At 40.9% G+C, this 41087-nt stretch carries 38 protein-coding genes and 3 pseudogenes; 34 read left to right on the top strand and 7 right to left on the bottom strand.

Going from position 1 to position 41087, the window contains the following annotated elements:
- Nucleotides 1-21 precede the first annotated feature (21 nt).
- The 15 genes and pseudogenes from pbp2b to HMPREF9425_RS06210 all read left to right on the top strand — a co-directional run bounded on the left by pbp2b (nucleotide 22) and on the right by HMPREF9425_RS06210 (nucleotide 13886).
- Nucleotides 22-2136 carry a penicillin-binding protein PBP2B gene (gene pbp2b, locus HMPREF9425_RS06275; RefSeq protein WP_003097581.1) on the top strand — a complete coding sequence of 705 codons (2115 nt, stop codon included), beginning with the start codon at nucleotides 22-24 and terminating at the stop codon, nucleotides 2134-2136.
- Between the two features lie 109 nt (nucleotides 2137-2245).
- Complete coding sequence (gene recR, locus HMPREF9425_RS06270; RefSeq protein ID WP_003094128.1) at nucleotides 2246-2842, top strand: recombination mediator RecR; 597 nt, start codon at nucleotides 2246-2248, stop codon at nucleotides 2840-2842.
- A 102-nt stretch (nucleotides 2843-2944) separates the two neighbouring features.
- Nucleotides 2945-3781: pseudogene (gene licT / locus HMPREF9425_RS06265) on the top strand (BglG family transcription antiterminator LicT).
- Between the two features lie 222 nt (nucleotides 3782-4003).
- A pseudogene (gene ybeY / locus HMPREF9425_RS06260) lies at nucleotides 4004-4500 on the top strand (rRNA maturation RNase YbeY).
- Nucleotides 4481-4885, top strand: coding sequence for a diacylglycerol kinase family protein (locus HMPREF9425_RS10385; protein WP_003093800.1), 405 nt, complete (start codon nucleotides 4481-4483; stop codon nucleotides 4883-4885). Before ybeY ends, HMPREF9425_RS10385 begins: the two are co-directional and overlap by 20 nt.
- 18 nt (nucleotides 4886-4903) lie before the next feature.
- Nucleotides 4904-5803: a GTPase Era gene (gene era, locus HMPREF9425_RS06250; protein ID WP_003093183.1), complete on the top strand. Its 900-nt coding sequence runs from the start codon at nucleotides 4904-4906 to the stop codon at nucleotides 5801-5803.
- 46 nt (nucleotides 5804-5849) lie between these two features.
- Nucleotides 5850-6671 (top strand): DNA-formamidopyrimidine glycosylase, encoded by an 822-nt coding sequence (gene mutM / locus HMPREF9425_RS06245; protein ID WP_003097574.1) that lies wholly within the window; start codon nucleotides 5850-5852, stop codon nucleotides 6669-6671.
- A complete protein-coding gene (gene coaE / locus HMPREF9425_RS06240) occupies nucleotides 6668-7261 on the top strand; it encodes a dephospho-CoA kinase (protein ID WP_037621535.1) in 594 nt (197 codons plus the stop codon). The genes mutM and coaE overlap by 4 nt, the downstream gene beginning before the upstream one ends.
- 50 nt (nucleotides 7262-7311) lie before the next feature.
- Nucleotides 7312-8535, top strand: a complete 1224-nt coding sequence (locus HMPREF9425_RS06235) for a multidrug efflux MFS transporter (protein WP_003094603.1) — start codon at nucleotides 7312-7314, stop codon at nucleotides 8533-8535.
- Entirely contained in the window at nucleotides 8525-8671 is a 147-nt protein-coding gene (rpmG, locus tag HMPREF9425_RS09490; RefSeq protein WP_081448739.1) for a 50S ribosomal protein L33, read from the top strand. The genes HMPREF9425_RS06235 and rpmG overlap by 11 nt, the downstream gene beginning before the upstream one ends.
- A 45-nt stretch (nucleotides 8672-8716) precedes the next feature.
- Complete coding sequence (secG, locus tag HMPREF9425_RS06230; protein WP_002886135.1) at nucleotides 8717-8953, top strand: preprotein translocase subunit SecG; 237 nt, start codon at nucleotides 8717-8719, stop codon at nucleotides 8951-8953.
- Nucleotides 8954-9015: 62 nt separating this feature from the next.
- Nucleotides 9016-11469, top strand: a complete 2454-nt coding sequence (rnr, locus tag HMPREF9425_RS06225; protein WP_003097569.1) for a ribonuclease R — start codon at nucleotides 9016-9018, stop codon at nucleotides 11467-11469.
- Nucleotides 11470-11490: 21 nt separating this feature from the next.
- Nucleotides 11491-11955 (top strand): SsrA-binding protein SmpB, encoded by a 465-nt coding sequence (gene smpB, locus HMPREF9425_RS06220; RefSeq protein WP_003097567.1) that lies wholly within the window; start codon nucleotides 11491-11493, stop codon nucleotides 11953-11955.
- Nucleotides 11956-12109: 154 nt separating this feature from the next.
- On the top strand, nucleotides 12110-13516 hold the full coding sequence (locus tag HMPREF9425_RS06215; protein WP_003097565.1) for a Cof-type HAD-IIB family hydrolase: 1407 nt from the start codon (nucleotides 12110-12112) through the stop codon (nucleotides 13514-13516).
- 1 nt (nucleotide 13517) lies between these two features.
- On the top strand, nucleotides 13518-13886 hold the full coding sequence (locus tag HMPREF9425_RS06210; RefSeq protein WP_002886108.1) for a S1 RNA-binding domain-containing protein: 369 nt from the start codon (nucleotides 13518-13520) through the stop codon (nucleotides 13884-13886).
- Between the two features lie 96 nt (nucleotides 13887-13982).
- Here HMPREF9425_RS06210 and HMPREF9425_RS06205 read toward each other — a convergent pair whose 3' ends face one another.
- Nucleotides 13983-15068, bottom strand: a complete 1086-nt coding sequence (locus HMPREF9425_RS06205; RefSeq protein WP_003097563.1) for a M24 family metallopeptidase — start codon at nucleotides 15066-15068, stop codon at nucleotides 13983-13985.
- A gap of 314 nt (nucleotides 15069-15382) precedes the next feature.
- Here HMPREF9425_RS06205 and ccpA point away from each other — a divergent pair, with 314 nt between their 5' ends.
- The 3 genes from ccpA to HMPREF9425_RS06190 are packed head-to-tail and all read left to right on the top strand — an operon-like array spanning nucleotide 15383 to nucleotide 18639.
- On the top strand, nucleotides 15383-16384 hold the full coding sequence (gene ccpA, locus HMPREF9425_RS06200; RefSeq protein WP_037621533.1) for a catabolite control protein A: 1002 nt from the start codon (nucleotides 15383-15385) through the stop codon (nucleotides 16382-16384).
- A gap of 59 nt (nucleotides 16385-16443) precedes the next feature.
- The gene (locus HMPREF9425_RS06195; RefSeq protein ID WP_003097560.1) at nucleotides 16444-17511 is read left to right on the top strand and encodes an MmcQ/YjbR family DNA-binding protein; all 1068 of its coding nucleotides are present in this window, start codon (nucleotides 16444-16446) and stop codon (nucleotides 17509-17511) included.
- A gap of 12 nt (nucleotides 17512-17523) precedes the next feature.
- On the top strand, nucleotides 17524-18639 hold the full coding sequence (locus HMPREF9425_RS06190) for a glycerate kinase (protein WP_003097559.1): 1116 nt from the start codon (nucleotides 17524-17526) through the stop codon (nucleotides 18637-18639).
- 31 nt (nucleotides 18640-18670) lie between these two features.
- Here HMPREF9425_RS06190 and HMPREF9425_RS06185 read toward each other — a convergent pair whose 3' ends face one another.
- Entirely contained in the window at nucleotides 18671-19126 is a 456-nt protein-coding gene (locus HMPREF9425_RS06185; protein WP_003097557.1) for a YueI family protein, read from the bottom strand.
- A 205-nt stretch (nucleotides 19127-19331) separates the two neighbouring features.
- Between HMPREF9425_RS06185 and eno the strand changes: the two genes are divergently transcribed.
- Both eno and HMPREF9425_RS06175 read left to right on the top strand, forming a co-directional pair.
- The gene (gene eno / locus HMPREF9425_RS06180) at nucleotides 19332-20630 is read left to right on the top strand and encodes a surface-displayed alpha-enolase (RefSeq protein WP_002889001.1); all 1299 of its coding nucleotides are present in this window, start codon (nucleotides 19332-19334) and stop codon (nucleotides 20628-20630) included.
- A gap of 426 nt (nucleotides 20631-21056) precedes the next feature.
- Nucleotides 21057-21440 carry a TM2 domain-containing protein gene (locus HMPREF9425_RS06175; protein ID WP_003093919.1) on the top strand — a complete coding sequence of 128 codons (384 nt, stop codon included), beginning with the start codon at nucleotides 21057-21059 and terminating at the stop codon, nucleotides 21438-21440.
- Nucleotides 21441-21807: 367 nt separating this feature from the next.
- On the opposite strand, the gene HMPREF9425_RS06170 is transcribed toward HMPREF9425_RS06175, so the two are convergent.
- Both HMPREF9425_RS06170 and HMPREF9425_RS06165 read right to left on the bottom strand, forming a co-directional pair.
- On the bottom strand, nucleotides 21808-21993 hold the full coding sequence (locus HMPREF9425_RS06170) for a hypothetical protein (RefSeq protein ID WP_003097555.1): 186 nt from the start codon (nucleotides 21991-21993) through the stop codon (nucleotides 21808-21810).
- Nucleotides 21994-22164: 171 nt separating this feature from the next.
- The gene (locus HMPREF9425_RS06165) at nucleotides 22165-24345 is read right to left on the bottom strand and encodes an LTA synthase family protein (protein WP_003097553.1); all 2181 of its coding nucleotides are present in this window, start codon (nucleotides 24343-24345) and stop codon (nucleotides 22165-22167) included.
- A 161-nt stretch (nucleotides 24346-24506) separates the two neighbouring features.
- Here HMPREF9425_RS06165 and HMPREF9425_RS06160 point away from each other — a divergent pair, with 161 nt between their 5' ends.
- The 12 genes from HMPREF9425_RS06160 (at nucleotide 24507) to HMPREF9425_RS06105 (ending at nucleotide 36067) form a co-directional block, all read left to right on the top strand.
- Nucleotides 24507-25670, top strand: a complete 1164-nt coding sequence (locus tag HMPREF9425_RS06160) for a class I SAM-dependent rRNA methyltransferase (RefSeq protein WP_037621530.1) — start codon at nucleotides 24507-24509, stop codon at nucleotides 25668-25670.
- Nucleotides 25667-26344, top strand: a complete 678-nt coding sequence (aroD, locus tag HMPREF9425_RS06155) for a type I 3-dehydroquinate dehydratase (protein ID WP_003097550.1) — start codon at nucleotides 25667-25669, stop codon at nucleotides 26342-26344. The genes HMPREF9425_RS06160 and aroD overlap by 4 nt, the downstream gene beginning before the upstream one ends.
- Nucleotides 26334-27191: a shikimate dehydrogenase gene (locus HMPREF9425_RS06150; protein WP_003097549.1), complete on the top strand. Its 858-nt coding sequence runs from the start codon at nucleotides 26334-26336 to the stop codon at nucleotides 27189-27191. The genes aroD and HMPREF9425_RS06150 overlap by 11 nt, the downstream gene beginning before the upstream one ends.
- Nucleotides 27192-27203: 12 nt before the next feature.
- Nucleotides 27204-28271, top strand: a complete 1068-nt coding sequence (aroB, locus tag HMPREF9425_RS06145; protein WP_003097547.1) for a 3-dehydroquinate synthase — start codon at nucleotides 27204-27206, stop codon at nucleotides 28269-28271.
- Entirely contained in the window at nucleotides 28272-29438 is a 1167-nt protein-coding gene (aroC, locus tag HMPREF9425_RS06140; protein ID WP_003097545.1) for a chorismate synthase, read from the top strand.
- 29 nt (nucleotides 29439-29467) lie between these two features.
- Complete coding sequence (locus HMPREF9425_RS06135; RefSeq protein WP_037621527.1) at nucleotides 29468-30574, top strand: prephenate dehydrogenase; 1107 nt, start codon at nucleotides 29468-29470, stop codon at nucleotides 30572-30574.
- 9 nt (nucleotides 30575-30583) lie between these two features.
- Nucleotides 30584-30922, top strand: a complete 339-nt coding sequence (locus HMPREF9425_RS06130; RefSeq protein WP_003097542.1) for a YlbF/YmcA family competence regulator — start codon at nucleotides 30584-30586, stop codon at nucleotides 30920-30922.
- An 89-nt stretch (nucleotides 30923-31011) separates the two neighbouring features.
- On the top strand, nucleotides 31012-31962 hold the full coding sequence (locus HMPREF9425_RS06125; protein ID WP_037621525.1) for an L-lactate dehydrogenase: 951 nt from the start codon (nucleotides 31012-31014) through the stop codon (nucleotides 31960-31962).
- Nucleotides 31963-32042: 80 nt separating this feature from the next.
- On the top strand, nucleotides 32043-33326 hold the full coding sequence (aroA, locus tag HMPREF9425_RS06120; protein WP_003097540.1) for a 3-phosphoshikimate 1-carboxyvinyltransferase: 1284 nt from the start codon (nucleotides 32043-32045) through the stop codon (nucleotides 33324-33326).
- Nucleotides 33319-33810 carry a shikimate kinase gene (locus HMPREF9425_RS06115; RefSeq protein ID WP_003097538.1) on the top strand — a complete coding sequence of 164 codons (492 nt, stop codon included), beginning with the start codon at nucleotides 33319-33321 and terminating at the stop codon, nucleotides 33808-33810. The genes aroA and HMPREF9425_RS06115 overlap by 8 nt, the downstream gene beginning before the upstream one ends.
- The gene (pheA, locus tag HMPREF9425_RS06110; protein ID WP_002890467.1) at nucleotides 33801-34625 is read left to right on the top strand and encodes a prephenate dehydratase; all 825 of its coding nucleotides are present in this window, start codon (nucleotides 33801-33803) and stop codon (nucleotides 34623-34625) included. Before HMPREF9425_RS06115 ends, pheA begins: the two co-directional genes overlap by 10 nt.
- An 11-nt stretch (nucleotides 34626-34636) precedes the next feature.
- On the top strand, nucleotides 34637-36067 hold the full coding sequence (locus HMPREF9425_RS06105; protein ID WP_003097537.1) for an LCP family protein: 1431 nt from the start codon (nucleotides 34637-34639) through the stop codon (nucleotides 36065-36067).
- A 39-nt stretch (nucleotides 36068-36106) separates the two neighbouring features.
- On the opposite strand, the gene HMPREF9425_RS06100 is transcribed toward HMPREF9425_RS06105, so the two are convergent.
- From HMPREF9425_RS06100 to HMPREF9425_RS06090, 3 genes are read right to left on the bottom strand one after another with little or no spacing between them, the layout of a single operon-like run.
- Nucleotides 36107-37021 (bottom strand): TDT family transporter, encoded by a 915-nt coding sequence (locus HMPREF9425_RS06100; RefSeq protein WP_003097535.1) that lies wholly within the window; start codon nucleotides 37019-37021, stop codon nucleotides 36107-36109.
- Between the two features lie 15 nt (nucleotides 37022-37036).
- A complete protein-coding gene (locus HMPREF9425_RS06095; protein ID WP_003097533.1) occupies nucleotides 37037-38101 on the bottom strand; it encodes an acyl-CoA dehydrogenase family protein in 1065 nt (354 codons plus the stop codon).
- 40 nt (nucleotides 38102-38141) lie between these two features.
- Complete coding sequence (locus HMPREF9425_RS06090) at nucleotides 38142-38690, bottom strand: carboxymuconolactone decarboxylase family protein (RefSeq protein WP_002888987.1); 549 nt, start codon at nucleotides 38688-38690, stop codon at nucleotides 38142-38144.
- A gap of 212 nt (nucleotides 38691-38902) precedes the next feature.
- Here HMPREF9425_RS06090 and rlmD point away from each other — a divergent pair, with 212 nt between their 5' ends.
- On the top strand, nucleotides 38903-40261 hold the full coding sequence (gene rlmD, locus HMPREF9425_RS06085) for a 23S rRNA (uracil(1939)-C(5))-methyltransferase RlmD (protein ID WP_003097532.1): 1359 nt from the start codon (nucleotides 38903-38905) through the stop codon (nucleotides 40259-40261).
- A 44-nt stretch (nucleotides 40262-40305) separates the two neighbouring features.
- A pseudogene (locus tag HMPREF9425_RS10075) lies at nucleotides 40306-40842 on the top strand (S24 family peptidase).
- Nucleotides 40843-41087: the final 245 nt, after the last annotated feature.

Raw genomic sequence — 41087 nt, 5'->3', positions numbered from 1 at the left:
TAAGAACATAGAGGAAACAAAGTGACATCATTTTGGGAAAAAAATAGTCAAAAATGGAAAATATGGCGTCAGAAGCGAAAAGAAAAACGAGCGAACAAACCTAGAAAGCCAGTAAACATCTCGCGTCGTGTTTACTTGCTTTTTGGTGTCGTCTTTGTTCTTTTTTTGTTACTTTTTGCGCGTTTGACCTATATGCAGGTTTATAACAAATCGTTTTATACTAAAAAATTAGAGGATAACTCCAAGTATACGGTTAGGATTGCAAGCGAACGTGGGCAAATCTTTGATGCCAAGGGGGTTGCTCTTACGACCAATCAGAGTAAGGACGTTATCACCTTTACACGTAGCAATTTGGTGTCATCAGATACGATGAAGAAGGTCGCTGAAAAGTTGGCGACCATGGTGACTCTGACAGAGACCAAGGTGACCGATCGCCAGAAACGTGACTTTTATTTAGCTGATTCTGCCACCTACAAACGTGTGGTTAATGATCTTCCAAAGGACAAGAAAACAGATAAGTTTGGTAATAAATTAGCTGAAGCTACTATTTACAACAATGCTGTTGATGCCGTTCCTGATGAAGCAGTGGATTACACTGAGGACGAGCTTAAGATTGTCTACATTTACTCACAGATGAATGCTGTTTCTAATTTCTCAACAGTCACACTGAAGACGGCGGACTTGACCCCTGATCAGATTGCGATTGTGGCAGCCAAGCAGAAGGAACTTAACGGAGTTACAGTTGCTAAGGATTGGGAACGTCACACGTCTGATTCGGCCTTGTCCCCTCTTATCGGTAGGGTTTCAAGTTCAGAAGCAGGACTGCCTCAGGAGGATGCTAAGGATTATCTTAAAAAAGGATATGCCCTAAATGACCGTGTAGGTACCTCTTATTTGGAAAAAGAGTACGAGGAGAAGCTCCAAGGAAAACACACTGTTCGTGAGATTACTGTGGACAAGGAAGGTAAGGTTGATAGTGATAAAATCACTCAGAAAGGTAGCAAGGGAAACAACCTGCAGTTGACCATCGACCTTGATTTCCAAAAGGGAGTTGAAGATATCCTTGGTCAACAACTTTCTTCAGAGATTTCAGAGAATAAAGCGACTTATTCTGAAGGTATGTACGCAGTAGTTATGAATGCGGAGACTGGTGCTGTCCTTGCTATGGCAGGACAAAAACATGAGCAAGGGGCACAGGATTTTAAGGCTGATGCCTTAGGGACAATCACCGATGTCTTTATTCCAGGTTCTGTAGTTAAGGGAGCTACTTTAACCGCAGGTTGGCGCTCGGGTGCTATCTATGGGGACCAGGTATTAACTGACCAACCTATTAATATTGCTGGTTCGCCCTCAATTACCTCTTGGTTTACAGAGCAAGGTAGTCGTGCCATTACCGCAACTCAGGCCTTAGAATATTCCTCAAATACCTATATGGTACAGATTGCTATCAAACTTCTTGGGCAACAGTATGTTCCAGGGATGTCCCTGTCGACTGATAATATGGAAAAGGCGATGACGACGCTTCGTGATACCTATGCTGAATTTGGTATGGGTGTGTCTACGGGACTTGATTTACCAGGAGAATCAGAAGGTTACATTTCCAAGAATTATAATGTAGCCAATGTCTTGACAGAGGCTTTTGGACAATATGACTCTTATACAACTATCCAGTTGGCTCAGTATGTTGCCTCAATCGCAAATGGTGGAAAACGTGTAGCGCCTCACATCGTTGGAGGTATCTATGATGCTGGTGAAAATGGTAGCCTAGGAACTCTAGCTTCAACGGTAGACACACGTGTCCTTAACAACTTATCCTTAGATTCTGAGCAATTAGGGATTATCCAACAAGGGTTTAATGACGTTGTCAATTCAGGTTCTAGTCTTGCAACCGGTAAAGCCATGGCAAGTTCTATTATTCCAATTAGTGGTAAAACAGGGACAGCCGAAACTTATGCAACAGATGGTTCAGGAAATTCAGTAACGACAGTTAACCTTAATGCTGTTGCCTATGCGACAGCCAAAGATGGTACTAAGTTGGCGGTTGGGATTATGTACCCACATGCTTTAGACTGGAAGAGTAAGGCCCATCAAAATGCCGTTAAAGCTATCATGGAACTTTATCAAAATACTCACTAATAATGTAAAATCTCTTGTGCCTTGCATGAGAGATTTTTCTGTGATATAGTGTTTGAGTATTTGTTCTTTAAGATATGAATTGAGAAAGATAAAAGAAATGGAGGCCTTCATGCTTTACCCTACTCCAATTGCTAAACTGATTGATAGTTTTTCAAAACTTCCAGGAATTGGGGCTAAGACGGCGACACGTCTGGCTTTCTATACTATTAACATGTCTGATGAAGATGTCAATGATTTTGCAAAAAATCTTTTAGCAGCAAAACGTGAATTGACTTATTGTTCGGTTTGTGGTCGCTTAACAGATGATGACCCATGTAATATTTGTATGGATGAAACTAGAGACCGTACTAAGATTTTAGTTGTTGAGGACTCCAAAGATGTTTCTGCTATGGAAAAGATTCAGGAATACCGAGGTCTCTACCATGTGCTTCAAGGGCTTATCTCCCCTATGAATGGTGTCGGACCAGATGATATTAATTTAAAGAGTTTGATTACCCGTCTTATGGACAGCGAGGTTGACGAGGTCATCATCGCAACTAATGCAACAGCCGATGGTGAGGCAACCTCTATGTATATTTCACGTGTCCTCAAACCTGCAGGTATCAAGGTGACCCGCCTAGCGCGTGGGTTGGCTGTTGGTTCTGACATTGAGTACGCTGATGAAGTAACCTTGCTAAGGGCTATCGAAAATCGAACAGAACTGTAGAAAAAAGTGTTGGTATAGCCAGCACTTTTTGTTTATTGTCATTAGGTTTCTCATTAAAAATTTGGTAAAACAAAAGAAAGGCTTAAATGATGAGGAATCATGATGCAAATTGAAAAAATTTTAAATAACAATGTTGTCCAAGCCATGGATAATGATGTGGAATACATTGTTATGGGGAAGGGACTAGGCTTTCAAAAGAAGGTCGGAGAGGCGGTTGATAAAGAGAAGGTTGAAAAGACTTTTGTCTTGGAAAATCCGGAGATAGAGGCCGAATGGACTCGTGTGTATGTAGATTTGTCTGATGGTGAAATGCAGGTTTTTTTGAATATCATTACTTTTGCTGAAGCTGTCCTGCAAACCAAGTTTGAACCCTCTTTTTTTATCGCTCTTGCAGACCACCTTCATTATGCTATTGAACGCAGTAGAGAAGGCATATCCCTGCAAAATCCTTTGGCCTGGGAAATTCGAAAATTTTCCCCTTGGGAGTATGAAATTGGAAAACAAGCTCTTCGTTTGATTGCCAATGATTTAGAGGTTGAATTGGCAGATGATGAGCCAGCTTCTGTCGCTTTGCACTTTGTCAATGCATAAAAGGATACGGATCTCCATGAAAAAGACCGACAGATGACTCAAATTGTGGTTGGCATTAGTGATATTGTCCGTCTTGATTTTGCTTGTGACTTGGAGCAAGATAGTTTTTCTTATAACCGTTTTATTACTCATATTCGGTACTTAGTGCAACGTATTGTGAGTGGGGTTAGTGGTGGTAAAAACGATGCTTTTCTATATGAACAAGTCAAGGTTAACTACCCAGAATCTTTTATTTGTATCCAAAAGATTGTCACCTATATCAAGTCAAGTTATGCTTTTGAACTTAGTTTAGACGAACAGGTTTATTTGACCATTCATATTCAACGCCTTAGAGATCATATCGATTAGTAAGCGATTCTCATAGCTACTATACAAAAAGCAGACAATTAGGTTCAAGTCTGCTTTTTCTGTGCCCTTGTGATATAATGAATTGATTGATATTGTACTGAAATCACTCGATGAAAGTATTGAATGCATTTTAGTATTCGTAATAAAAAGCTAATTTGTTAGGGAAAGGAAGGGAACGGCTCTGTCCTTTAAGTAGGCTAAACTGTTCCGAAAAAGCATGCTATGTACGTTGAAATGATTGATGAGACTGGACAAGTCTCAGAAAAAATAAAAAACAAACCTTGGAATTACTTGATTTTGCAGCGCAAAAACTTGGCAAGGAAGACAAGGAAATGGCGGTTACTTTTGTAACTAACGAACGTAGTCACGAATTGAATTTGGAGTATCGTGATACGGATCGTCCAACTGATGTTATTAGTTTGGAGTATAAGCCGGAGCTAGATATTACCTTTGATGAAGAAGATTTGGCTGAAAATCCCGAATTGGCTGAAATGATGGGGGAGTTTGATAGTTATATCGGCGAACTCTTTATTTCTATTGATAAGGCTCGCGAACAAGCTGAGGAATATGGACATAGCTACGAGCGTGAGATGGGCTTTCTGGCTGTTCACGGATTTCTTCATATCAACGGGTATGATCACTACACCCCAGAAGAAGAAGCGGAAATGTTTGGATTACAGGAAGAAATTTTGACTGCTTATGGACTTACGCGACAATAACCCACAAAAAAAGTGGAAAAACAGAGAATTTACGGCCAGTTTTGAGTTTGCTCTGACAGGGATAATAACGGCCATTAAAGAAGAACGCAACATGCGTAAACATTTGGTATCAGCTATCTTAGTGGTATTGGCTGGCTTGGTTTTTCGTGTGTCTGCGACAGAATGGCTCTTTCTTCTGCAGGCAGTTTTTCTAGTAATTGCCCTAGAGATTGTTAATTCTGCCATTGAAAATGTTGTTGATTTGGCCAGTAATTATCACTTTTCGATGCTAGCTAAAAATGCTAAGGATATGGCTGCAGGAGCGGTCTTGGTTGTCTCTTGTTACGCACTCATTACTGGTATGATTGTTTTCATACCTAAGATTTGGAATTTGATTTTTAACTAAAAAATAGAAAGAAGATATATGACATTTAAATCAGGATTTGTGGCCATTCTTGGTCGACCTAATGTAGGAAAATCAACTTTTTTAAACCATGTTATGGGGCAAAAAATTGCTATCATGAGTGATAAGGCTCAAACAACCCGTAACAAAATTATGGGGATTTACACAACAGAAAAAGAACAGATTGTTTTTATCGATACACCGGGTATTCACAAGCCCAAGACAGCACTTGGAGATTTCATGGTGGAGTCTGCTTATTCAACCCTTCGTGAAGTGGATACGGTCCTCTTCATGGTTCCAGCCGATGAGCCTCGTGGTAAGGGTGATGATATGATTATCGAACGCCTTAAGCAAGCCAAGGTTCCGGTTATATTGGTGGTTAATAAGATTGATAAGGTCCATCCAGACCAGCTCCTTGAGCAGATTGATGATTTCCGTAAACAAATGGATTTCAAGGAGATTATTCCAATTTCAGCTCTTCAAGGAAATAATGTTTCCCACCTTGTAGATGTTTTGAGTGATAATCTTGAGGAAGGTTTCCAGTATTTCCCATCGGATCAAATCACAGACCATCCAGAGCGTTTCTTGGTCTCTGAGATGATTCGAGAAAAAGTCCTACAGTTGACGCGTGAAGAAATTCCGCACTCAGTTGCTGTTGTCATTGATTCTATGAAACGTGATGAAGAGACTGATAAGGTTCACATTCGTGCGACTATCATGGTTGAGCGTGATAGCCAAAAAGGTATTGTCATCGGTAAAAAGGGTGCTATGCTCAAGAAAATTGGTACCCTTGCTCGTAAAGATATTGAGCTCATGCTTGGGGACAAGGTCTTCCTTGAAACTTGGGTGAAGGTTAAGAAAAATTGGCGAGATAAAAAACTTGATTTGGCCGATTTTGGTTATAATGAAAAAGAATACTAAGAAAAGCTGGGCATTTGCTCGGCTTTCTTGCTAGAAGGAGGGGCAGATGCCTGAGTTACCTGAGGTAGAAACTGTTAGACGAGGGTTAGAAAGATTGGTAGTAGGACGGACTATTTTGTCACTTGAAGTTAAGATCCCGAAAATGATCAAGACATCATACGATAGCTTTTTGCATGATTTGCCTGGCCAGATGATTCAAGTCATGCGACGTAGAGGTAAGTACTTGATTTTTGACTTTGGACAATTGATTATGATTTCCCACTTGCGTATGGAGGGGAAATACCTGCTGTTCACAGACCAGGTTCCTACCAACAAACACTTTCACTTATTTTTTAAGTTAGATGATGGCTCTACACTTGTCTATCAGGATGTTCGCAAGTTTGGGACTTTTGATTTATTGGATAGGAAACAGGAAGAGGTCTATTTTATACGGAAAAAACTTGGCCCTGAGCCTACCAAGAAGACCTTTAAATATGCACCCTTTGAGAGAGCCTTAATGCATTCTGCCAAGCCTATTAAGCCCTTACTCTTGGAGCAGAAATTAGTGGCCGGTCTAGGAAATATCTACGTTGATGAGGTGCTTTGGGCAGCCAAGGTTCATCCAGAGACGCCAGCAAGGGAACTCAGTAAGGCAGCCATGAAACGAGTTCACGATCAAACGATTGCCATATTACAGTTGGGGATTGAAAAAGGTGGTTCCACTATAAGGACCTATCGTAATGCCCTCGGTGAAGACGGGACCATGCAGGATTATTTGCGGGTTTACGGAAAGACAGGGCAACCTTGTCCACGTTGTGCAAGCACGATTGAGAAAATCAGGTTAGGAGGAAGAGGAACGCATTTGTGTCCTCATTGTCAAAAACGATGATTATAGGATTAACAGGAGGCATTGCTTCAGGAAAATCAACCGTTGTTGAAATGATTAAAGAGGTAGGTTACAAGGTCATTGATGCCGATCAACTGGTGCACGATATGCAGGCCAAAGGGGGCCGTCTGTACCGTGCCTTACTTGATTGGTTGGGAGAGGGGATCCTCCTTCCTAATGGAGAATTGAATCGTCCTAAGTTAGGGAAATTAATCTTTTCAAGTGAAGAGATGCGGCATCAATCTGCTGAAATTCAGGGAAAAATTATCCGAGAAGAGTTGGCAGTCAAAAGAGATTGCTTGGCCAAGGAAGAGGACGTCTTTTTTATGGATATTCCCTTACTGATTGAAAATGATTATCAGGATTGGTTTGATCAGATTTGGTTGGTGGCGGTGTCACCTGAGGTCCAGCGCCAACGCTTGATGAAAAGGAATCACTTAAGTGCTGAGGAAGCAGGCATGCGTATTGCTAGTCAAATGCCTTTAGCTGAAAAACTGCCCTATGCTAGTTTAGTTATTGACAACAACGGGAGCATCGATGATTTGAAGAAGAAGGTGAAGAGTGCCATAAAAGATTTAGCTAACCTCGTATAGTTAGTCATTGTGTTATAATGGATAGTGAATTTTAGAAAGAAGATGATTATTTGCGCCAAAAAGAGCTTAAAACCGCTGATTGGCAACGAAATCTTAAAATTGCTTGGATAGGAACTTTTTTTACTGGGGCTAGTTTTTCTATTGTTATGCCCTTCATGGCTCTCTATGTAGAAGAATTAGGGATTAAAGGCGCTATGGTAGAATGGTATGCTGGTTTATCTGTTGCCCTGTCTGCCCTAGCTTCAGCCTTGGTTTCACCAGTTTGGGGACGCTTGGCGGACCGTTATGGTCGAAAGCCCATGATGATTAGAGCCAGTATGGTCATGACCTTTACAATGGGAGGTTTAGCCTTTGTGCCTAATGTCTTCTGGATGCTTTTCTTAAGAATCTTGAATGGATTGTTTGCGGGCTATGTCCCAAATGCAACAGCTTTGATTGCTAGTCAGGCTCCTCAGCAACGTTCTGGCTATGCTCTGGGGACCTTATCTACGGGTCTAACAGCAGGTGTCCTGATTGGCCCTTTGTTAGGTGGGACCTTGTCTGAGGCGTTTGGTATGAGGTGCACCTTTTTATTAGTTGGGGTGATTTTGTTTATCTGTTGTCTTTTGACTATCTTTGGTTTGCGAGAGGACTTTCAACCGATTGAAAAGGGAGAGATGATGACCCTTTCGCAAGTATTTGCTAAAATTCCCAGCAAATCGCTTTTAATCGGCCTCTTTGTGACTAGTATGATTATCCAGATTTCTGCCCAATCGATAGCGCCTATGTTGGCCCTTTATATTCGTTATTTAGGTCAGAGGGACAATATCCTTTTTTACTCAGGTTTAATTGTTTCTGCTATGGGCTTCTCTAGTCTCTTGAGTACCCCTTTTCTGGGAAAATTGGGAGACCGTATTGGCAATCATCGTTTGCTCTTGATGGGCTTATTCTATAGCTTCCTCTTGTATTTCCTTTGTGGTTTTGCCGGTTCAGCCTTGCAACTGGGGATCTTACGCTTTGCCTATGGCTTTGGTATAGGTGCCCTTATGCCTAGTGTCAATTCTTTATTGACCAAGATGACACCCAAGGAAGGAATCTCAAGAATATTTAGCTTTAATCAAAGCTTTTCATACATTGGACAAGTTTTAGGTCCTTTTGTTGGTTCAGCAGTTGCGACTGGACTAGGTTATCGCTGGGTCTTCTTTGTGACCGCAATGATTGTCTTTGGAAATTTTGTCTGGTCCTTAATCATCTTTAGAAAATCGCTAGGAGTTAAGAATATAGGTGAGAGTTAAAATCAATTTAAAGTGTAGTGAATGTGGGAGCATCAACTATCTCACAAGTAAAAATAAACAGAATCATCCTGAGAAAATTCAGGTACTCAAATTCTGCCCCAAGGATAGAAAAGTAACCTTACATGTTGAATCTTAAAGGGTTCTATGGTAGAATAAAAAGGACTTTTTCGGAGGAATAACTATGTACGACTTATTATTAACGCTGCTCTTGGTGATGTCAGCTATTATTGTGATTGCGGTATTCATGCAACCACAAAAAAATCCAAGTAGCAATGTCTTTGATGGTGGTGGGTCAGAAGCACTATTTGAACGTAGTAAACCACGTGGTTTTGAAGCCTTTATGCAACGCTTTACAGGAATCATGGTTTTTCTATGGATTGTAGATGCAATCGTCCTTTCCATTCTCTCAAGTAAGTAATGAGCTGACTGAGGTTGGCTCATTTTTTGCGTTATAGTCAATAAATAAAAGAAAAGGAAATCATGAAAGAATCTATTATAAATTATTTGAAGGAGCATGGGAAATCCAGTGTAAACGACATTGCCCAGGCTCTTAATCATGCTGGGGGAGAAAAGTTTCCTCAGCTCATCAAGGCCATATCAGCCATGGAAAGTAAGAGACAGTTGCGTTTTAACCGAGATGGCTCTGTATCCTTGCGTCCTAAGAAAGAAAATCCTAATCAGGTGACTGTTGAAGGTGTCTTCCGTGCCAATAAGAACGGTTTTGGTTTCTTGCATGTCGATGACAGTGAAGATGACATGTTCATCGGTCGTAATGACGTTGGCCATGCCATTGATGGTGATACTGTTGCCGTTGTTATCAAGAAGCCAGCAGACCGTTTGCGTGGGACAGCGGCAGAAGCAAGAGTTGTTGAAATTGTCGAACGATCTCTTAAAACGGTTGTCGGGAAATTTATCCTCAATGATGAGAAAGAACCTTATGCAGGTTACATCAAGTCTAAGAATCAAAAAATTCAGCAACCAATCTACATCAAGAAAGAACCAGTTGCTCTTGAGGGAAATGAGATTATTAAGGTTGATATTGAAAAATACCCTAACCGCCATTACGATTATTTTGTAGGAAGTGTTCGAGATATTATTGGTCATCAAGGAGATGCTGGTATTGATGTCTTGGAAGTTTTGGAATCAATGGATATTGTTTCGGAGTTTCCAGAAGATGTTATGGCTGAAGCAGAGGCTGTGCCGGATGCACCTAGTCAAGAAGACCTAATTGGTCGTGTTGACCTTCGTCAAGAGGTGACCTTCACTATTGACGGAGCCGATGCCAAGGACTTGGACGATGCGGCTCATATCAAACGTTTGCCAAATGGTAACTTTGAGCTTGGTGTTCATATTGCCGATGTGTCCTACTATGTTACAGAAGGTTCTGCTCTTAACCGTGAGGCAGTAGCACGTGGGACTTCTGTTTATGTGACAGACCGTGTGGTACCAATGTTGCCTGAGCGTCTTTCGAATGGTATTTGTTCACTAAATCCCAATGTTGACCGCTTGACGCAGTCAGCTATTATGGAGATTACTCCAAAAGGCAAGGTGGTCAATCATAAGATTTGCCAATCTGTAATTAAGACAACCTTCCGTATGACCTATAGTGATATCAATGAAATGTTGGCTGGAAATCCAGAAAAGATTGAACAGTTCAAGCCTATCATGGATTCTGTGTCAGCTATGGCAGAACTTCATAAGATTTTAGAAGACATGCGTGAACGTCGTGGTGCTCTTAACTTTGATACATCTGAAGCTCGTATCTTGGTTAATGATAAGGGGATGCCAGTTGATATTGTGGTGCGTGAACGTGGGACGGCTGAGCGAATGATTGAGTCCTTTATGTTGGCTGCCAATGAATGTGTGGCAGAGCATTTCGCTAAGGCTAAGTTGCCATTTATTTACCGTATTCACGAAGAACCTAAAGCGGAGAAATTGCAACGCTTTATGGATTATGCTTCTATCTTTGGTGTTCAAATCAAAGGAACAGCTAATAAGATGGATCAGCTAGACTTGCAAGATTTCATGGCGCGAGTTCAGGGTAAACCTGGAGCAGAAGTTATGAATATGATGTTGCTTCGTTCGATGCAACAAGCCCGATATTCAGAACACAATCACGGACACTATGGACTTGCGGCTCAGTACTATACCCACTTTACTAGTCCAATCCGTCGTTACCCAGACCTTTTGGTTCACCGAATGATTCGTGAGTACACCAACAATATGTCTCAAGAAACGCGTGAACATTTTGAAGAGGTTATTCCTGAGTTAGCGACATCATCTTCAACTTTTGAACGTCGTGCCATTGATGCCGAACGTGTCGTTGAAGCCATGAAAAAAGCAGAATACATGGAAGAGTTTGTTGGTCAAGAATTCGATGGTATTGTCGGAAGTGTGGTTAAATTCGGTATGTTTGTGGAATTGCCAAACACCATCGAGGGTTTGGTTCACATCACGACCCTTCCAGAATTTTACAATTACAATGAACGCACCATGACCCTTCAGGGTGAGAAAACTGGTAAGACTTTCCGAGTTGGTCAGCCTATCCGTGTCAAATTAACACGTGCTGATAAGGAAACCGGAGACATTGACTTCCAATACCTTCCAAGCGAGTATGATGTCACTGAAAAAGTAGACCACAAGGCTCGTCAGGAACGTGAAGAAAAGGCGAAAGCCTTCCGTAATAGAGGACCACGCCGTGATCGTCAAAACGGTGACTTCGAAGGTCGTGGTAAACGTGGGGATAACCGTAACCGTCAAGACGATAATGGTCGTAAAGGTTCTTATGACGAAAAACGTAAGTCATCTAAGAAACCCGACAAGCGTAAAAATCAAAACCGTCCTCATAATGATAACAAAGGACGTGAGAGTGGCCGTCGTAAGAAAAAAGGGAACAAACCTTTCTACAAGGACGTTGTTAAAAAACGAAAATAGGATGAGAATGGAGGGACTGCTATGCCAAAAGGTGAAGGCAATGTTGTTGCTCAGAATAAAAAGGCGAGACATGACTATAGTATTGTAGATACTATTGAAGCAGGCATCGTGCTGACAGGGACAGAGATCAAATCCGTTCGTGCGGCCCGCGTCCAACTAAAAGATGGCTATGCTCAAATCAAGAATGGTGAGGCCTGGTTAATCAATGTTCATATTGCTCCTTTTGAGCAGGGAAATATTTGGAATCAGGATCCAGACCGTACGAGAAAATTATTGCTTAAGAAAAAGCAAATCACCAAACTTCAAAATGACCTTAAGGGTACAGGGATGACCTTGGTTCCTCTTAAGGTATACCTAAAAAACGGTTTTGCCAAGGTATTGCTCGGCATCGCCAAAGGGAAACACGATTACGATAAACGTGAGTCTATCAAGCGTCGTGAACAAGAGCGTGATATTAATCGTATTATCAAGAGTGTTAACCGTTAAACCGCTTATCATCTAAGACTGACCTGGTCTTAGATGATTTTTTGCTTTTTAGCTTTAAGAAATGATATAATGGAAACACCGCATGATCTTTTGTTAGGGCTGCTTCTTGAATAGTACCTAGCGCTAGATTTTGATACTGTAAAGGAGATTAGCGATGCCAGTAGATGCAAAAACAAAATACAAGGCCAAGAAGACTAAGATTGTTTTCTTTGATATTGATGACACCCTTCGTGTCAAAAAGACAGGTTACATTCCTGAATCTATCAAGGCTGTTTTCAAAGGGCTTAAAGAAAAAGGAATTTTGACGGGGATTGCCACAGGACGTGGCTACTATGGTGTCGTTGAGGATATTCGAGACCTAGAGCCCGATTATTTTGTAACCATCAATGGAACTTATGTGATTAACCGAAAAGGGGAAGAAATTTATAACCAGCCCCTAGCTCGTGAGGTTACAGAAGCTTTTGTTGCTTGGTGCAAAGAGATTGGGAATGCTTGGGGCTTCGCTGGTAAGGACAAGCCAGTTGTTTCAGAGCGTTCAGATTTGATTGATAATGCTATGAAACCAGTCTATGGTCTTTGTGATGTGGAGCCAGACTTTCACTTGTCGAATGATGTTTACCATATGTGGACTTTTGCGGAAAATGATGCTGAGCTTGAGTTACCAGAAGAACTCGCATCCCATGTTCGTATGGTACCCTGGCATGAACACTCGTCTGATGTCGTAGCAAATGGTATCTCAAAGGCCTCTGGTGTCGAGCATGTCTTAGAGCATGAAAATCTTAAACCAGTCAATGCCATGATGTTTGGGGATGGTCCAAACGATATGGAAATCTTTGATTATGTTGGACTTAAGATTGCCATGGGTAATGCCACACCAGAATTGAAAGAAAAAGCAGATTACGTTACAGGAACAATAGAAGAAGATGGCATTTTTAATGCTTTGGAGGAACTCGGATTGGTAGAAAAAGAACTTCATTTTCCACAACTTGACTTGGATACAGTAGAAGGTCCAGTCGCAACAATTAAAACAAATCATGGTAATTTGGTCATCAAACTCTTCCCTGATCATGCACCATTAACAGTTACAAACTTTGTCAATTTGGCCAAGAGTGGCTACTATGATGGTGTGATTTTCCACAGAATTATCAAGGACTTTATGATTCAAGGTGGTGACCCAACTGGTACTGGTATGGGTGGTGAATCAAGCTTCGGTGGTAGCTTCCAGGACGAGTTTTCTGAAGAACTCTATAACCTCCGTGGTGCACTTTCAATGGCAAATGCTGGACCAGATACTAATGGTAGCCAGTTCTTCATCGTTCAAACACCTGAGATTCCTTATGCTAAAAAGGAACTCGAACGTGGTGGTTGGCCAGCACCAATCGCAGAAGCTTATGCTGAAAATGGTGGAACACCTCACCTAGACCGTCGTCACACAGTCTTTGGTCAATTGGTAGATGAAGACTCTTACAAGGTGCTTGATGAGATTGCTAATGTTGAGGTTGGAGCTCAAGATAAGCCACTTGAAGATGTTGTGATTGAAACAGTTGAGGTAGCAGACTAAGATGAAAATTGGAGACAAGCTTAGGGGTGTTATCACAGGCATCAAGCCTTACGGTGCCTTTGTTTCATTGGAAAATGGTACCACAGGCTTGATTCACATCTCAGAGATTAAGACAGGTTATATCGACAACATCTACAATACCTTAAAGGTAGACCAGGAGGTCTTGGTTCAAGTTGTTGATTTTGATGAATTTACACAAAAGGCCAGTCTTTCTTTGAGAACCCTTGAAGAAGAAAAAAATAAAATTCCTCATCGTCATCGTTTCTCTGACAGTCGTTTGAACTATGGCTTTAAACCTTTGGCAGAAGCAATGCCAGGATGGATTGAAGAAGGACTTGACTATCTTAGACAAGAGCATGAGGAAAAATAGTAAAAGCTGACTCTCGATGAGTCAGCTTTTTTGGTGTTTTCGATTTGGCTACAAACAAAAAGGTCTTCAACTTAATTGAAGACCCATATTTATTAATTAGACATCAAAATAGAGCAATTCTTTTGGTGTGTGTGTGAAGACTTCAAAGCCATCTTTTGTCACGTAACCACAGTCCTCAATACGAACACCAACTTTTTCAGGAATGTAAATACCTGGTTCAACAGAGAAACACATTCCTTCTTCGATTACCAAGTCATTTCCTTCCATGATTGAAGGAAACTCGTGGACATCCATACCAAGTCCATGTCCCAGACGGTGGTTGAAGTATTCACCGTAACCAGCTTTTTCAATAACATTACGTGCTGCAGCATCGACTTCGCTGGCAGTTACACCTGGTTTGATAAAATCAAGGGCAGTGAGTTGAGCTTCCAAACAGATATTATAGATATCTTTCTTGAATTGGTCAGGTTGACCAACAGCTACGGTACGTGTCATATCTGAAACATAACCTTGACTAACAACACCCAAGTCGAAGAGGAGGAGGCTGTCATTTTCAATGCGGTTAGTTCCTGGAATACCATGTGGGTTTGCTGCATTGTTGCCTGTGAGAACCATAGTTTCAAAGGACATTTGATTGATGCCGATTTTTTTCATGCCAAATTCGATTTGAGCAATGATATCTGTCTCAGTCATATCAAGAGAGATATTGTCGAAACCGATATTAACAGCTTTATCAGCATAGTCACCAGCAACAATCATTTTTTGAATTTCATCAGCTGACTTGATAACGCGCATTTTTTGAATGAATGGTGTCAAGTTTTCAAAGCGACCTTCAAAGACCGTTTGCAATCCTTGGAACTTAGTCACATTGAGATTGTCAAACTCTGCATAAATAATAGGGCTGTCTGTACTTGCTAGACCAGCTTTGATTTTTTGCCATGGATTTTCAGAGTCCACATAACCGAAGACTGGGAAATCGAGAACAGAAGAGGCACGTGCAACCTCAAGAGCAGGAACAAAGAGGGCAGGCTCACGATTTTCGTAGACGAAGAGGAACATTTGGCGTTCATGTGGGTCACAATCAAAACCAGTAAGATAATTGACAGTTACAGGATCTGAAACAATAGCTAGCCCTGATTTATTTTCATTTAAAAAATGACGAATGCGATCAAGTTTAGACATAGAAAAAACTCCTTTGTATTTCTTACACTCATTCTGTCACTTTTATAGGGAAAATGCAAGCTGTTTTTGGCTTTTCATTAAATCATTTGCTTTCATTGAGTTTTTTAAATCTTATAGGTTGTAAGCGATGGATAATCATGAAAACGCGAAATGATAGCCCAACATTTGAAATAGCTTTCTTTACCCTAGTTAGCAAAAGAGGATCCCTTTCATTTTTTTGTAAAAAATCAGTCAAAACAATTGAAAGTGTTTTCAAATTTTGCTACAATTACTATGAAAGAGTGTGCATTAAGTTTAGAAAGGAAGTGTTTCTTATGAATACTGATGAAACAATCACAATTTACGATGTTGCGCGTGAAGCCGGAGTATCGATGGCAACTGTTTCTCGTGTTGTAAATGGTAACAAAAACGTAAAAGAAAACACCCGGAAAAAAGTTCTCGAAGTTATTGATCGTTTGGATTACCGTCCAAATGCAGTTGCGCGTGGCTTGGCGAGTAAAAAAACAACTACTGTAGGAGTTGTCATTCCAAATATTACAAATAGCTATTTTGCTACTCTAGCTAAAGGTATTGATGACATTGCAACCATGTACAAGTATAATATTGTTCTTGCTTCCAGTGATGAAAATGACGATCATGAAGTTACAGTCATTAATTCTCTATTTGCTAAACAAGTTGATGGTATTATTTTTATGGGACACCATCTGACAGAAAAAATCCGTGCAGAATTCTCTCGTACCCGTACACCGATTGTTCTAGCAGGAACAGTTGATCTCGAACACCAATTACCAAGTGTTAACATCGACTATAAAGCTGCCGTTGAGGATTGTGTAACGCAACTTGCTAAAAATAATGAAAAGGTTGCTTTTGTATCAGGACCACTAATCGATGATATTAATGGCAAACTACGTTTGGCTGGGTATAAGTCTGGACTTGAAAAGAATAATTTGAGCTACAACGAAGGACTTGTCTTTGAAGCTAAATATAGCTATAAAGACGGCTTTGATTTAGCACAACGTGTCTTGAACTCTGGTGCCACTGCTGCCTATGTTGGGGAAGATGAATTGGCTGTAGGTCTCTTAAATGGCCTCTTTGCTGCAGGCAAATCAGTTCCAGAAGATTTCGAAATCATCACAAGCAATGATTCACCGATTACAAGCTACACACGTCCAAACCTTTCTAGTATAAACCATCCTCTCTATGATTTAGGGGCAGTTAGCATGCGTATGTTGACTAAAATTATGCATAAGGAAGAACTTGAAGATAAGAACGTTATTCTTAATCATGGTCTAACTTTACGCCAGTCAACAAAATAAAAAAGGAGTTGGGACATCAGTTTGTCTCAACTTCTCTTTTTTAGAAAAAGGGAGAATGAATGACTTTTGAGGATGCTTATTTTAAACAGAAAGTCCTAAAACATGATAGCCTGGAGCCTTTTGGTTTTATAACTAGTGAGAAAGGCTACGAGCTCAGAAAACCACTAATGGCTGAAGGACTTGAGGCTCGACTATTCATTGATTTAGAAGGTAAGTTGACAGGGCAGGTTGTTGATATTGATTTTGATGAGTCTTATGACACTTTCCGAAGCCCTCACGCAACTGGAACCTACGTTGGTCAAGTCAGAGAAGCTTATGGAGATCTCTTGTCACAAGTAGCTGATTTTTGTTATGACGACCAATTGTTTTCGTCCCCGCAAGCTAATCGTCTGGCTAATTTTATAGTTAAGGAATTTTCAGACCAAGCTGACCATCCTTTTGAGAAATATCCAGACTATCTTTCCTTTCGGGTTGATGATAAGTGGTATGCCTTATTTTTCCCTCTCAAAGGGGAGAAACTAGGACTTGATAGGGAAAAGGCGGATTTAGTCTATGATGTGGTTAACCTCAAGATCGATCCAAGGCAGATGGATAAGCTCTTAGACTTAGATGGAATCTATCCTAGTTACCATATGTCCAAGAAGACTTGGATTAGCCTTGTTTTAGATGAGACAATTCCAGATCAAACGATTTTTGAGCTCCTTAGAGGGAGTCGTTCTCTGGTTGCTCCTAAGCATCTTAGGAAGCCTTCAGAGCCTCACTACTGGATTATTCCAGTAAATCTAAAATACTACGATATTGGGGAAGAGTTCTCGTCAAGTGAGGATATTCTTTGGACCCAGAAAGCCAGTATGCAAAAAGGGGACGTCGTTGCAATCTATATTACGGCACCTACCAAGGCCATTCGTTATCTCTGTCAGGTTTTAGAAGCGAATATCCCTAATCAAGGTTATCGTGAAGAGGAGAGTATTAAGGAGTTGATGCGGATTAAACCCTTATACACCTTTAATGACACTGACTTTGATAGTGATAGACTAAAGAGTTTAGGTATTAAAACTGTTCGAGGTCCTCGACATATGACAGATGAGTTAGTTCAGGCTTTATCCCCTTACCTAAAAGAAAAATAGAAGGAGGACATCATGCGAATTTTGATTGCACCTGATTCCTTTAAGGAAAGTTTGTCTGCAAAAGAGGTCGCCTTAGCTCTTAAATCGGGCTTTGAAAAGGCCTTGCCCGACGCTGAGTTTGACCTCATGCCAATAGGTGATGGTGGCGAGGGCACCTTAGATGCTCTTGCTGAAAATCTAAATCTTGAGAAGAAAAGTATCGAGATTCCTCATGCCTATACAAGTGATGGAAGTGTTTTTTTTGCCAGCAATGGCCAGACTGCCGTTTTTGAAATGGCTGCGATTTGTGGCTTGGAGCATATACCTAAAGATAAACGCAATCCTCTTTGTATAACAACCCAGGGGGTCGGTGAACTGATTGTTCACTTGGTTAAATCTGGTATTCGTGATTTTATTATAGGTGTAGGCGGATCAGCTACTAATGATGGCGGAATTGGTATGGCTTATGGATTAGGTTATTGTTTTTATGATTCTGAGGGACAGGAGCTTGATCCAATAGGTGCTAATCTTGGTCTCATTAAAAAGATATCCTCTAAAAATAAGGTTGATTTGTCTGGTGTCACCATTCGTCTGATTACTGACGTAGATAACCCCTTGTGTGGTCCACATGGAGCGACCTATATTTTTGGTGGACAAAAAGGCCTAGCTCCTTCACAATTTAAAAAGGTTGACCAAGACATGACACAACTCTACGAAAACTTTGCTCCTGAGGTTTTAAAACTGGCTGGTTCAGGAGCCGGAGGAGGCATGGCAGCGGGTTTAGTAGCCTTTGCAGGCGCAGAAATTAAATCAGGGATTGACTTTGTACTTGATTGCGTTGATTTTGATCAACGTGTGAAGGAAGTTGATTTGGTCATAGTTGGTGAGGGACGTATGGATAGCCAGTCCTTGTCTGGAAAAGCACCGGTCGGGGTGGCTAGGCGGACACCGTCAGCTATTCCTGTCATTGCTATCTGTGGTAGTTTGAAGGATGACTTGCCTGATTTTCCAGTAGCAGGTATCTCAGCTGCTTTCCCTATCATTGGACAAGTATTAGAGTTAGACCAAGTTTTAGCTACCGCTAAGGAGAATCTCTATCGCACAGGACTCAATATTGGGAATCTCATTAAGCTCAGTAAAACATTGTGATATAAGAAAAAAGCTGGCGTTGCGTCAGCTTTTATTTTCCAAATAGTTTAGCAAAAAATCCCTTTTTTTCAAGGATAGGTTCAGTTTCACTAGGAGCAAGGATATCAGGATAGAGTTCTGAAAATAACACTTTATCAAGATTCTCTGCTTGATTACTATGTACGATAAGACCGTATGGTGAATGAGCCTTGGCCTCGTCCACGATAGTAGCTGAAATGTTGAGCGCTTGAGCCGTTTTGATATAGGTAAATTGTATCTGGTCAGCTAATTTTGGCGATATCTTGAGACTAAGATTCGGGTAAACTGCTTGCAAGTCTTTTAAAATCTGGGGAAAATGGTCAATTACAGTTTTCTTTTCAGCATTTTCTAATAGAACAGCTAGGACTACACGTTCCGCATAGGTTCCAAAATACTGACGAAGTTCATCGGGATTTAGGCGTTTTTCGCCACTAGCGTATTGGAGCACTTTGTTTTCAAGTGAAGTCATAGGAATCTCCTCTTAGTTTTCTACTTGTATTATACAATATTTTGAATTCCTTTTCATTTGAGTCGTTTTCTGAGATTTTCAAAAACAATTGAAAACATTAAAAAATAGAAAATCGCTAGAAAATTCTGGTTTTAATTTGCTTAAGCCTTGATATTATGGTAATATAAAGGTGTAAAAAATTTTAACTCATAAGGAGAGTATTGTAATGTCAATTATTACTGATGTTTACGCTCGCGAAGTCCTTGACTCACGCGGTAACCCAACACTTGAAGTAGAAGTTTACACTGAATCTGGTGCATTCGGTCGCGGTATGGTTCCTTCAGGAGCTTCAACTGGTGAACACGAAGCAGTAGAACTTCGTGATGGTGACAAAGCCCGTTACGGTGGTCTTGGTACTCAAAAAGCAGTTGATAACGTAAACAACGTTATTGCTGAACACATCATCGGATTCGACGTACGTGATCAACAAGGTATTGACCGCGCCATGATCGCTCTTGACGGTACTCCAAACAAAGGTAAACTTGGTGCCAACGCTATTCTTGGTGTGTCTATCGCTGTAGCACGCGCAGCTGCTGACTACCTTGAAGTTCCACTTTACAGCTACCTTGGCGGATTCAACACTAAAGTTCTTCCAACTCCAATGATGAACATCATCAACGGTGGTTCTCACTCAGATGCTCCAATCGCTTTCCAAGAATTCATGATTGTACCTGCTGGTGCACCAACATTCAAAGAAGCTCTTCGTTGGGGTGCTGAAATTTTCCACACTCTTAAGAAAATCCTTAAAGAACGTGGTCTTGAAACAGCCGTAGGTGACGAAGGTGGTTTCGCGCCAGCATTTGACGGTACTGAAGATGCTGTTGAAACTATCATCAAAGCTATCGAAACTGCTGGTTACAAACCAGGTGAAGATGTATTCCTTGGTTTCGACTGTGCATCATCTGAGTTCTACGAAAACGGTGTATATGACTACACTAAATTCGAAGGTGAAGGTGGAGCTAAACGTACTGCCGCAGAACAAATCGATTACATCGAAGAATTGGTTAACAAATATCCAATTATCACAATCGAAGATGCTATGGATGAAAACGACTGGGACGGTTGGAAAGCTCTTACTGAACGTCTTGGTGGTAAAGTTCAATTGGTTGGTGACGACTTCTTCGTAACTAACACAGCTTACCTTGAAAAAGGTATTGCAGAACACGCTGCTAACTCAATCCTTATCAAAGTTAACCAAATCGGTACTTTGACTGAAACTTTCGACGCTATCGAAATGGCGAAAGAAGCTGGATACACAGCAGTAGTATCACACCGTTCAGGTGAAACTGAAGATTCAACAATCGCTGATATCGCAGTTGCAACTAACGCTGGTCAAATCAAGACAGGTTCATTGTCACGTACTGACCGTATCGCTAAATACAACCAATTGCTTCGTATCGAAGACCAACTTGGTGAAGTTGCAGAATACCGTGGTTTGAAATCATTCTACAACTTGAAAAAATAATTCTATAGTCATATAGAATAAAAAGAGGTTCCTTAGGGAATCTCTTTTTTTAATATTAAAATTATTGATTAGATTTATTAAATTGTTCCTACTGTTAGTTTCTCTCTAAATAGTAACTTTTCGTCACTTACTACAGTTGACAAAGAACTCAAAAAGCTCTGTAATTTTTACAGTGATTTTGCTGGTTACAGAATTTATAGAGATGATTCCTAATGTCACTGTAAAGATAGTTATGCATTAAGTATTGTTTGAATTTTTAATGAAATCGATAATTAATTAATTATGACTTTACAATCATTTAAAAGAGTAATACAAGCCATAACTTAAAAGAGAGGAAAGAAAAATTGGCAAAAATTGTTAAAGTTACAGGTACGAAAGTTATAATCTCGAATAATGAGGAGTACTTGAAAAATAAACCCATCTGAATTGAATTTCGTTCCAAAATTAGGTGATGAAGTAGAAGTTCATAAAGTAGATGATGAAATTATTATCATAAAAGCTGAAGAGAAAAAAGATGACAATGTTAAGATTAACATTGTTAATGAAAACAACTCTTCCCAAAATCAGTCACAAGTCGTTTATACGCAAGCAACTACTCCAGGTTTGCATTATGTAAATAAATGGGTTTATATTTTTCTCGCTATTTTTCTTGGTGGATTAGGTGTCCATCATTTTTACGCAGGGTATTACGGAACAGGTATCCTATTTCGGATTTTATCTTTTACGGGTATCCCAATTATCATCGGATTTATCCAAGATGTTATCGTCTTATTCAAGATGCCTGATGTGAATGGTAGGATTGTTGTTTAACTAAAAATTTATTACAAATTAAATTTTTTAAAAGCTCAAGTCTAGTATCTCAAGATGGAAAAGAGTTTAGTTTTTTAATTTAGATAAGTAATATAACTCTGTGGTATTTAATTGGGAATTGACTAGCTTGTACATAGAATTAGATGAACAAGAGTAATGAAATGACCCCAATATGACTTGAGAGTAAAAATATAATTACGATTTGTCTCTTGTTATATTATGAATTGCACCCCCAAAGTATATATTTAGTTTCTAACTTTTAGGGTGCTTTTGCTATAGAATTTTAGCCTATGATAGGCACTGTACCTAAATAGGAGTTCTAAATATAAAAAGTCCCCGCAATCCTATTGACTGCGGGGATTTCGTCTTAGAATAGACCTTTAATCTTGTCTAAAGCTCCACTGACCATTTCGTTGCCTGAAACAAGTGACTTAGCTTGGTCAAAGTATTCGCCCAAATCATCTTTATTGTCATCGACAAACTTTTTAGCAGCTTCGAAATCTTTCTTTTCAATCATTTTTTTTACTTGGTTAAATAATTCCATTGGATTCATATCTGTTCTCCTTTATAAGTTTTCTTACTAACTCTATTTAATCACGCTTACAGCAAACTAGCAAGAAATATGTTTGAGGCGAGTGCTATGAGGATTATGATTTTCCAGTTAAGTACGATTGATAATTGTTTAATCTTAAAAGGCAGTCCTGTTTGGACTGCCTTTTAAGGCTTATTGTTGTTCCGTTGAAGAGCTACTTGGCTCTGATTCACTTGAACTTGAGCTCGATTCAGATTCTGCAGGATGTAGTTCCTTGTAAGATGGGGTCTTGAATAGATCAGCCGTTGATTTATTGCCTTTTTGTTTGTAGAGGCTAGTTGATTTATCTTTCAGCTTTTTGTTGATCTGTTTCAGTTGATTCATCTGTTTCGTGTAGGAAATCGTGCTAGAATCAACATGTTTCAAACCATTTGGTGTATAGAAACGAAGGAGGTCACCAGTTTGAACAGCGTCACTCATCGAAAGCTGAGTGGCTACTGTCTTACGAATGGCTTCGTTATCCTTTTTAGTCGTTTCATCAGGGTTGGTAATTTCTTCCCCTGTTTGAGTGTTATAGAGTCTACCAGAATAGCTGGTGTATTGAGGAGTAACATATTGACCTGAGGTTCTAAATGCGACGGTTTGCTTATTATCAGGAGATAGGAGGTCTTGTCCCATCTGGATATAAGAGCTAGTGTCAACACCAAGAATGTGAAGGAGAGTTGGAAGGGCATCAACCTCTCCACCAAAGGTGTTAGAGATACCACCACCAGTATATCCTGGAATATGAATCATGTAAGGAACACGTTGAAGCATGGCTTTATCATAGTTTGACCAAGTTTCAGGGTTCTTACCGAGAAGTTCAGCAAGATTGCTGCTTCGTGTATCAGAGATACCATAGTGGTCACCGTACATGACAATAATCGAGTTGTCGTAAAGACCGGTTTCCTTAAGGTAATCAAAGAAGTCTTTGATTGCAGAGTCAAGATAGTTAGCTGTTGCAAAATATCCGTTGACTGTCTCATCTTTTGTTTCAGCGAGTGGGAAACCTTGTTCCTTTTCATCGCCTGAGAGTGAAGTGTATGGGTAGTGGTTAGATACGGTTAGGTATTTAACATAGAAAGGCTGTTGCATTTGTTCCAGATATTTGATGGAATCTGGAAACATGTACTTGTCATTTAGACCATACTGGAAGGAATTCTCATCAGTTTTTTCAGTGAAGGCTGATGAGTCAAAGAAGTAGTTATAACCCCATTGTTTATAGGTGTTATTGCGATTCCAGAAGGATCCAGTGTTTCCGTGGAAAACGGCTGAAGTATAGCCGCCTGTTTGAGCCAGGATAGATGGTGCAGCGTAGGCTGTATTGGTACCACCGTAGTTTACCATGTATGACCCTGTACTTAGTCCGAAGAGTGATGTTTCCATCAAGGTTTCAGCATCAGAAGTTTTTCCTGATTTAACTTGGTGGAAGAAATTTGAAAAGGCTAGGGTTTCATTTGAGTGGTAAATGGAATTGAGGAATGGTGTTACCTCATAAGACTGACCATCTACTTGGAGCTTGTAATCAATAAGAAACTGTTGGAAACTCTCCAAGTGAATAACGATAACGTTTCTTCCTTTAGCAATTCCGTAGTACTTAGGATCAGGTGCTGCATAGTGCTCCTTAACATAAGCTTCAACCTTTTTCATATCGTCTGCTGTTGCGGATGAACGAGCTTGTGAAGCTTGATACGTTAAGTTACCGGAATAAGCTGTAAAGAAAGGAATCCCCATAGCACGAACAATATAGTTGTTGGAGAAACCACGTGTCAGTAACTCACCACGGTTAACTTCCGCTAGAAATAGGTTAACTGAAAGAAGGAGTGTCGACAGTGCGGTGACGGCAAAACTAGCTCGTTTATTAAATGGTTTACTATCCGTTTTTAGTTTTTTCCTAAAACCAGCATAGATGAAGAAAGGAATATCAATCAGATAAAAGATATAACTTGGTTCAAGAAGGTTCTTAGCTGAATCTCCCAGTCCCGCTGCTGAACTAGAACTTGCCAGGATGGTATTTACAGTGATGAAGTCTGTAAACTCACCGAAGTAAATGACATTAGCAATAAGCAGGAGATTAAGGATGACATAAATAGCAATCGTTGTGCTATAAAAGAAACGTCTTTTCTTGAAGTAAAGTCCTAAACCTAACAGCATTAATCCTAGTGGAATAGGGTTAATCAGCGAAAGCATAACCTGATATCTGCTTTCCAACTCAAGATTAATGTTGACGTAATAAGCGAATATGGTTTTTAGCCAGTAAAAGAAGAGTAACAAGAGGACGAATCCGAGTCTTGATGAAACTCCTTTCCAAAAGGCTTCATTTATTTTTTTCAAAGTAATACTTCCTTTGATTCTATATTATCTTAACCATTATACCAAATAACAAAATGACTCTCAAAAATTTACTGCCATTGAGTGTGATATTCCTTGACATACAATTGACAAAATCTAGTTACGAAACAGAAATTATAGCATTTTTTTGGTATAATGGTAACATGAGTATATTGACAGTAAGTCCCTTTGCGGAGAAAAAAATCAAACAAGGTAAACAGCTTCTTTTAGCCGAAGATTTTCCAAATATAGCTGAAAATAATCAGTTGATTTATCTTTATAGCCAATCCAAAGAATTTTTAGGAACAGGCTATTTGTCGAGTCAAAATAAGGGGATAGGTTGGTTTTTGTCCCCTAAAAAGCAAAAATTGACAGTGACCTATTTTCAGGGGCTTTTTGAGAAGGCAAAAGCCAAACGTCAATCCTATTATGATAATGATTTAACGACGGCTTTTCGTCTTTTTAACCAAGATGGTGATGATTTTGGTGGTCTAACGATTGATTTGTATGGAGACTATGCCCTCTTTTCATGGTATAATGCCTTTGTTTATTCCTTGAAGGATGTTATTGTAGAGGCCTTCCAAGCGGTCTTTCCTGAGGTCTTGGGAGGTTATGAAAAAATCCGCTTCAAGGGTCTTGATTTCGAATCAGACCATCTTTTTGGGCAAGAGTCGGGTGATACCTTCACCATTTTAGAAAATGGGGTAACTTATGAGGTTTTCCTCAATGATGGGCTAATGACGGGGATTTTCCTTGATCAGCATGAAGTGCGTGATGGTTTAGTTAATGGCTTAGCCTTGGGTAAATCAGTTCTGAATATGTTCTCTTATACGGCCGCTTTTTCAGTGGCTGCAGCTATGGGGGGAGCGGTTGAAACGACATCGGTGGATTTGGCAAAACGTTCACGTGAATTATCGACGGCTCATTTTGAAGCTAATGGCTTCAGTATGGAAAATCATCGCTTGGTCGTGATGGATGTCTTCGATTATTTCAAATATGCAAAGAAAAAAGGCTTATCTTATGACCTTATCGTCATCGATCCGCCAAGCTTTGCTCGAAATAAGAAACGCACTTTCTCAGCAAATAAGGATTACCACAAGTTAATTGCACAAAGTATTGATATTTTATCAGAGCATGGGACAATCATCGCAAGTACCAATGCTGCTAATATGACAGTGCAACAGTTTAAGAAACAACTACGTAAGGGCTTGGGAGATGTTTCAGCGGACTTCGTTAACCTGCAACAATTACCAGCGGATTTTACCGTCAATCCTAATGATCCAACATCAAATTATTTGAAAGTATACACAATAAAGGTAAATAAATGAAAATTGTAGTTCCGATTATGCCAACTAGTTTAGAGGAGGCACAAGCGCTTGAACTGTCTCGTTTTGAGGGGGCAGACATTATTGAATGGCGTGCAGATTTTTTAGATAAGGATAGTATCTTAACGGTTGCTCCGGCTATTTTCGAGAAATTCGCAGGCTTTGAGATTGTCTTTACCATCCGTACAACGCGTGAGGGTGGTAGGCTTGAGTTAACGGATGCGGAATATGTCGCACTGATTAAGGATGTAGCTGCGATTTATTCGCCAGATTATATTGATTTTGAGTATTTCACACGTAAGGCTGTCTTTGATCAAATGCTCGAATTTTCAAACTTGGTTTTGTCTTATCATAACTTTAAGGAGACACCTGAAAACCTCATGGAACTTTTGTCTGAGATGGCAAACTTGACACCACGAGTGGTTAAGGTGTCAGTTATGCCTAAGCATGAGCAGGATGTTCTCGACCTTATGAACTTCACACGTGGTTTTAAGGCCTTTAATCCTGAGCAGGAGTTTGTGACCATGTCAATGGGTAAACTAGGTCGTTTGTCACGTTTTGCGGGCGACTTGATAGGGTCATCATGGACTTTTGCCAGTCTTGATAATGCCAGTGCTCCAGGACAAATTAGTTTAGCAGACATGCGCAGAATCAGGGAGGTTTTGGATGCAGATTGATGGACACACACGCCTAGCAGCTGTTGTCGCCAATCCAATCAAGCATTCGATTTCGCCGTTCATTCATAATTCTGCCTTTGAGAAGACACAAATTAATGGTGTTTATGTGGCCTGGGAGATTCCAGAGTCAGACCTGGCTGAGACAGTTAAAAATATTAGACGTTACGACATGTTCGGTATCAATTTGTCCATGCCATATAAGGAAGCAGTCATTCCTTTTTTGGATGAGATTAGTCCTGCAGCTCAACTGATTGGTGCTGTCAATACAGTTGTTAATCGTGATGGGCGTTTGATTGGTCATAATACGGACGGTTTTGGCTTTTTTGCTAGTCTAAAGAACTTTAGCCCTAAAGATGCCCGTCTGATGATTTTGGGTGCTGGTGGTGCGGCTAAAGCTATTGTGACGCAGGCAGTTCTTGATGGTGCCAAAAAAGTCAGTGTCTATGTTCGCCCTCAGTCATTTGATAAGGCAAAAAAGAGCTTTAAGTCCTTACTTGAACAGACAACTTGTCACTTGGAGTTCCATGCTTTAAATGATCTTAAGTATTTTAAAGAGGAACTAGGCCAGGCTGATTTATTGGTGAATGCGACGAGTGTTGGGATGGATGGCGCATCCTCGCCTATTCCTACAGATACAAAATTTCCTAAGGGACTCTTGGTTGCTGATATCATTTATCAGCCTTTTGAAACACCTTTCTTGGCCTTGGCTAGGAAACAGGGAATAGAGGCTGTGAACGGACTTGGCATGTTGCTTCATCAAGCAGCAGGTGCCTTTAAATTGTGGACAGGCAAGGACATGCCAACAGACGCCATTTGGCAGGAATTGGAAAATATTTACAATAGCTAGGAGGGGACGACTATGAAACTAGAGGTAAATTTAACACATAACCCTTATGACATTATCATTGAAAAGGGAGCCCTTAAGACGGTCGGTCAATGGGTGAAGTCACTTTGGGAACCACAAAAGATTGCCCTTATTACGGACAATCATGTGGGAGCTCTATATGCAGAAAAAGTTAAGCTTAGCCTGGAGCACGAAGGTTTTGAGGTTGCCGTTTTTGATTTTCTAGAAGGTGAAGCGAGTAAAAATCTTAAAACTGTTAATAAGGCTTATGAGTTTTTGATTAAGAATGGCATGACTCGTAGTGATGGTATTCTTGCTCTTGGTGGCGGTGTTGTTGGTGACTTGGCAGGCTTTGTTGCTTCAACTTATATGCGTGGCATTCACTTCGTTCAGGTTCCAACTAGTCTCACTGCCCAAGTGGATTCATCTATTGGTGGTAAGACGGGTGTGAACACACCATTTGCTAAAAATATCGTGGGAACTTTTGCTCAGCCTGATGGGGTTTTGATTGACCCTAATGTCCTTGAGACACTTGGTAAACGTGAATTGATTGAAGGTATGGGTGAGGTTGTCAAATATGGTTTGATTGACGATCCTGAGCTTTGGCACCTGCTTGAAAGCATCGATGGTTCAGTTCACAGTATCCTAGAAAACTCAGAAACTATCATTTATCGTTCATGTAACGTTAAGCGTAAAATTGTGGTTGAAGACGAGTTTGAAGGTGGCGTCCGTATGTATCTAAACTTTGGTCATACGATTGGGCATGCCGTTGAACAAACAGCTGGTTACGGTAAAGTTATGCACGGTGAAGCGGTAGCTATCGGAATGGTTCAGATTTCTCGTGTTGCTGAGGAAAAAGGTCTGATGCCTCAGGGAATCACACGTCAAATTGCTGAGATGTGTGTTAAATTTGGTTTGCCAGTGGACTATGAGCCATGGCGTGTTGAAGAGCTCTATACAGCTCTCACACACGACAAAAAAGCTCGTGGTAATAGCATTAAGACGGTTATCGTTCCAGAGATTGGTAAGGCAGCTATCAATCAGATTCCTTTAGTCGAAATGAAAGAGTACTTGGAGAAATAAATGAGATATTTAACAGCAGGTGAGTCTCACGGCCCACGTTTAACAGCAATTATCGAAGGTGTTCCAGCTGGTCTTTCCTTGACCGCTGAAGATATCAATGCTGATTTGAAACGCCGCCAAGGTGGTTATGGTCGTGGTGGCCGTATGAAAATTGAGTCTGATAAGGTTGAAATCACTTCTGGTGTTCGTCATGGGAAAACAACAGGGGCTCCGATTACCCTTCATGTTATCAATAAGGACCATCAAAAATGGTTGGACATCATGGCTGTGGAAGACATTGAGGATCGTTTGAAAAACAAACGTAAAATCACTCACCCACGTCCAGGACATGCTGACTTGGTTGGTGGAATGAAATACCGTTTCGATGATTTGCGTAATTCCTTGGAGCGTTCCAGTGCGCGTGAAACAACGATGCGTGTGGCAGTAGGTGCTGTCGCTAAACGAATCTTAGCTGAGCTCGATATTGAAATTGCTAATCATGTGGTTGTCTTTGGTGGTAAGGAAATTGATGTGCCTGAGAATTTGACGGTAGCCCAAATCAAGGAGTTGGCCCAACAATCTGAGATTTCAGTCGTTAACCAAGAACGTGAACAAGAGATTAAAGATTACATTGACCAAGTCAAAAAAGAAGGTGATACTATTGGTGGTGTCGTTGAAACGGTTGTTGGCGGCGTCCCTGTTGGCCTTGGCTCTTATGTGCAATGGGATACCAAACTTGATGCTAAGATTGCTCAAGCAGTTGTTTCCATCAATGCCTTCAAGGGGGTCGAGTTTGGTCTTGGATTCAAAGATGGCTACCTCAAGGGCTCTCAAGTGATGGACGAGATTCTCTGGAATGAAGAGGATGGCTATACGCGTCGCACTAACAACCTTGGTGGTTTTGAAGGTGGTATGACCAACGGGCAACCGATTGTGGTCCGTGGGGTTATGAAACCTATTCCAACCCTTTACAAGCCATTGATGTCAGTAGATATCGAAACACATGAACCATACAAGGCAACAGTCGAGCGTTCAGATCCAACGGCCTTGCCTGCAGCGGGTGTCGTTATGGAATCTGTAGTTGCTACAGTCGTAGCCAATGAAATCTTGGACAAATTCTCTTCTGATAACATGGAAGAATTGAAAGAAGCGGTAGCACGTCACCGTGACTATGTGAAAAACTTTTAAGCAGCATCAGACAATAGATGGGAGTAGTAATGAGTAAGAAAACTATTTATATCGCAGGATTGGGCTTGATTGGTGGCTCCTTGGCCTTAGGGATTAAAAGGGATCACCCTGATTATGAGATTCTTGGATATAATCGTTCTGACTATTCTCGAAATATTGCACTTGAGCGTGGGATTGTTGATCGTGCAACCAGTGATTTCAAAGAGTTTGCTCCACTTGCTGATGTGATTATCCTTGCAGTGCCAATTAAGCAAACTGTGGCCTACTTGCAGGAATTGGCTGACTTGGATCTCAAAGATAATGTCATCATCACAGACGCAGGGTCTACTAAGTTGGATATCGTTGAGGCAGCTGAACGTTACCTAACAGGTAAAAATATTCAGTTTGTTGGTTCCCACCCTATGGCTGGTTCCCATAAATCAGGGGCTATTGCAGCCGACGTGACGCTTTTTGAAAATGCCTATTATATTTTCACACCGACAAGTCTGACAAGAGAGACAACTATCCCAGAGCTTAAGGACATCTTGTCTGGGCTTAAGTCACGTTTTGTGGAGATTGATGCGGCTGAACACGACCGTGTAACCAGTCAAATCAGTCATTTTCCACACCTTTTAGCTTCTGGTCTTATGGAGCAGGCGGCTGATTATGCTCAGTCTCACGAGATGACCAATCACTTTGCGGCTGGGGGATTCCGAGATATGACCCGTATTGCAGAAAGTGAACCTGGCATGTGGGCTTCCATTCTCATGACTAATGGGCCTGCTGTCTTGGATCGTATTGAAGATTTCAAAAAACGTTTGGACCATGTGGCCGACTTGATTAAAGCTGAAGATGAGAATGCCATTTGGGAGTTCTTTGACAACGGTCGTAAAAAGCGTAAAGAGATGGAAATCCACAAAAAGGGTGGCGTGGAAAGTGCCTTCGATATTTTCGTGGATGTGCCTGACCGAGAAGACGTTATCCTTAGCATTATGGAATTGTTACGAGGAACGTCTTTGGTTAACCTTCGTATCAATGAAGAAAATCGTGAGGATATTCACGGTATCCTTCAAATTACTTTTAAAAATGAAAAAGATCGCACACATGCTAAGACTGTTATTGAAGCCAATACAGACTATCATGTGGTGATCGCCTAGGAGAATAAAATGACAAATATTTATGATTTAGCAAATGAGTTGGAACGTGGCATTCGTGCCCTTCCTGAGTACAAAACTTTGGTAGAGAAAAAAGAAGCGATTGCAGCTGATGCTGAGGCTAGCGCTCTTTTCAAAGAGTTTACTGATTTCCAAGAGGATTTCTATGCTAAAATGCAAGCTGGTACAATGCCAACAGCAGAAGAACAAGTAGCTGTTCAAGAATTGGGTCAAAAGGTAGAAGCTAATGCCCTTTTGAAAGAATACTTGGCTGCACAACAAGGTTTGTCTGTTTATTTAAATGATATTGAACGTATTATCTTCAAACCATTGCAAGAATTGAATAGTTAATTAGGGAGGGTGTGTCATTTGACAGGCCTTTTTCTGCTTTCAAAAGAGATTGTCTAAGGAAAAAACTAGAAATATTAAGGAGAAAAATGATGAGTCGTAAGATTGGAATTATTGGTATGGGAAATGTTGGAGCTGCGGTCGCTCATGGGGCAATTGCTCAAGGCTTGGCTGATAGCTATGTTTTTATTGACATTAATGAGAAGAAGGCCGAGGCAGATGCTCAGGATTTTAAGGATGCTATGGCAAATCTACCTAGCTATGCAAACATTGTTGTCAATGATTATGCAGCACTTGAAGATGCTGATGTGATTATTTCATCTCTTGGAAATATTCAGTTACAGCATAATGCTGGTGAGGACCGCTTTGCTGAATTTCCATTTACTCGAGAAGCCGTTTATCAGGTTTCTCAGAAGCTTAAAAAATTGGATTTTCAAGGAATACTCTTGGTTATCTCGAATCCTGTAGATGCTGTATCAGCCCTCTATCAGGAATTCACAGGCTGGCCAAGAGAACGTGTGATTGGGACAGGGACTCTACTCGATACAGCTAGAATGAAGGCAGCAGTAGGAGATGATTTGTCAGTCAATCCCAAATCAGTATCTGGCTACAATCTTGGTGAACATGGGAATTCCCAATTTACAGCCTGGAGTCAGGTTAAGGTCAAAGGTCAAGATATTACAGAATTGACCAGTGAAGAAGAGCGTCAAAATCTTTTTATGGCTTCTATGAAGGGTGGCCACAAGGTCTTTTATGGTAAGGGCTATACTTCATACGGCATTGCCAGTGCGGCTCTTCGTTTGGTAACTATTATCCTTTCGGATGCTCAAGAAGAAGTGGCGGTATCGAGCTATCAAGAAGCCTATCAGACCTATCTTGGATATCCAGTTATTTTAGGACGTCAAGGGGTGGTTGCTCCTGTTCACTTATCTTTGTCGGCTGAGGAAAATCGTCTTTTGGAGGAGTCTGCTAACTTAATTCGGAACCGTGTTCAAGAGGCAGTTGCCTTTCTAAGAGAAAAGTATACTAATACTAGAGAGTGAATATTTTGACAATTCAGTCTATGGTTGGGCTTTCGATTATGGTATAATGAAAGTAACTATAAAATTTTCAGGAGTAACCTATGAAACTAGAAACCAAGGCACAAGGTCTTCATGGCAGCTTGCGTATCCCTGGTGACAAGTCAATCAGTCACCGTTCGATTATGTTCGGAAGTCTTGCTAAAGGTGTGACAACTGTTCGTGATATTTTACGAGGTGAGGATGTCCTCTCAACCATGCAGGTCTTTCGTGATCTGGGTGTGACCATCGAGGATGACGGTGATGTGGTTCGCATTCACGGTGTTGGTTTTGATGGTCTCAAGGCTCCTCAAAACAAATTGGACATGGGTAACTCTGGAACATCGATTCGCTTGATTTCAGGTGTGCTCGCTGGTCAAGATTTCGATGTAGAGATGTTTGGGGATGATTCCCTTTCAAAACGCCCTATGGACCGTGTGACCATTCCCTTGCGTCAGATGGGTGTAGAGGTTTCTGGTCAAACAGATCGTGATTTGCCACCATTGAAAATGCACGGTAGCAAGTCCCTTAAACCTATTCATTACCAATTGCCTGTGGCCTCTGCTCAGGTAAAATCTGCCCTTATTTTTGCAGCTCTTCAAGCTGATGGTGAATCTGTCATCATTGAAAAGGAAAAAACACGTAATCATACGGAAGACATGATTCAGCAGTTTGGTGGTCAGCTTCAAGTAGATGGCAATGAAATTCGTATTTCTGGTGGACAAACCTTAACTGCCCAAGAAGTTGTGGTTCCAGGGGATATTTCTTCAGCCGCCTTTTGGTTGGTAGCAGGACTTGTGATGCCAAACTCTAAGATTGTCTTGGAAAATGTCGGTATTAACGAGACACGTACCGGTATCATTGATGTTATCAAGGATATGGGTGGTAAGATAAGCCTTTCAGATATTGACCAGGTTGCTAAATCTGCGACCATTACGGTTGAAACTTCAGAACTTAAAGGAACCAAAATTGGCGGTGACATCATTCCACGTTTGATTGATGAACTTCCGATTATCACACTCTTGGCGACACAAGCTCAGGGCAAGACGGTGATTCGTGATGCTGAAGAACTCAAGGTCAAAGAGACTGATCGTATTCAGGTGGTAGCAGATGCCTTGAATGCTATGGGGGCTGATATTGTTCCAACTGAGGATGGTATGATTATCACTGGTAAGACAGCTCTTCACGGGGCAGAGGTCAATACCTTTGGTGACCACAGGATCGGTATGATGACAGCCATTGCTGCCCTCTTGGTTCAAGATGGCGAAGTTAACTTGCAACGTGCAGAAGCTATCAATACAAGCTATCCAAGCTTCTTTAGTGATTTGGAAGGATTACTACATGGCTAAGGTTTTATTGGGCTTTATGGGAGTTGGTAAGAGTTCCGTCGCCCCATTCCTGGATGGTCGTTTCGTGGATATGGATCAGGTCATTGAAGAGAAAATCGGAATGTCCATTGCTGATTGTTTTGCCAAAGAAGGCGAAGCAAGCTTTCGTCAGATTGAGTCTGAGACTCTGGAAGCCCTCCTTCAAGAGGGAGATGACGTCATCATCTCTACTGGAGGTGGTGTCGTTGTGACGGAGCGCAATCGCCAGCTTTTGAAGAAAAATAGTAAGTATAACATATGGCTTCACGCTTCTTTTGATGTGGTCTATGACCGTATTAAAAAGGATACCAAGAATCAGCGCCCACTCTTTCTCAATCATTCTAAAGAGGAATTCAAGGCCATTTATGATGGTCGAATGGCCCTCTATCAAAGTTTGGCAGACCTGGTTATCACTGTTGATAACAGGACACCAGAAGAAGTAGCAAGGTTTATCAAATGTATGTAGGTTATTTGGGCCCAAGTGGGTCGTTTACGCATAATGCAGCCTTAAAGGCTTTTCCTGAGGCAGAATTGGTTTCATTAGGTACCATTACCGAGGTTATCAAGTCTTATGAAGAGGGACGTGTGGATTACGCAGTTATTCCTGTGGAAAATTCCATTGAGGGCTCTGTTCATGAGAGTTTAGACTATCTCTTCCATCAGGCCGATATTCGTGCTGTGGCAGAGATTGTTCAGCCCATCAAGCAGCAGTTGATGGCGACTAAACATCATGAGAAAATTGAGAAAATCTTCTCACACCCACAGGCCATTGCCCAAGGGAAAAAGTATATTAAACAGCATTTTCCACATGCCAAGATTGAGACAACAGCAAGTACAGCCTTTGCGGCGCGTTTTGTCGCTGATAATCCAGATCAGCCTTATGCAGCAATTGCTCCACATGCAGCGGCTAAGGAATACGGTCTTCAAATATTGGCTAAGGATATCCAGGAGATTGAAAAGAATTATACCCGCTTTTGGGTGCTGGGAAACACTGTTCCTGAGATTCCGCTCAATCAGATTGATTGTAAATTAACGCTGGCCTTGACCCTGCCTGATAATATGCCAGGGGCACTTTACAAGGCCCTATCGACCTTTGCCTGGCGAGGCATTGACTTGACCAAGATTGAAAGCCGTCCGTTGAAAACGGTACTTGGCGAGTATTTCTTTATTATTGATTGTGATTATACAAAGGAAAAGTTGGCTCAGTTCGCTCTTGAAGAGCTAACTGCAGTTGGAATTGGATATAAAATCTTGGGTGCTTACCAAGTCTATGAAATTTAAAGGGAAATCTTATGACCAAATCTAACGATGAGCCGTTTACGCATCATGAACGGTTACGTTACAACTATCTTTTAAAAAATCTTGCCCACCTTAATGGACAGCAGGCTTCGGAATTCAATTATCTACAAGGAAAGTTGGATGCTTATGAAGCGGAGCGTTCCTACGAGAGGTATCAGGGTCAAACTGCTGACTATCAAGAAGCACGGAGCCAGCCTTATAATAATCGTTCAAATTATTATCAGGCACCTGATTATGAGGATGTCAATCCGCTAACAGAGGAAGGTCTGCCTGTCTATCGAGAGGAAGCGCCTCAACGAAACGTTAAACGAAAAAAGGTTCAAAGACAAGCAGCCCCTTCAGCAACGTCGGCTCCAAGGTTCAAGTCGCAAGTAGTCAAGAAGAAGCGGCCAAAGAAAAAGCGAAGACTCAAGAAAGTCGTTAAGCTAGTGCTTAGTTGCTTAAGTCTTGGTGTTGTCTTTTTGGTGCTAGCAATGGCCTATCAATTTTACAAAGGAACTGACCTTTCTGCTGCTGGTAACAATGGTAAAGCCTATCAACCGGCCTTAGTCGAAACCTTTAACGGTAAAGACACTAAGGATGGGGTGAATATCCTTATTTTGGGTTCTGACCAACGAGTCAGCCAAGAATCTACCGAGGCCAGAACAGACTCCATTATAGTTGTCAATGTGGGCAATAAGGAAGGCAAAATCAAGATGGTAAGCTTTATGCGAGACACCTTGGTTAATATTAAGGGCGCTTCAGAGACAGACTATTCTCAGGATCTGAAACTCAATACTGCCTTCAATATTGGTGAGCAAAACAATCATCAAGGGGCAGAGCTTATGCGACAGACGCTCAAACGAAATTTTGACATTGATATCAAGTACTATGCCATGGTCGACTTTGAGACCTTTGCGGCAGGTGTTGATACCCTGTTCCCAGATGGCGTGAAAATCAATACTAAATTCTCCACTGTTGATGGTAAAAAAGTGTCCTCGGTCAAAGTTCCAGATGATTTGAGGATGGACAAGGATGGGAATGTTCCGAATCAAACCATTAAAGTCGGTAAGCAACAGATGGATGGACGAACTCTTCTTAATTACGCTCGTTTCCGTAAGGACGATGAAGGGGATTATGGGCGTACCAAGCGGCAACAACAAGTGATGCAAGCTATTATGAAGCAAGTTAAAAATCCTATTAGTCTTTTCAAGGGTTCTGAGGCTTTAGGAAAAGTATACTCACTGACTTCAACCAATATGAGCATGACGGAAATGTTGGATTTGGGTCTTTCAAATGCCGGTAGTTTCAAAAATGGTATCAGTTCTCAAACTATTCCATCAGATGGTGATTGGATTGACAGCTATGATTTATATGGCGGTCAAGGAATCGAAATTGATTTTGACAGTTACCAGGATAAATTAAAAGAACTAGGATTTAGATAAATAAAAAAACAAGCATGTTCTGTGAACGTGCTTATTTTTTTAGCGTTTAGCTTGTATAAAATCATTATACAGAAGCTTAATAAAATGATAGAGCAAATAGGCCATAATAGCCAGAACTAAAATCAGCTCGATAGTGTAAATCAATTGAGTTACTGGATTGACTAGCCCAAGACTTGTGGTAGCTGCTTTAAAAGCATTGACACTATTGACTAATGGGAAGCTAAAGGCAGCAAAAAGTGGGATAAAACCCTTGTTAACGAGTCTGGCAAAGAGTCTCAAGGCGCAGAAAAAGAAAATTTGGGAGAAGACAAACAGGCCGACTAAAATGATAGTTGCAGGTCTTTGATTACTCTTGATTGAGCTGGTAATGAGAAGGGCCAGAGGTGCTGCTAAAATAGCGAGTATAGGCTGATATAGGTGAGGGATGGCTATCTGTTTCATTCTCCATAAAACAAGTGGAAAGAGGGCCAGGGTCGCTAATCCCGTTAGTCCTAGGATAAGCCCCTTGATACTATTTGGAATACCATCCGGAACGGTTACAAGACTAATTGCAGGGCCTACATAAACCACGAACCAACTTGGATAGACTTGTTCTAAGGCTAGTGGGCGCAGAAAACGTAGACTGAAAAAGATGATATAGGCAATATAAAGTCCAAGGAGCCCTATCCATGTGATACTTAGGTCAGTTTGAGCTAGTGGAAGGCGACTGGTAAAGAGAAAGGCAGCCATAAAGAGGCTGGGAAAGGCCGAAGCTATGACTGGATTATGCAAATCTTCTTGAGTTTGTCTATAGCCAATGATCAGGCGTCCTAGCACTAGGAAAAAGCCAAAAACGGCTATAAGCCAAATACCCTGAGCAATCAGGGTAAGTTGACTTATTTGATTGGATAAACTAAAGAGGGCAAGTACCAGACTAGATAGGGCCAAGGGAATTTTCTTGAAAAATACCTTCATTGGTCCACAGTCTTTCTAGCTAGCTGCAAGGATATGGCGAAGCTGAACCGCACTCGGAGATACAATTGGAAGGAAGACGCCTTCATTCCAACGACGGATAAAGCTTGACTCTGATTCTTTCAAATAGCCACGACCACCACTAGCCTGAAGTTCGAGGAGCAGGCTGTTAGCTACGACATCGACAATATCGATACGCAATTGGAAAAGTTCACGTGGTTTGTCAATGAAATAATCGGCATCATTAAGACCCGAAAAGAGTTGATCTTGAATAGCAAGAAGATTTTCACGTGTTGCTTCAAATTCCTCACGAAGAACGCTACGGTTACTGTTTAGACTAGCTTCAACCTCATCAAGAGAACGTTGGGCCAAACCAAAGGCAAGACCAAACTGGAAACCAAGAAAGTTTGGACGTGTTTTGGCAATGTAGTCGGTACCATTTTTTGAAAGGACCCAATTAGGATCAAGTTTGACATGATCGAAAGTAAGAGAAGCGGTGTTAGCTCCTTGAAGAGAAACAAATTCCAAATCTTCGGAACGACTAAGACCTTCAGCTTCAGATGGAATAGTGATAATCCAAGGTTGGCTACCGTCTTTAAAGTCAGCAGCAAAGAGAGCTGCAAACTTATCTGCACGAAGATTAGTTACCCAAGGCAAACGACCATCGAGATAGTAGTCATCACCTTCTTGGCTGAGGGTCACATTCAATTCTTCAATGTCAGACAAGAATTTGACGGCATTTGATAAGCCAGTTCCACCAGCACGCTCACCAGTATACAATTCTTTCAACCAGGTTTCACGAGGGTAAGCATTGTCGCTAGCTAGGATATAGTCAATGAAAGTACGGTGTCCCCAAGAAATAAAGGAAGCTGTCAAAGAATGTTGTGCCAATTCATTAAGCACATCAACAACTTGAGTAGGACCACCACCTAGGCCATCAAACTCAGCAGGTACGCCTATTTTAAAGACGTCGTTTTCAGCAATTTTTTCAAGAAGTTGGTCCGCAATTGGTCCAGACTCTTGGTCAATATGGTCAGCGTTGGTGTCCAACCAAGTAAGGAATTCTTTTGAAAAATGTGACATAGGCTTAGGTCCTCCTCTAGTTTATCAGTTTAGCTTTGCATTAAGCGAATTCTTGAAGTTCAGGGTTAATTGGTGTTTGTGCGAGATTGTTAGCGTAGTTACACAAGCTTGCAAGGCTGACACCCAAGATAACGTCAAGGGCATTTTGTGCAGTGTAACCAGCTTCCAAGAAGTCGTTGTAGGCTTCGTCACCAACAGCACCTTTGGTATTGATTACAGCAATAGTGAATTTAGCGAGGGTATCAAGTTTTGGATCGTCCTCAATTGGTGTACGGTTACGAAGAGCTTCCAAAAGTTGAGGTGTCATTTGGATTTGCTTGATTGAAAAGGCTGTGTGACCTGCCACACAGAAGGCACAGCCATTAGTAACAGCAGCTGTAATTTGAACAACTTCACGTTCAGTTGGTGTCAATGAATTACGACGGTTGATTTCACCGACAGTGCGGTAAGTTTCAAGCGCAGTTGGCGCATTAGCAAGGAGACCAATCAAGTTTGGAATGAATCCCCCATTGGCATCTTTGACTGTCTGAAGGACGTCTTTGACTTCTTCTGGTGCAGTTTCGATTGTATGAATGGTAATATCTGGCATGATTATTCTCCTTTAGATAGAAACGACATCTAGCCAAGTAGCTGAGCCGTTTAATTTTTTGTCATGGACCTATGATAGCACTGTATGACTTTTCTGAAAAATCTATATTATTTATGGCCAGCCATAAATTTGATTTATATGTGCTATAATGGAGGGTAGCAAGTGGCTTTTAGGTCCCTCTAAAGCCCTATAAGAGTAAAGAAAGTTGAATTATGTTAAATAAAAACGCTATTGTAGAAGTTGAAATTGTTGATTTGACACATGAAGGAGCAGGCGTTGCTAAGGTGGACGGCTTTGTCTTTTTCGTGGATAACGCCCTACCAGGCGAAGTCATCAAGATGCGAGTGCTTAAGCTCAAGAAAAATATCGGCTTTGGTAAGGTTGAGGAGTATATGACCCTTTCACCAAACCGTAATCAGGACATTGATGCGACCTATCTTCGTTCAGGAATTGCTGATTTTGGGCATATGACTTATGAGGAGCAGCTTAAGTTCAAGCGTAAACAAGTTGTGGACAACCTCTATAAGACAGCAGGTATCTCAGACGTAGAAGTCGCTGAAACATTGGGGATGGATACACCGTACGCTTACCGTAATAAGGCGCAGGTGCCCGTTCGCCGTGTTAAAGGTCAGCTTGAAACTGGTTTCTACCGCAAGAATTCGCACGACTTGATTCCAATTGAAGATTTCCTTATCCAGGACAAGGAGATTGATAAACTCATTGTCTTTGTACGTGACCTTCTCCGTCGCTATGACCTCAAACCTTATGATGAGAAGGAGCAGACAGGTTTGATTCGTCATTTGGTAGTTCGTCGTGGTCATTATTCAGGTCAGATGATGTTGGTCTTTGTAACGACCAGACCAAAAGTTTTCCGTATTGACCAGATTATTGCTAAGATTACGGAAGCTTTTCCAAGTGTCGTTTCAATCATCCAAAACATCAACGATAAGAACACTAACGCCATCTTTGGTAAGGAGTTCCGCACCCTTTATGGTCAAGACACCATCACAGACAGTATGTTGGGCAATGACTATGAGATTTCTGCCCAGTCTTTCTATCAGGTTAACACCGAGATGGCTGAAAAACTCTATCAAACAGCTATTGACTTCTCAGATCTAAACAGCGACAGCATTGTTATTGATGCCTATTCAGGTATCGGGACAATAGGTTTATCATTTGCCAAACAGGTCAAGGAAGTCTACGGCGTTGAAGTCATCGAAACAGCCGTTGAAGATGCCAAGAAAAATGCAGAATGCAACGGCATTACTAACGCCCACTATGTGGCTGACTCAGCTGAAAATGCTATGGCCAAGTGGAGCAAGGATGGTATCAAACCAGACGTCATCATTGTAGATCCACCACGCAAGGGCTTGACGGAAAGCTTCATCAAAGCCAGCGTCGCCATGCAACCTGAGAAGATTACCTATGTCTCATGTAACCCAGCAACCATGGCGCGTGATATCAAACGCTATCAAGAATTGGGCTATGAACTGAAGAAAGTACAGCCGGTGGATCTATTTCCTCAAACGCATCACGTTGAGGTGGTATCACTGCTTGTACGAGCTGATTAAACAAGGATGTAGCTAGTGAAAGTCCTAAAGTAAGGAGTTTAAACATGAAATTCCATGAATTTGGTGATAAGAATTTGCCTCCTATCTTACTGATACATGGTGGTGGCAGTTCTTGGTGGAATTATCTTCGTCAAGCACTTAGCTATGTCAGAAACCTAGTTAAAAAAGAAACATGTAAGAACGTTGTTTCAATATCAGCAAAACTATACGAATATCATGTTTACGAAAAAATGGCTACTGGTATAGGTTAATCGGTTTATAACGATCAGGACTATGATACTGTTTATTTTGATGAAGAATTAGCTCATGGTTTTGCTTCATGGGTATCTGGAGATTCAATGGAACCTAAATATCAAAATGGCTCTGTTGCTCTCATTCTCGAGTCATGGTTTGATTACGATGGAGCAGTTTATGCTGTGGTCTGTAATAGTCAGACCTACATTAAACGAGTTTATCGTGAGGAATATGGATTAAGATTAGTTTCTATCAATCCAAAAGATCAAGATATTTTTCTTTCATATGATGAAGATCCACGAATAGTAGGAATTATTGTTGGTAATTTTGTACCAATGAAACTCTAACAACATTTTATTTACGTTTATTTTCTATTTCTGATGATTATGTAATAGAGGAATGTAGAAATCATTTACATGGAAACTCTATACGCCAATTTTTTAAACATTTAGATGAATTACAAAATATTACAGAAATATTTTGTAAACACTTGACATTCTGTAACATTGGAATATAGTGACGTATATCAAATGAAAGTGAGGAATCATGATGATGAAAAAAACAATTAAAATCGTTACAAGTTTGCTAGTAG

Origin of the sequence: Streptococcus vestibularis ATCC 49124, from assembly GCF_000188295.1 — a bacterium.
Classification (GTDB): Bacteria; Bacillota; Bacilli; order Lactobacillales; family Streptococcaceae; genus Streptococcus; species Streptococcus vestibularis.
This window is presented reverse-complemented; position numbering and strand designations above follow the sequence as displayed.

What these genes read in the sequence shown, in the direction of transcription:
- recR (WP_003094128.1), top strand. Translation starts at nt 2,246, where the DNA reads ATGCTTTACCCTACTCCAATTGCTAAACTGATTGATAGTTTTTCAAAA.
- HMPREF9425_RS10385 (WP_003093800.1), top strand. Translation starts at nt 4,481, where the DNA reads ATGGACTTACGCGACAATAACCCACAAAAAAAGTGGAAAAACAGAGAA.
- era (WP_003093183.1), top strand. Translation starts at nt 4,904, where the DNA reads ATGACATTTAAATCAGGATTTGTGGCCATTCTTGGTCGACCTAATGTA.
- mutM (WP_003097574.1), top strand. Translation starts at nt 5,850, where the DNA reads ATGCCTGAGTTACCTGAGGTAGAAACTGTTAGACGAGGGTTAGAAAGA.
- coaE (WP_037621535.1), top strand. Translation starts at nt 6,668, where the DNA reads ATGATTATAGGATTAACAGGAGGCATTGCTTCAGGAAAATCAACCGTT.
- secG (WP_002886135.1), top strand. Translation starts at nt 8,717, where the DNA reads ATGTACGACTTATTATTAACGCTGCTCTTGGTGATGTCAGCTATTATT.
- rnr (WP_003097569.1), top strand. Translation starts at nt 9,016, where the DNA reads ATGAAAGAATCTATTATAAATTATTTGAAGGAGCATGGGAAATCCAGT.
- smpB (WP_003097567.1), top strand. Translation starts at nt 11,491, where the DNA reads ATGCCAAAAGGTGAAGGCAATGTTGTTGCTCAGAATAAAAAGGCGAGA.
- HMPREF9425_RS06215 (WP_003097565.1), top strand. Translation starts at nt 12,110, where the DNA reads ATGCCAGTAGATGCAAAAACAAAATACAAGGCCAAGAAGACTAAGATT.
- HMPREF9425_RS06210 (WP_002886108.1), top strand. Translation starts at nt 13,518, where the DNA reads ATGAAAATTGGAGACAAGCTTAGGGGTGTTATCACAGGCATCAAGCCT.
- HMPREF9425_RS06205 (WP_003097563.1), bottom strand. Translation starts at nt 15,068, where the DNA reads ATGTCTAAACTTGATCGCATTCGTCATTTTTTAAATGAAAATAAATCA.
- ccpA (WP_037621533.1), top strand. Translation starts at nt 15,383, where the DNA reads ATGAATACTGATGAAACAATCACAATTTACGATGTTGCGCGTGAAGCC.
- HMPREF9425_RS06195 (WP_003097560.1), top strand. Translation starts at nt 16,444, where the DNA reads ATGACTTTTGAGGATGCTTATTTTAAACAGAAAGTCCTAAAACATGAT.
- HMPREF9425_RS06190 (WP_003097559.1), top strand. Translation starts at nt 17,524, where the DNA reads ATGCGAATTTTGATTGCACCTGATTCCTTTAAGGAAAGTTTGTCTGCA.
- HMPREF9425_RS06185 (WP_003097557.1), bottom strand. Translation starts at nt 19,126, where the DNA reads ATGACTTCACTTGAAAACAAAGTGCTCCAATACGCTAGTGGCGAAAAA.
- eno (WP_002889001.1), top strand. Translation starts at nt 19,332, where the DNA reads ATGTCAATTATTACTGATGTTTACGCTCGCGAAGTCCTTGACTCACGC.
- HMPREF9425_RS06170 (WP_003097555.1), bottom strand. Translation starts at nt 21,993, where the DNA reads ATGAATCCAATGGAATTATTTAACCAAGTAAAAAAAATGATTGAAAAG.
- HMPREF9425_RS06160 (WP_037621530.1), top strand. Translation starts at nt 24,507, where the DNA reads ATGAGTATATTGACAGTAAGTCCCTTTGCGGAGAAAAAAATCAAACAA.
- aroD (WP_003097550.1), top strand. Translation starts at nt 25,667, where the DNA reads ATGAAAATTGTAGTTCCGATTATGCCAACTAGTTTAGAGGAGGCACAA.
- HMPREF9425_RS06150 (WP_003097549.1), top strand. Translation starts at nt 26,334, where the DNA reads ATGCAGATTGATGGACACACACGCCTAGCAGCTGTTGTCGCCAATCCA.
- aroB (WP_003097547.1), top strand. Translation starts at nt 27,204, where the DNA reads ATGAAACTAGAGGTAAATTTAACACATAACCCTTATGACATTATCATT.
- aroC (WP_003097545.1), top strand. Translation starts at nt 28,272, where the DNA reads ATGAGATATTTAACAGCAGGTGAGTCTCACGGCCCACGTTTAACAGCA.
- HMPREF9425_RS06135 (WP_037621527.1), top strand. Translation starts at nt 29,468, where the DNA reads ATGAGTAAGAAAACTATTTATATCGCAGGATTGGGCTTGATTGGTGGC.
- HMPREF9425_RS06130 (WP_003097542.1), top strand. Translation starts at nt 30,584, where the DNA reads ATGACAAATATTTATGATTTAGCAAATGAGTTGGAACGTGGCATTCGT.
- HMPREF9425_RS06125 (WP_037621525.1), top strand. Translation starts at nt 31,012, where the DNA reads ATGAGTCGTAAGATTGGAATTATTGGTATGGGAAATGTTGGAGCTGCG.
- aroA (WP_003097540.1), top strand. Translation starts at nt 32,043, where the DNA reads ATGAAACTAGAAACCAAGGCACAAGGTCTTCATGGCAGCTTGCGTATC.
- HMPREF9425_RS06115 (WP_003097538.1), top strand. Translation starts at nt 33,319, where the DNA reads ATGGCTAAGGTTTTATTGGGCTTTATGGGAGTTGGTAAGAGTTCCGTC.
- pheA (WP_002890467.1), top strand. Translation starts at nt 33,801, where the DNA reads ATGTATGTAGGTTATTTGGGCCCAAGTGGGTCGTTTACGCATAATGCA.
- HMPREF9425_RS06105 (WP_003097537.1), top strand. Translation starts at nt 34,637, where the DNA reads ATGACCAAATCTAACGATGAGCCGTTTACGCATCATGAACGGTTACGT.
- HMPREF9425_RS06100 (WP_003097535.1), bottom strand. Translation starts at nt 37,021, where the DNA reads ATGAAGGTATTTTTCAAGAAAATTCCCTTGGCCCTATCTAGTCTGGTA.
- HMPREF9425_RS06095 (WP_003097533.1), bottom strand. Translation starts at nt 38,101, where the DNA reads ATGTCACATTTTTCAAAAGAATTCCTTACTTGGTTGGACACCAACGCT.
- HMPREF9425_RS06090 (WP_002888987.1), bottom strand. Translation starts at nt 38,690, where the DNA reads ATGCCAGATATTACCATTCATACAATCGAAACTGCACCAGAAGAAGTC.
- rlmD (WP_003097532.1), top strand. Translation starts at nt 38,903, where the DNA reads ATGTTAAATAAAAACGCTATTGTAGAAGTTGAAATTGTTGATTTGACA.